Source organism: Nocardia sp. NPDC050712, from assembly GCF_040654295.1.
Taxonomy (GTDB): domain Bacteria; phylum Actinomycetota; class Actinomycetes; order Mycobacteriales; family Mycobacteriaceae; genus Nocardia.
Genome location: NZ_JBFAHT010000003.1, coordinates 284,319 through 339,784 on the forward strand (window position 1 = coordinate 284,319; position 55,466 = coordinate 339,784).

Annotated in this window: 58 protein-coding genes (1 of these 58 only partly in view); 26 read left to right on the forward strand and 32 right to left on the reverse strand. The window is 68.7% G+C overall.

Translation table 11 applies throughout. The features are described from left to right. Positions 1-209 carry the end of a DUF2993 domain-containing protein gene (locus tag AB0H76_RS21735; protein WP_357326816.1) on the forward strand. The gene continues 517 nt to the left of window position 1, outside the view, so 209 of the gene's 726 nt are visible here — the last part of the coding sequence; its start codon lies off the left edge, out of view; the stop codon is at positions 207-209. Positions 210-255: 46 nt separating this feature from the next. Beyond that, positions 256-921, forward strand: coding sequence for an XRE family transcriptional regulator (locus AB0H76_RS21740; RefSeq protein WP_357326818.1), 666 nt, complete (start codon positions 256-258; stop codon positions 919-921). Between the two features lie 31 nt (positions 922-952). On the opposite strand, the gene AB0H76_RS21745 is transcribed toward AB0H76_RS21740, so the two are convergent. Beyond that, the gene (locus AB0H76_RS21745; RefSeq protein WP_357326820.1) at positions 953-2,302 is read right to left on the reverse strand and encodes an ammonium transporter; all 1,350 of its coding nucleotides are present in this window, start codon (positions 2,300-2,302) and stop codon (positions 953-955) included. A gap of 240 nt (positions 2,303-2,542) precedes the next feature. Between AB0H76_RS21745 and AB0H76_RS21750 the strand changes: the two genes are divergently transcribed. Genes AB0H76_RS21750 through AB0H76_RS21775 form a run of 6 tightly spaced genes read left to right on the forward strand, consistent with a single transcriptional unit; the run spans position 2,543 to position 9,281 of the window. Beyond that, positions 2,543-3,733, forward strand: a complete 1,191-nt coding sequence (locus AB0H76_RS21750) for an FAD-binding oxidoreductase (protein WP_357326821.1) — start codon at positions 2,543-2,545, stop codon at positions 3,731-3,733. Between the two features lie 33 nt (positions 3,734-3,766). Next, on the forward strand, positions 3,767-5,092 hold the full coding sequence (gene glnT / locus AB0H76_RS21755) for a type III glutamate--ammonia ligase (RefSeq protein ID WP_357326823.1): 1,326 nt from the start codon (positions 3,767-3,769) through the stop codon (positions 5,090-5,092). Positions 5,093-5,119: 27 nt separating this feature from the next. Continuing rightward, the gene (locus AB0H76_RS21760) at positions 5,120-6,019 is read left to right on the forward strand and encodes a glutamine amidotransferase (protein WP_357326825.1); all 900 of its coding nucleotides are present in this window, start codon (positions 5,120-5,122) and stop codon (positions 6,017-6,019) included. Next, positions 6,016-6,705: a protein glxC gene (locus tag AB0H76_RS21765; RefSeq protein WP_357329799.1), complete on the forward strand. Its 690-nt coding sequence runs from the start codon at positions 6,016-6,018 to the stop codon at positions 6,703-6,705. The genes AB0H76_RS21760 and AB0H76_RS21765 overlap by 4 nt, the downstream gene beginning before the upstream one ends. Positions 6,706-6,714: 9 nt before the next feature. Beyond that, positions 6,715-8,031: an FMN-binding glutamate synthase family protein gene (locus tag AB0H76_RS21770; protein ID WP_357326827.1), complete on the forward strand. Its 1,317-nt coding sequence runs from the start codon at positions 6,715-6,717 to the stop codon at positions 8,029-8,031. A gap of 26 nt (positions 8,032-8,057) precedes the next feature. Beyond that, positions 8,058-9,281 (forward strand): allantoate amidohydrolase, encoded by a 1,224-nt coding sequence (locus AB0H76_RS21775; RefSeq protein ID WP_357326829.1) that lies wholly within the window; start codon positions 8,058-8,060, stop codon positions 9,279-9,281. Here the strand turns inward: AB0H76_RS21775 and deoC are convergent. Beyond that, a complete protein-coding gene (gene deoC, locus AB0H76_RS21780; protein ID WP_357326831.1) occupies positions 9,278-9,946 on the reverse strand; it encodes a deoxyribose-phosphate aldolase in 669 nt (222 codons plus the stop codon). The genes AB0H76_RS21775 and deoC overlap by 4 nt on opposite strands. Positions 9,947-10,091: 145 nt before the next feature. On the opposite strand from deoC, the gene AB0H76_RS21785 reads away from it, so the two are divergent. Beyond that, positions 10,092-10,667, forward strand: coding sequence for an N-acetyltransferase (locus tag AB0H76_RS21785; protein ID WP_357326833.1), 576 nt, complete (start codon positions 10,092-10,094; stop codon positions 10,665-10,667). Positions 10,668-10,723: 56 nt separating this feature from the next. Beyond that, a complete protein-coding gene (gene purU, locus AB0H76_RS21790) occupies positions 10,724-11,611 on the forward strand; it encodes a formyltetrahydrofolate deformylase (RefSeq protein ID WP_357326836.1) in 888 nt (295 codons plus the stop codon). A 6-nt stretch (positions 11,612-11,617) separates the two neighbouring features. Here purU and AB0H76_RS21795 read toward each other — a convergent pair whose 3' ends face one another. Further along, positions 11,618-12,766: a trypsin-like peptidase domain-containing protein gene (locus AB0H76_RS21795; RefSeq protein ID WP_357326839.1), complete on the reverse strand. Its 1,149-nt coding sequence runs from the start codon at positions 12,764-12,766 to the stop codon at positions 11,618-11,620. 122 nt (positions 12,767-12,888) lie between these two features. Between AB0H76_RS21795 and AB0H76_RS21800 the strand changes: the two genes are divergently transcribed. Next, positions 12,889-13,941: an NAD(P)-dependent alcohol dehydrogenase gene (locus tag AB0H76_RS21800; RefSeq protein ID WP_357326841.1), complete on the forward strand. Its 1,053-nt coding sequence runs from the start codon at positions 12,889-12,891 to the stop codon at positions 13,939-13,941. On the opposite strand, the gene AB0H76_RS21805 is transcribed toward AB0H76_RS21800, so the two are convergent. The 4 genes from AB0H76_RS21805 to AB0H76_RS21820 all read right to left on the reverse strand — a co-directional run bounded on the left by AB0H76_RS21805 (position 13,938) and on the right by AB0H76_RS21820 (position 18,047). Further along, on the reverse strand, positions 13,938-14,570 hold the full coding sequence (locus AB0H76_RS21805; RefSeq protein WP_357326844.1) for a class I SAM-dependent methyltransferase: 633 nt from the start codon (positions 14,568-14,570) through the stop codon (positions 13,938-13,940). The genes AB0H76_RS21800 and AB0H76_RS21805 overlap by 4 nt on opposite strands. 41 nt (positions 14,571-14,611) lie before the next feature. Next, on the reverse strand, positions 14,612-15,862 hold the full coding sequence (locus tag AB0H76_RS21810) for a saccharopine dehydrogenase NADP-binding domain-containing protein (RefSeq protein WP_357326846.1): 1,251 nt from the start codon (positions 15,860-15,862) through the stop codon (positions 14,612-14,614). 18 nt (positions 15,863-15,880) lie between these two features. Continuing rightward, positions 15,881-17,302 carry an AarF/ABC1/UbiB kinase family protein gene (locus tag AB0H76_RS21815; RefSeq protein ID WP_357326847.1) on the reverse strand — a complete coding sequence of 474 codons (1,422 nt, stop codon included), beginning with the start codon at positions 17,300-17,302 and terminating at the stop codon, positions 15,881-15,883. A gap of 124 nt (positions 17,303-17,426) precedes the next feature. Beyond that, positions 17,427-18,047 (reverse strand): TetR/AcrR family transcriptional regulator, encoded by a 621-nt coding sequence (locus tag AB0H76_RS21820; RefSeq protein WP_357329800.1) that lies wholly within the window; start codon positions 18,045-18,047, stop codon positions 17,427-17,429. 293 nt (positions 18,048-18,340) lie between these two features. On the opposite strand from AB0H76_RS21820, the gene AB0H76_RS21825 reads away from it, so the two are divergent. The 5 genes from AB0H76_RS21825 (at position 18,341) to AB0H76_RS21845 (ending at position 22,579) form a co-directional block, all read left to right on the forward strand. Then, positions 18,341-19,651 (forward strand): DUF445 family protein, encoded by a 1,311-nt coding sequence (locus tag AB0H76_RS21825; protein WP_357326849.1) that lies wholly within the window; start codon positions 18,341-18,343, stop codon positions 19,649-19,651. 147 nt (positions 19,652-19,798) lie between these two features. Further along, on the forward strand, positions 19,799-20,296 hold the full coding sequence (locus AB0H76_RS21830) for a helix-turn-helix transcriptional regulator (RefSeq protein ID WP_357326851.1): 498 nt from the start codon (positions 19,799-19,801) through the stop codon (positions 20,294-20,296). Beyond that, positions 20,293-20,949, forward strand: a complete 657-nt coding sequence (locus AB0H76_RS21835) for a heparin-binding hemagglutinin (protein WP_357326854.1) — start codon at positions 20,293-20,295, stop codon at positions 20,947-20,949. The genes AB0H76_RS21830 and AB0H76_RS21835 overlap by 4 nt, the downstream gene beginning before the upstream one ends. 170 nt (positions 20,950-21,119) lie before the next feature. Further along, positions 21,120-21,419, forward strand: a complete 300-nt coding sequence (locus tag AB0H76_RS21840) for a DUF2516 family protein (protein WP_357329802.1) — start codon at positions 21,120-21,122, stop codon at positions 21,417-21,419. Between the two features lie 128 nt (positions 21,420-21,547). Further along, positions 21,548-22,579 carry an alpha/beta hydrolase gene (locus AB0H76_RS21845; protein WP_357326857.1) on the forward strand — a complete coding sequence of 344 codons (1,032 nt, stop codon included), beginning with the start codon at positions 21,548-21,550 and terminating at the stop codon, positions 22,577-22,579. Here the strand turns inward: AB0H76_RS21845 and AB0H76_RS21850 are convergent. From AB0H76_RS21850 to AB0H76_RS21875, 6 genes are all read right to left on the reverse strand, one after another. Beyond that, complete coding sequence (locus tag AB0H76_RS21850) at positions 22,576-23,145, reverse strand: vitamin K epoxide reductase family protein (protein WP_357326860.1); 570 nt, start codon at positions 23,143-23,145, stop codon at positions 22,576-22,578. The two genes, AB0H76_RS21845 and AB0H76_RS21850, sit on opposite strands and share 4 nt — an antisense overlap. After that, positions 23,142-23,897 carry a thioredoxin domain-containing protein gene (locus AB0H76_RS21855; RefSeq protein ID WP_357326863.1) on the reverse strand — a complete coding sequence of 252 codons (756 nt, stop codon included), beginning with the start codon at positions 23,895-23,897 and terminating at the stop codon, positions 23,142-23,144. The genes AB0H76_RS21850 and AB0H76_RS21855 overlap by 4 nt, the downstream gene beginning before the upstream one ends. A 150-nt stretch (positions 23,898-24,047) precedes the next feature. Next, positions 24,048-24,890, reverse strand: a complete 843-nt coding sequence (locus tag AB0H76_RS21860) for a polyphosphate kinase 2 family protein (RefSeq protein WP_357326866.1) — start codon at positions 24,888-24,890, stop codon at positions 24,048-24,050. Between the two features lie 21 nt (positions 24,891-24,911). Continuing rightward, positions 24,912-25,592: an ESX secretion-associated protein EspG gene (locus AB0H76_RS21865; RefSeq protein WP_357326869.1), complete on the reverse strand. Its 681-nt coding sequence runs from the start codon at positions 25,590-25,592 to the stop codon at positions 24,912-24,914. 5 nt (positions 25,593-25,597) lie between these two features. After that, complete coding sequence (locus AB0H76_RS21870; RefSeq protein WP_357326872.1) at positions 25,598-26,242, reverse strand: hypothetical protein; 645 nt, start codon at positions 26,240-26,242, stop codon at positions 25,598-25,600. Between the two features lie 22 nt (positions 26,243-26,264). Then, positions 26,265-26,654, reverse strand: coding sequence for a hypothetical protein (locus AB0H76_RS21875; protein WP_357326875.1), 390 nt, complete (start codon positions 26,652-26,654; stop codon positions 26,265-26,267). A 198-nt stretch (positions 26,655-26,852) separates the two neighbouring features. Here AB0H76_RS21875 and AB0H76_RS21880 point away from each other — a divergent pair, with 198 nt between their 5' ends. The 3 genes from AB0H76_RS21880 to AB0H76_RS21890 all read left to right on the forward strand — a co-directional run bounded on the left by AB0H76_RS21880 (position 26,853) and on the right by AB0H76_RS21890 (position 29,235). Continuing rightward, complete coding sequence (locus AB0H76_RS21880; protein WP_357326877.1) at positions 26,853-27,596, forward strand: GntR family transcriptional regulator; 744 nt, start codon at positions 26,853-26,855, stop codon at positions 27,594-27,596. A 110-nt stretch (positions 27,597-27,706) separates the two neighbouring features. Next, positions 27,707-27,898, forward strand: a complete 192-nt coding sequence (locus tag AB0H76_RS21885) for a hypothetical protein (RefSeq protein WP_357326880.1) — start codon at positions 27,707-27,709, stop codon at positions 27,896-27,898. Between the two features lie 107 nt (positions 27,899-28,005). After that, the gene (locus tag AB0H76_RS21890; RefSeq protein WP_357326883.1) at positions 28,006-29,235 is read left to right on the forward strand and encodes an AI-2E family transporter; all 1,230 of its coding nucleotides are present in this window, start codon (positions 28,006-28,008) and stop codon (positions 29,233-29,235) included. On the opposite strand, the gene AB0H76_RS21895 is transcribed toward AB0H76_RS21890, so the two are convergent. Continuing rightward, entirely contained in the window at positions 29,232-30,536 is a 1,305-nt protein-coding gene (locus AB0H76_RS21895; RefSeq protein ID WP_357326886.1) for a condensation domain-containing protein, read from the reverse strand. The genes AB0H76_RS21890 and AB0H76_RS21895 overlap by 4 nt on opposite strands. 96 nt (positions 30,537-30,632) lie before the next feature. On the opposite strand from AB0H76_RS21895, the gene AB0H76_RS21900 reads away from it, so the two are divergent. Further along, on the forward strand, positions 30,633-31,187 hold the full coding sequence (locus tag AB0H76_RS21900; protein WP_357326888.1) for a TetR/AcrR family transcriptional regulator: 555 nt from the start codon (positions 30,633-30,635) through the stop codon (positions 31,185-31,187). Between the two features lie 7 nt (positions 31,188-31,194). Here AB0H76_RS21900 and AB0H76_RS21905 read toward each other — a convergent pair whose 3' ends face one another. After that, positions 31,195-32,322 (reverse strand): lipase family protein, encoded by a 1,128-nt coding sequence (locus AB0H76_RS21905; protein WP_357326891.1) that lies wholly within the window; start codon positions 32,320-32,322, stop codon positions 31,195-31,197. A 520-nt stretch (positions 32,323-32,842) separates the two neighbouring features. Between AB0H76_RS21905 and aceA the strand changes: the two genes are divergently transcribed. The 3 genes from aceA to metE all read left to right on the forward strand — a co-directional run bounded on the left by aceA (position 32,843) and on the right by metE (position 37,567). Next, positions 32,843-34,132, forward strand: coding sequence for an isocitrate lyase (aceA, locus tag AB0H76_RS21910; RefSeq protein ID WP_357326893.1), 1,290 nt, complete (start codon positions 32,843-32,845; stop codon positions 34,130-34,132). Between the two features lie 167 nt (positions 34,133-34,299). Continuing rightward, a complete protein-coding gene (locus AB0H76_RS21915) occupies positions 34,300-35,172 on the forward strand; it encodes a 3-hydroxybutyryl-CoA dehydrogenase (protein ID WP_357326896.1) in 873 nt (290 codons plus the stop codon). Positions 35,173-35,260: 88 nt separating this feature from the next. After that, the gene (gene metE / locus AB0H76_RS21920) at positions 35,261-37,567 is read left to right on the forward strand and encodes a 5-methyltetrahydropteroyltriglutamate--homocysteine S-methyltransferase (protein WP_357326899.1); all 2,307 of its coding nucleotides are present in this window, start codon (positions 35,261-35,263) and stop codon (positions 37,565-37,567) included. A gap of 58 nt (positions 37,568-37,625) precedes the next feature. Here the strand turns inward: metE and puuE are convergent, their stop codons facing one another. The 5 genes from puuE to AB0H76_RS21945 all read right to left on the reverse strand — a co-directional run bounded on the left by puuE (position 37,626) and on the right by AB0H76_RS21945 (position 42,210). Continuing rightward, positions 37,626-38,531, reverse strand: a complete 906-nt coding sequence (gene puuE, locus AB0H76_RS21925; RefSeq protein WP_357329804.1) for an allantoinase PuuE — start codon at positions 38,529-38,531, stop codon at positions 37,626-37,628. Between the two features lie 8 nt (positions 38,532-38,539). After that, positions 38,540-39,508, reverse strand: a complete 969-nt coding sequence (gene alc, locus AB0H76_RS21930) for an allantoicase (RefSeq protein WP_357326902.1) — start codon at positions 39,506-39,508, stop codon at positions 38,540-38,542. Positions 39,509-39,530: 22 nt separating this feature from the next. Then, positions 39,531-40,742: an aldolase/citrate lyase family protein gene (locus AB0H76_RS21935; RefSeq protein ID WP_357326905.1), complete on the reverse strand. Its 1,212-nt coding sequence runs from the start codon at positions 40,740-40,742 to the stop codon at positions 39,531-39,533. 182 nt (positions 40,743-40,924) lie between these two features. Further along, a complete protein-coding gene (locus AB0H76_RS21940) occupies positions 40,925-41,122 on the reverse strand; it encodes a hypothetical protein (RefSeq protein WP_357326907.1) in 198 nt (65 codons plus the stop codon). An 11-nt stretch (positions 41,123-41,133) separates the two neighbouring features. Then, positions 41,134-42,210: an NAD-dependent epimerase/dehydratase family protein gene (locus tag AB0H76_RS21945; protein ID WP_357326910.1), complete on the reverse strand. Its 1,077-nt coding sequence runs from the start codon at positions 42,208-42,210 to the stop codon at positions 41,134-41,136. Between the two features lie 96 nt (positions 42,211-42,306). Between AB0H76_RS21945 and AB0H76_RS21950 the strand changes: the two genes are divergently transcribed. Beyond that, on the forward strand, positions 42,307-42,927 hold the full coding sequence (locus AB0H76_RS21950; protein WP_357326913.1) for a TetR/AcrR family transcriptional regulator: 621 nt from the start codon (positions 42,307-42,309) through the stop codon (positions 42,925-42,927). Between the two features lies 1 nt (position 42,928). On the opposite strand, the gene pucL is transcribed toward AB0H76_RS21950, so the two are convergent. From pucL to uraD, 3 genes are all read right to left on the reverse strand, one after another. Beyond that, entirely contained in the window at positions 42,929-43,834 is a 906-nt protein-coding gene (gene pucL, locus AB0H76_RS21955) for a factor-independent urate hydroxylase (protein WP_357326916.1), read from the reverse strand. A gap of 4 nt (positions 43,835-43,838) precedes the next feature. Further along, positions 43,839-44,156: a hydroxyisourate hydrolase gene (gene uraH, locus AB0H76_RS21960; protein WP_357326919.1), complete on the reverse strand. Its 318-nt coding sequence runs from the start codon at positions 44,154-44,156 to the stop codon at positions 43,839-43,841. Positions 44,157-44,229: 73 nt separating this feature from the next. Beyond that, positions 44,230-44,730: a 2-oxo-4-hydroxy-4-carboxy-5-ureidoimidazoline decarboxylase gene (uraD, locus tag AB0H76_RS21965; protein ID WP_357326922.1), complete on the reverse strand. Its 501-nt coding sequence runs from the start codon at positions 44,728-44,730 to the stop codon at positions 44,230-44,232. A gap of 530 nt (positions 44,731-45,260) precedes the next feature. Here uraD and AB0H76_RS21970 point away from each other — a divergent pair. Next, positions 45,261-46,280 carry an XdhC family protein gene (locus AB0H76_RS21970; protein WP_357329806.1) on the forward strand — a complete coding sequence of 340 codons (1,020 nt, stop codon included), beginning with the start codon at positions 45,261-45,263 and terminating at the stop codon, positions 46,278-46,280. A gap of 50 nt (positions 46,281-46,330) precedes the next feature. On the opposite strand, the gene AB0H76_RS21975 is transcribed toward AB0H76_RS21970, so the two are convergent. The 4 genes from AB0H76_RS21975 to AB0H76_RS21990 form a co-directional block, all read right to left on the reverse strand. Further along, the gene (locus AB0H76_RS21975; protein ID WP_357326925.1) at positions 46,331-47,422 is read right to left on the reverse strand and encodes an ABC transporter substrate-binding protein; all 1,092 of its coding nucleotides are present in this window, start codon (positions 47,420-47,422) and stop codon (positions 46,331-46,333) included. Positions 47,423-47,497: 75 nt separating this feature from the next. Continuing rightward, complete coding sequence (locus AB0H76_RS21980) at positions 47,498-48,295, reverse strand: ABC transporter permease subunit (protein WP_357326928.1); 798 nt, start codon at positions 48,293-48,295, stop codon at positions 47,498-47,500. Continuing rightward, on the reverse strand, positions 48,292-49,038 hold the full coding sequence (locus tag AB0H76_RS21985; protein ID WP_357326930.1) for an ABC transporter permease subunit: 747 nt from the start codon (positions 49,036-49,038) through the stop codon (positions 48,292-48,294). Before AB0H76_RS21985 ends, AB0H76_RS21980 begins: the two co-directional genes overlap by 4 nt. Next, positions 49,035-49,850 carry an ABC transporter ATP-binding protein gene (locus AB0H76_RS21990; protein WP_357326932.1) on the reverse strand — a complete coding sequence of 272 codons (816 nt, stop codon included), beginning with the start codon at positions 49,848-49,850 and terminating at the stop codon, positions 49,035-49,037. The genes AB0H76_RS21985 and AB0H76_RS21990 overlap by 4 nt, the downstream gene beginning before the upstream one ends. A 120-nt stretch (positions 49,851-49,970) precedes the next feature. On the opposite strand from AB0H76_RS21990, the gene pnuC reads away from it, so the two are divergent. Then, positions 49,971-50,645, forward strand: coding sequence for a nicotinamide riboside transporter PnuC (pnuC, locus tag AB0H76_RS21995; RefSeq protein WP_357329808.1), 675 nt, complete (start codon positions 49,971-49,973; stop codon positions 50,643-50,645). Here the strand turns inward: pnuC and AB0H76_RS22000 are convergent. The 5 genes from AB0H76_RS22000 to AB0H76_RS22020 all read right to left on the reverse strand — a co-directional run bounded on the left by AB0H76_RS22000 (position 50,642) and on the right by AB0H76_RS22020 (position 55,342). Beyond that, positions 50,642-51,433, reverse strand: a complete 792-nt coding sequence (locus AB0H76_RS22000; protein WP_357326935.1) for a DeoR/GlpR family DNA-binding transcription regulator — start codon at positions 51,431-51,433, stop codon at positions 50,642-50,644. The genes pnuC and AB0H76_RS22000 overlap by 4 nt on opposite strands. 88 nt (positions 51,434-51,521) lie before the next feature. Further along, a complete protein-coding gene (locus tag AB0H76_RS22005; protein ID WP_357326938.1) occupies positions 51,522-52,166 on the reverse strand; it encodes a TetR/AcrR family transcriptional regulator in 645 nt (214 codons plus the stop codon). Positions 52,167-52,255: 89 nt separating this feature from the next. Then, a complete protein-coding gene (locus tag AB0H76_RS22010; RefSeq protein WP_357326941.1) occupies positions 52,256-53,149 on the reverse strand; it encodes a carbohydrate ABC transporter permease in 894 nt (297 codons plus the stop codon). After that, the gene (locus AB0H76_RS22015; RefSeq protein WP_357326944.1) at positions 53,146-54,042 is read right to left on the reverse strand and encodes a sugar ABC transporter permease; all 897 of its coding nucleotides are present in this window, start codon (positions 54,040-54,042) and stop codon (positions 53,146-53,148) included. Before AB0H76_RS22015 ends, AB0H76_RS22010 begins: the two co-directional genes overlap by 4 nt. A gap of 49 nt (positions 54,043-54,091) precedes the next feature. Further along, positions 54,092-55,342, reverse strand: a complete 1,251-nt coding sequence (locus tag AB0H76_RS22020; RefSeq protein ID WP_357326947.1) for an extracellular solute-binding protein — start codon at positions 55,340-55,342, stop codon at positions 54,092-54,094. Positions 55,343-55,466 lie beyond the last annotated feature (124 nt).

Sequence of the window (55,466 nt, forward strand, 5' to 3'; positions counted from 1 at the left end):
AAACACAGTCCGCCGCGCTGCTCGGCATGGGCCTGCCGACCGACCTGGTGCAGGGCATCGTCGACGTGATCTCCAAGAGCCTGCAGAGCTACCCGTTCAACATGACGCCGACCGAGATCAGCGTGACCGACGACGGCATCGCCGTGCGGCTCTCCGGCGGCGCGACGGAACTGCCCGCGGCGCAGGGCGGTAGCGACATCCGCTGCTGACCCAGCGGCCGTCTACTGTCAGGAAACCCCCGGGTAAGATCGTGCGATGCCCGAGTTCACCCCGCGGATCCACCGCGACAGCGGCGATCCCGCACCGGTGCAGCGGGAGGTGATCGGCAACCCGCCCACCGCCGGTGATCTGGAGGCCGCCATCGCGCGCCAGGTGCGCGCGCTGCGGCGGGCCAGCGGGCTCTCGGTCGGCGACATGGCGACCAAGGTGGGCATCTCCAAGGCCATGCTCTCCAAGATCGAGAACGCGCAGACCTCGTGCAGTCTGTCCACGCTCGCCCGGCTGGCCGCGGGCCTGGATGTGCCGGTGACCTCGCTGTTCCGCGGCGCCGACACCGCCCGGGAGGCGGTCTACGTGCCGGCCGGGCACGGCGCGGTGATCGTCGGGCGCGGCACCCGGGTCGGCCATCACTACGAACTGCTGGGTTCGCTGCGGGGGCAGCACAAGCGGCTCGAACCGGTGCTGGTCACGCTGAGCAACGCCAGCGAGGTGTTTCCCCGTTTCCAGCACGCCGGCACCGAGCTGTTGTACATGCTCGAGGGCGTCATGGTCTACGGGCACGGGGACGCGGAATACACACTGCGGCCGGGAGATTCCCTGCTGCTCGACGGCGAGGGCCTGCACGGGCCGCACGAGCTGGTGCGGTTGCCGATCCGGTTCCTGGCGGTCACGGCGTACCCGGACAACCACGAAGAGCACTGAACCGGACCGGCTTCCGCGAGCCCGCCTGTTTCTACTGGGCGCCCGCCTTCGCCGCGCCCGCGGTGTAGGACTCGGCCGCGGCGACCGCCGACCCCGGGGTGGCGCCGGCGCTGACGGGGGCGAGATCCAGCGCGTAGGCCGCCTCCCCGTGCAGGGACACGTCGAGGCCGTCGCGCTCGGCGTCGGCCGGCACCCGCAGGCCCATGGTCAGGTCGATGACCTTGGCGATGATCAGGGTGACCACCAGCGTGTAGCCGAACACGGCCAGTACCGCGACGCTCTGCCGCCACAGCTGATCGACGCCGCCACCGTAGAACAGCCCCGCCACCCCGTTGGGCGCCGCGGGATCGGCGAGGAAGCCGATCAGCACGGTGCCCAGGATGCCGCCGACCAGGTGAATGCCCACCACGTCGAGCGAATCATCGATGCCGAAGCGGTATTTCAGCGACACCGCGAAGGAGCACACCACACCCGAGAGCCCGCCGACAATCAGCGCGCCGAGCGGGGAGACCGCGCCGCAGGCCGGCGTGATGCCGACCAGTGCCGCGACCAAGCCGGAACTGGCGCCCAGGGAGGTGGCCACGCCTTCGCGCAGCCGCTCCACCAGCAGCCAGCCGCAGATGCCCGCGCACGCGGCGGCGGCGGTGTTCAGGATGGCCACCGCGGCGCCGTTGCCGGCCGTGAGCGCGGAGCCGCCGTTGAAGCCGAACCAGCCGAAGAACAGCATGCCCGCGCCGAGGATGGTCAGCGGAAGGCTGTGCGGGCGCGGCACGTTCGGGAACGCGCCGCGCTTGCCGAGCACCAGCGCGAGCGCGAGCGCGGCGATACCGGCGTTGATGTGCACGGCGGTGCCGCCGGCGAAGTCGATGGCCTTCAGCTTGTTCGCGATCCAGCCGCCCAGCACCGAGCCGTCGGCAGTGTCGAAGGCGAACACCCAGTGCGCCACCGGGAAGTACACCAGCACCGCCCAGATTCCCGCGAACAGCAGCCAGGCGCCGAACTTCATCCGGTCGGCGACCGCGCCGCAGATCAGCGCCACCGTGATACACGCGAACAGCATCTGGAATCCGGAGAACACGGCGGGCGGCAGCGCCGGTTCGGCCGGTGCGGTGAGCAGTTTCCCGGAGCCGAAGTACTCCAGCGGATCGCCCAGTAGGCCGAGGCCACCGAGCGAATCGCCGAAGGACGCCGAGTATCCGACCAGGATCCACAGCACCCCGACCACGGCGGCCGCGCCGAGGGTCATCATGGCCATATTGAGCGTGCTCTTGATGCCGACCATGCCGCCGTAGAACATGGCCAGCCCGGGCACCATCAGGCTCACGGCGGCGAAGGCCGCCAACATCCACGCGGTATTCGCCGCGACGATCGCTTCTGTCATAGCTACCTCATCTGAAAGTCCGCCGCCGGGAACCTTTGTCTCTCATTGGTAGACGGCTGGGAGCCAGTAGACGACCGCGAACATTGCCGTCGGCGGACTTCGGGTGACGTTCCGGTTAAGCCGTTGTACCGCCGTCGGCGTGATCGAGCGCTGACCTTGCCGTAACGCCCGCGTCACAGACCGTCTGTTTCATGAGAAAGGACAGTGGATCACCACAGGAAACACGCAGCGAGGACGTCCGTGACCGAAACCCATAACTACGTGATCGTCGGCGGCGGCCTGGAGGGCCTGGCCATCGCCTGGTCGCTGGCCGACCGCGGGGAAACCGGCATCCTCGTCCTGGAGCGCGGCACGCTGTGCTCGGGCATGACCGGCAAGTCCAGCGGTGTGGTGCGCTGCCATTACGGCACGCCATCCCTGGCCGCGATGGCGTGGTACGGGGTCGACGTATTCACCAGGGCCGCCGAGCTGTTCGGCGACGACATGGGTTTCCAGCAGTGCGGCTATGTCGTCGGCGTCGGCACCGGCAATGTCGAACCGCTGCGGGCCAATGTCGCGATGATGCGCGGCCTGGGCATCGACGTCGAGCTCATCGACCACGCCGCCATGGCCGAATTGTGGCCGGGGCTGCGGCTCGACGATTTCGCCGAGTTCGCCTACGAGCCACTGGGCGGGCGGGGTGAGGCCTACTTGGCGGGAATGGCTTTCGCGACCGCCGCGCGCAGACTCGGCGTCCGGATTCGGCAGAGCACGCCGGTGCGCGCGCTCCGGACGAGCGCGACCGGGGCGGTGCACGGCGTGCTACTCGCCGACGGCAGCGAGATCCACTGCGGCACCGTCATACTCGCGACCGGGCCGTGGACGCCCGTACTGGCCGGAACCGCCGGTGTCGAGCTGGATATCAAGGCGCAGCGGGCGCAACTGGTGCTGGTCGATCAGGGAGCGCCGACACCCACCGTGCCGGTCCTTTCCGATCTGGCCGGACTGTCCTACCTGTGCCGGGAGCCCAACGGCGAACTACTGGTGGGCAATTCCGATCACCAGGCGCCGGAGTACCTAGACTCCGACGACTATGTGAACCGCGCCGACGAGTCCACGATCGACACCATCATCGGCAAGCTCGGCCACCGGCTGCCGGACATGCCCGATCCGCGGATCACCGGCTCCTACGTCGGCGCCTACGACGTCACCCCCGACTACAACCCGATCATCGGACCCGCCCCGGTGGCCGGGCTGTTCCTGGCCGCCGGATTCTCCGGGCACGGGTTCAAGATCTCCCCCGCCGTCGGGCGGCTGGTCGCCGACCTGGTCACCGACGGGAATACCGAGCTGCCGAATGTGCGGCCCGCGGACTTCCGCTACTCCCGCTTCGCCGACGGCGAGCCCCTGCTCAGTCCGCACCCCTATCAGGGTGCGGGCGAAATGCGCTGACACCGAATCTTCTTCTCGTCCTTGGAGCCTGGAATGACTGCCGAAACCGCCACCACCGCACCCACACTCACCGAACTCGCGCACGCCAGCGACACCCGCTACATCCTGGCGCTGTTCGTCACCTTGGCGGGTAAACCCTGCGCCAAACTGGTGCCCGTCGAGGCGGTCGACCAATTGGCCACCGAGGGAGCGGGTTTCGCCGGCTACGCGGCGGGCAGCATGGGACAGCAACCGCGGGACCCGGATCTGGTGGCGATACCGGACCCGGCCTCGTTCACCCCGCTGCCGTTCGTACGGCCCGGACTCGCACTGGTGCACTGCGATCCGCATGTCGAGGGCGTGCCGTGGCCGTTCGCGCCACGCGTCATCCTGGCCGGCATGCTGCGCCGAGCCGCCGCGCGCTCGCTGACCGTCAAGGTCGGCGCGGAGATCGAATACTTCCTGGTCAACCGGGATGCAAGCGGAGTGCTTCGCACCGCCGACACCGCCGACACCAGTAGCCAGCCCTGCTATGACGCCCGCGACGTCACCCGGATGTACGACCACCTGACCGAGATCTCGGCGGCCATGAACGCGCTGGGCTGGGGCAACTACGCCAGCGACCACGAGGACGCCAACGGGCAGTTCGAGCAGAACTTCGCCTACGCCGAGGCGATGACCACCGCGGACCGCGTGATCACCGCCCGCTACCTGCTCTCGGTGGTCGCCGAAAAACGGGGCATGCGCGCCACTTTCATGCCGAAGCCGTTCGCCGACCGCACCGGGTCGGGCATGCACCTGCACCTTTCGCTCTGGGACGGCGGCGACCCGCTGTTCCCCGACGCGGCCGACGGACGCGGCCTCGGGCTGTCCCGCACCGCGTACTCGTTCATCGCGGGCATCCTCGAACACGCCCCCGCCCTGCAAGGCGTGCTGGCGCCGACCGTGAACTCCTACAAGCGACTCGGGGCCACCTCCACCAGTAGCGGGGCCACCTGGTCACCGCGCTACCCCACCTACGGCGGCAACGATCGCACCCAGTACCTGCGCGTCCCCGACCAGCACCGGGTGGAACTGCGCGGCGGCGACGGATCGGCCAATCCGTACCTGGCCATGGCCGCCACCGTCGCCGCGGGCCTCGACGGCATCGAACGCGAGCTCGATCCGGGCGCGCCCGGCAGCGGGCGCGGCGACATGCTGCCGATGACCCTGGTGCACGCGATGGACGCGCTGGAGAACGACCCGGTGCTGGCCGGGGCCCTGGACAGCGCGGGACCCGGTGTCGCCGAGTACTTCACGCGGCTCAAGCGCGAAGAGTTCTTCGCCTGGCACAACACGGTGTCCGAGTGGGAGATCGACCGCTACCTGACCGCGTTCTGAATCATCAGGACAGACAAGGAGTTTCACATGTGCGGAATAGTCGGGCTGCACCTGCGCGATCCCGCGCTGCACCCGCGACTCGGCGGCTTGCTGACCGGCATGCTCGACCAATTGTGTGATCGCGGACCGGATTCCGCCGGGTTCGCCGTCTACGGCGACCCGGTGTGGTCGCCGCCGGATGCGTCGACGGTGTCGCTGCTGGACGCCGGCCTCCCGGCGGCCGACCTCGCGGCACTGCTCGGCGACGAACTCGGGGTCGCCGCCGCGGGTATCGATCTGACGCCGACCACGCTGCTGCATGCCCCCAGTGACGCCGAGGTCATGGTCGACGCGCTGCGGCGCATCGTGCCCGCCGCCAAGATCATCGGCTTCGGCGCCGATGTGGCCGTGGTCAAAGGCGTGGGCAACCCGACCGAACTCGCCCATCGCTTCGGCCTGCCGGCCGCCGCCGGCTGGCAGGGCGTGGCACACACTCGGATGGCGACCGAGTCGGCGGTCACCGCCGCCGGTTCACACCCATTCTCGGTGGGGCCCGATCAATGCCTGGTGCACAACGGCTCGTTCGCCAACCACGAGAGCATCAAGCGCGAATTGACGCGCGCCGGTGTGGTTTTCGACAGTGCCAACGACACCGAAGTGGGTGCGCGCTTCGTGGCGCAGCACCTCACACAGGGCGCCGACCTGGCGAAAGCACTGCGGCTGCTGGGCGAACGCTTCGACGGCTTCTACACCCTGCTCGTCGCGAACCGGGACTCCTTCGCGGTGGTGCGTGATCCGATCGCCTGCAAACCCGCCGTCATCGCCGAGACCCCGGACTGGGTAGCGATGGCCTCGGAGTACCGCGCGCTGGCCGGGCTGCCCGGCGTGCGATCCGCCCGCATATTCGAACCGGAACCGGAAGAGGTCTACGTATGGGATCGACAGTGACCGAGGTGGCGACCCGGCAGGCCGACGTCGCGCTCGAAGGCGTGCGGGCCGTCAATCAGCTATTGCACTCCCCCGGCGCGCCGGCCCGGCTGGCCCTGACCAATCCCCGCGGGGCACATGCCCTGGCCTGCGGGATCGACAGTCCGATCGAGGTCACCATCGACGGACACGTCGGCTATTACTGCGCGGGGATGAACCAGCGGGCCCGGGTCACCGTGCGCGGCAACGCGGGTGTCGGCGTCGCGGAGAACATGATGTCGGGGACGGTGCGCGTCACCGGCGACGCGTCGCAGTCGGCCGGCGCCACCGCGCACGGCGGGCTGCTGGTCATCGAGGGCAACGCGGCCGCGCGGTGCGGGATCTCGATGAAGGGCGTCGATATCGTCGTCGGCGGGGACATCGGGCATATGAGCGCGTTCATGGGGCAGGCCGGGCGGCTGGTGGTCTGCGGCGACGCCGGTGCGGCCCTCGGTGATTCGCTGTACGAGGCGCGAATCTATGTGCGCGGCAGCGTGGCATCGCTCGGCGCGGACTGCGTCGCCAAGGAAATGCGCGCCGAGCATCTGGCCGAACTCCGTGAGCTGCTCGACGCGGCCGGATTCGACGCCGACCCCGCCGAATTCACGCGCTACGGCTCGGCGCGCACCCTCTACAACTTCCATGTCGACAATGTCGGCGCCTACTAGGAGGCCCTGGTGAACTCCCCGAATCCCGCGCTCCGCGAATCGGCGACCTTCCCGCGCGGCGTCATCGCCGAGATCCAGCGGGCCGCGGCGACCGGCATCTACGACATCCGCGGCTGGGGCGCGAAACGCCCGCTGCCGCACTTCGACGATCTGCTGTTCCTCGGCGCCTCGGTGTCGCGCTATCCCCTGGAGGGCTATCGCGAACGCTGCGAGACCGACGTCGTACTCGGCGATCGGCACGCGAAGAACCCACTGCACCTGGACATCCCGATCACCATCGCGGGCATGAGCTTCGGCGCGCTGTCCGGGCCGGCCAAGGAGGCGCTCGGGCGCGGCGCCAGCGCGGTGGGCACCTCGACGACCACCGGCGACGGCGGCATGACTCCCGAGGAGCGCGGCCAGTCCAAACATCTCGTGTACCAGTATCTTCCGTCGCGCTACGGCATGAACCCCGATGACCTGCGCAAGGCCGACGCCATCGAGATCGTGCTCGGCCAAGGCGCCAAACCCGGCGGCGGCGGCATGCTGCTCGGGCAGAAGATCACCGAGCGGGTCGCCGGCATGCGCACGCTGCCCCTGGGCGTCGATCAGCGCTCGGCGTGCCGGCACCCCGACTGGACCGGCCCGGACGACCTGGCCATCAAGATCATCGAACTGCGCGAGATCACCGACTGGGCCACCCCGATCTACATCAAGGTCGGCGCGACCCGCACCTATTACGACGTGAAGCTCGCCGTGCAGGCCGGCGCCGACGTGGTGGTGGTCGACGGCATGCAGGGCGGCACCGCCGCGACCCAGGATGTCTTCATCGAACACGTCGGCATCCCGACACTCGCCGCGATACCGCAGGCCGTGCGGGCCCTGCAGGAACTGGGCGTGCATCGCAAGGTGCAGCTGATCGTCTCCGGCGGCATCCGCAGCGGCGCCGATGTCGCCAAGGCCATGGCGCTCGGCGCGGACGCGGTGGCGATCGGCACCGCGGCCCTGATCGCCCTGGGCGACAACAGCCCGCACTACGCCGAGCAGTACGCCGCGCTCGGTTCCGCCGCCGGGTTCTACGACGACTTCCAGGCGGGCCGCGACCCCGCGGGCATCACCACCCAGGACCCCGAGCTCGCCCGCAACCTCGATCCGGTGGCCGCCGGCCGCCGCCTGGCCAACTATCTGCGCGTCCTGACCATGGAAGCCCAGACCCTGGCCCGCGCCTGCGGCAAATCCCACCTGCGCAATCTGGAGCCGGAAGACCTGGTCGCGCTGACGGTGGAAGCGTCGGCCATGGCGCAGGTGCCGCTGGCCGGAACGAATTGGATTCCCGGGCAACTGTGAGCACGCACGAGCAAAAGGACCGGAGCATGACCTTCGACGCACTGTGGGATTCGATCCTGGACGTCGGCCGCGAGCCGTCCACCGGTGGCTATCGCCGATTCGCCTGGAGCGACGCGGATCTGACGCTGCGCGAATGGTTCGCCGGGTGTGCCGAGCAGCGCGGGATGGCGGTCGAGGAGGACCGCAACGGCAATCTGTGGGCGTGGTGGCTGCCCGCGGGATGGCAGGGTGATCCGGTAGACGCGTTCGTCACCGGATCGCATCTGGATTCGGTGCCCGACGGCGGCGCCTACGACGGACCACTGGGCATAGTGTCCGCCTTCGCCGCGATCGATCTGGTCCGCGCCCAGGGCGTCGAGCCGCGGCGGCCGGTGGCCGTCGTCGCGTTCGCCGACGAGGAAGGCGCTCGCTTCGGAGTGGCCTGTGTCGGTTCACAACTCAGCACCGGCGTGCTGAAACCCGAACGGGCACTGACACTGCGAGACGCCGACGGCATCAGCCTGGCCGAGGCGCTGACCCGGGCCGGTCGCGACCCGCGCCACCTGGGCGCCGATCCGACACTGGCCGAGCGGGTCGGCGTCTACGTCGAATTGCACGTCGAACAGGGGCGCGCCCTCGATCTCGTGGATCAGCCGCTCGCCGTCGCCGCCGCCATCTGGCCGCACGGGCGCTGGCTGTTCACCTTCACCGGCGAAGCCAATCACGCCGGCGCCACCCGCCTGGTCGATCGGCGCGACCCGATGCTCGCCTACGCCGCCACGGTGCACACCGCGCGCCAGGCCGCCGAATTACACGCGGCCGTCGCCACTTTCGGCAAACTCCGGGTCCTGCCCAACGGCGCCAACGCGATCCCGTCCGAGATCCTGGCCTGGCTCGACGCCCGCGCCGCGGATGAACCCACACTCACCCGGCTGGTCGAGCAGATCACCGCGGCAGCCCACCGGCACGCCGCGGATGACCGCGTCGAGCTGCGGGTCGACGCCGAATCCATCACGCCCATAGTGGAATTCCCCGCCGCCCCGCGTGACCGGATCAACCGCGCCCTCGGCCACCTCGGCGAGATCCCGGTGCTGCCCACCGCCGCGGGGCACGACGCCGGCATCCTGTCCGCGGTGGTTCCCACCGCGATGCTGTTCGTCCGCAATCCCACCGGCGTCTCGCACTCCCCCGCCGAATACGCCCGCCCGGAAGACTGCCGCACCGGCGCCGCGGCGCTCGCCGCCGTGCTGGCCGACTGGGTGCGCGATTAGGCGGGGAAACCCGCCAGCACCGCCCGGGATTTGGAGAGCCCGAGGCGGGTGGCGCCCGCGGCGATCAATTCGGCCGCGGCCTCGGCGGTGCGGATGCCGCCGCTGGCCTTGATCCCGAGCCGGCCGCCGACGGTGTCGGCCATCAGCCGCACCGCGTGCACGCTGGCGCCACCGGCGGGATGGAACCCGGTGGAGGTCTTCACGAAATCGGCGCCGGCCTGCTCGGCGGCCCGGCAGGCGCCCACGATCGCCGCGTCCGGTAGCGCGGCCGATTCCAGGATCACCTTCAGCACCGCGCGGTCGGCGGTGGCCTCGCGCACCGTGATGATGTCGGCCATCACCGCGTTGAAGTCACCGGCCAGCGCCGCGCCGACATCGATCACCATGTCCACCTCGGCCGCGCCCTGATCGACGGCGAGCCGGGCCTCCGCGCCCTTGATCAGCGAATGATGTTTGCCCGACGGGAAACCCGCGACCGTGGCGATCACGATCCCGGGCGCGCGCACCGGCAGCATCGACGGCGACACGCAGATCGCGTACACCCCGAGCTCCCGCGCCTCCGCCACCAGCGCGGCGACATCGTCGGCCGTCGCCTCCGGCGCGAGCAGGGTGTGATCGATCATGGCGGCCACGTCGGCCCGGGTCAGCGCTGAGGAATCGGCCATGAGGTCAGAGTTTTACATAGTCGCGAATTCCATTGCGGGCCAGCGGTGGCTTACCGCACACTCGTAGGGTCGGCGGAGCACGGGCAGCCGGGTGCCCACCGCCTGTCAATGCGGGTGCGGTTTATCCAACTGTTTCGGAGGACACGTGCTGATCCGTCGCGAGCGCGCCGACGATGTCATTCAGATTGCCGCAGTGCACCGCAGCGCATTCGGACCGCAATACGCCAACGGTGACACCGTGGCGTTCCAGGACGATCCGGAGGCCGGCGGCCGCGCGGGCAACGCGCGGGCCGAACCGCCGGAGGTGGAATTGGTCACCCGGCTGCGCACCGACTCCGGCTGGATACCGACGCTGTCCCTGGTCGTCGTCGAGCACGACACCATCATCGGACATGTCTGCCTCACCCGCGCCACCGTCGGGCCGTACCCGGTGCTGGCGCTCGGCCCGATCGGCGTCCGCGTCGAGCGGCAGGGCGCCGGCGCGGGCGCCGCCCTCATGCACGCCGCCCTCGGCGCCGCCGACGCCCTGGACGAACCGCTCGTCGGCCTGCTCGGAAGCCCCGAGTACTACCCGCAATTCGGGTTCGTTCCGGCCGCCCGGCTCGGCATCACGCCGGACGAGCCCGGCTGGACCGCACATTTCCAGGTGCGCGCGCTCACCGCCTACGAACCGCAGATCAGCGGCGAATTCCGGTACGCGGAACCGTTTTACAAGCTGTAGCCGTACCGGGCGGTCCCTGCTGATCTCCGGTCCGGCTCACCTGGGAGAATGGTGGGATGAGCTCCGCCGACCCCGCCGAGGACCGTCGCTACGTACTGACCCTGGGCTGCCCGGACCGACCGGGCATCATCGCCAGGATCACCTCGTTCATCGCCGAGTTCGGCGGCTCGATCGTGGAGGCCGGCTACCACTCCGACACCGACAGCGGCTGGTTCTTCACCCGCCAGGCCATCAAGGCCGCGACGGTGCCGTTCGACCTCGCCGAACTGCGCGACCGCTTCGCGGGCGTGGCCGCCGAGCTCGGCCCGGACACCGAGTGGGACCTGCTGGATTCGGGGGCGAAGCGCCGCATCGTCCTGCTGGTCAGCAAGGACGGTCACTGCCTGCACGACCTGCTGGGCCGGGCCACCAGCGGCGAGCTACCCGCGACCATCGAGGCCGTCATCGGCAATCACCCCGACCTGGCCGCCATCACCGAGGCGCACGGCATCGAGTTCCACCACGTCGACTTCCCCAAGGACCCCGCCGACCGCGGCCCCGCCTTCGAGACGGTCCGCAAGATCGTCGACGCGCACGACCCGCACGCCGTCGTCCTGGCCCGCTTCATGCAGGTCCTGCCCGCCGAACTGTGCGAGCACTGGGCCGGCCGGGCGATCAACATCCACCACAGCTTCCTGCCCTCCTTCGTCGGCGCCCGCCCGTACCACCAGGCCTTCGCGCGCGGCGTGAAGCTGATCGGCGCCACCTGCCACTACGTCACGGCGGAACTGGACGCGGGCCCGATCATCGAGCAGGACGTCTCCCGCATCGACCACGCCGACGACGTCCGCGACATGGTCCGCCAGGGCCGCGATATCGAGCGCGTGGTGCTCGCCCGCGGCCTGCGCTGGCACCTGGAGGGTCGGGTGCTCGTGCACGGCCGCCGCACCGTCGTCTTCAGCTGACGCCGCTCAATTCGGTGGGCCGACCGTCAGCACCACGCTGAGGGTGCGGTTCCCGTGCGGGCCGGTGACCACCAGCGTCACGGTTTCGTCGGGCCGGTGCATGTTCAGGGCGGCGTGCAGGGATTGGATGGTGGTCACGGCGCGGTCGTTGAGCGCGGTGATCACCTCGCCCTCGAGCAGGCCCGCGGAATGCGCCGGCGACCCGAAGACGGCCGCCTCCACCTTGGCGCCCGCGCCGGTGGGCTGGGCGTTGGAGGCGATCACGCCGAGCGTCGCGGTCGGGCCGATGTGCACGGTCTCGGTGGGCGTGCCCGAGCGGATCTGCCGGACCACGCGCATGGCCCGGTCGATCGGCACCGCGTAGCCGTTGGCGTCGGTGGCGGACTTCTGGTCCGGATCGCCCGAGGCCGCGGTGATGACGCCGATGACGCTGCCGTTGCGGTCGGCCAGGGCGCCACCGGACTGGCCGGAGGAGACCGGGGCGGCGATCTCGAACATGCCGGACAGGGATTTGCGGGACAGGTCGGCCGCGTTCAGGGCGACGATGGTGGAGTCCAGGTTGGTGACCGTGCCGGCGATCGCGGTCGGGGTGCCGCCGACCCCGCCCGCGTTGCCGATCGCGAGCACCTCGTCGCGGATCCGGACCTCGCCGGAGTTGCCGAGGGTGGCCACGGGTAGCCCGGTGGCGCCGGTCAGCGCCAAGAGCGCGATATCCGCGCCGGAGTCGTAGCCCAGCACCGTGGCCTGGTAGACCTCACCGTTGCCGACATCGGTGACGGTCACCGTGTCCGCGCCCTTGACCACGTGATGACTGGTCAGCACCTGGCCGTCCGCGGTGAGCACGATGCCCGAGCCCGCGGCGCCCAGCCCGAACGGCCGGCTGGAGGTGCTGATGTGGACCAGGGCGGGCCGCACGGTGGCGTTGACGGCGGGCGCGTCCAGGGTCGGGGCCGGCGGCATCGAGTAGGGGGCCTCGACGATCTCGGAATTGGCGAACGGCGCCCACTGCGGTAGTTCGGCCCGGAAACCGATGAACATGGTCGCCGCGAGGATGGCCACCACCAGCACGGCAAGCACCCGGCCACCGCCGCCGCCCGGGCCGTCGGAACGCGGCGGCCGGACGTCTTCGCTCAGATAGCGCCACTGATCGTCCATCGCCTCCGCCTCCGCTAGGACACACCCGGTCTCCATTGTGGCGGAACAAACGCCACCACCGAATGGCAATCCTCACCGGGGATGCTTGGCAAACCGAGGCATGCGGCGGTAGGCATGTATCCATGACGAGCGCCGCAGCCTATGCCATCCCCGCGCCGGACGGCGCCTTCGAGAAGGTCACCATCGAACGACGGGAGCTCGGACCGAACGACGTGCTCATCGACGTCAAGTTCGCGGGCATCTGCCATTCCGACATCCACACCGCCCGCGACGAGTGGGGCGGCACCAAATACCCGTGCGTGCCGGGCCACGAGATCGCCGGCCTGGTCGCCGCCGTCGGCAGCGCGGTCTCCAAGCACAAGGTCGGCGACCGCGTCGGCGTCGGCTGCATGGTGAACTCCTGCGGCAAGTGCGGCCCCTGTCTGGCCGACGAGGAGCAGTACTGCGCCAACGGCAGCACCATGACCTACAACACCGAGGTCGACGCCGCGGTGCAACCGGACGGCTACACGATGGGCGGCTACTCGACCCAGGTCGTGGTGACCGAGCACTTCGTGCTGCAGATTCCCGAGGGCATCGGCCTGGACGTGGCGGCCCCGCTGCTGTGCGCGGGCGTGACGCTGTTCTCGCCGCTGCGGCACTGGAACGCGGGTCCGGGCAAGAAGGTCGCGATCATCGGCATGGGCGGCCTCGGGCACGTCGGCGTGAAGATCGCCGCGGCCATGGGCGCGGAGGTCACCGTGCTCAGCCATTCGCTGAGCAAGCAGGAGGACGGCAAGCGCTTCGGCGCGCACCACTACTACGCGACCAGCGACAAGCAGACCTTCAAAGAACTGCGCAATCGCTTCGACCTGATCCTGAACACGGTGTCCGCGGATCTGCCGATCGACAGCTACATGCGGCTGCTGAACCTGGATGGCACCCTGGTCATCCTCGGCCTGCCCGAGAAGCCGTTGGCGATCAAGCCGTTCACCATCGCGGGCTACCGCCGCTCGCTGGCGGGCTCGATGATCGGCGGCATCGCCCAGACCCAGGAGATGCTGAACTTCTGTGCCGAGCACGGCATCGGCGCGGAGATCGAGGTGATCTCCGCCGACGAGATCGACAACGCCTACGACCGGGTGGTGGCCAGCGACGTGCGCTACCGCTTCGTCATCGACACGGCGACCATCTAGGCCGGCCGGGTCGCGCTGACGTACTGCAGCAGCCGGTGCACCTGCTGTTCGACGTCGACCAGGCCGAGTTCGGTGAACAGCTCGGGGAAGGTGGCGCTCGGGAAGACCCGCAACCCCGACCAGCCGCCCACCACCCGGCTGAACCGGCCGAACGCGGAATCGTCGCGGTGGCTGGTGCTGATCGCGATCCGCCCGCCCGGCGCCAGCACCCGCACCATCTCCCGGGCGGCGGTGAGCGGGTCCGGGATCAGGTAGAGCGCGCCGAAGCAGCACACCGCGTCGAAAGTGCCGTCCGCGAACGGTAACCGGGCGGCGTCACCGCGCAGGTAGCCCACCCGCGGGCCCGTGTTGTCCAGGACAGCACGGGCCAGCATCGCCTCGGAGTAGTCCAGCCCGACCGCGAAACCATTGCCGGACAAGGTATTACTGAGAAACCGGGTGAAATTTCCCGGCCCACAGGCGATGTCGAGCACCTTCTTCGACCCGCCCAGGCGCAACTGCCGGACGGCATCGCGCCGATCGGTTTCCATCGTGCGCCCGCTGGCGGCGAAGAACGCCGCGGGCCGCCACGCCCGCTCGTACACGGCGGCCAGCGCCGGGTGATTCATACTGCGGCGCGCCAGATTCATTGGGGCTCCTCGTCGTTGGGGAGTTCCGTCACGGAAAGCGCTCAGGCGCGCTCGACCTCGATGGTCATGCCCGCGCCGCGCAGCCGTTCGGTGAGCGCCTCACCCATGGCCGCGGCCGGGGTCAGGATGCCCGCCAGCTCGGGCTGCTTGCCGGTGTCCAGCGCCAGGCACAGCCCCGCCTCGCCGAGCAGCACCGCGGTCGCCTTGTAGCCGGGATCACCCTGGCCGGCGAAGGTGGCCACGTACTTGGCGCCGGAGGTGGTGTGCGCGTAGGTCTTCATGGTGAACCAGCCGCTGTTGCGCGCCTGCTCGCTCGGCCCGGTGCCCGGCTTGGGCAGCACCCGGTCCAGCAGCTTGCGGCCGACCTGGGCCCGCGACAGCACCGCGCCGACCGCCATACCGGCCATGATGCCGCCGGCCATGCCGGCCGCGACCAGCGGCGCGGCCGCGGACTTGCCCGCGCTCATCACCTCGCGGTAGCGGAAGTTCTTGCCGTAGGGCCAGCCGAGCAGGCCGTTGCTGCGCCGCACGACCTTGGTGTTGTGCGAGGCCATGACGAAGGTCGACACCCAGCCGTCCAGGCTCGGATCGATATTGGCGGCCCGCTCCAGCGCCTGATCGGTCTGGCGGCCCACGTCGGGATCCATCGACTTGTCGGGGCTGAGCGAGTACGGGTGCATGATCACCGAGGCTTTGCTGGAATCCGCGGCGATGGCCTCCATCATGGCCCGCCCGGAGTCGATGGTGCCGCCGCTGACACCGCCCTTCAGCGCCGCGATCAGCGTGGTGTTCGTCAGCTCGCCGGTGTTGTCGGCGACCGTCGCGCGATAGAGCTGGAACACGCTCAGATCGGACGGAATCGAGTCGTAGCCACAGGAATTCACGATCTTCGCGCCGCTGGCGACGGCCTCGTCGTGGTAGGCGTCGATGGCGTCGCGGATGAACAGCGGCTCACCGGTCAGGTCGGCGTAGTGCGTGCCCGCCTTGGCGCAGGCCGCGACCAGCGGCATGCCGTAGCGCAGGTACGGGCCCACCGTGGTGACGACGACCTTGGTCCGGGCGGCCATCGCGTCGAGCGCGTCCTGATCGGTGGAATCGGCCACCACCAGGCCCCAATTCGCCGCGCCCGCACCGAGTTCCGCGCGCACGCCGGTCAGCTTGTCCAGCGAGCGCCCGGCCAGCCCGATGCGCAGCTCCACCGGCGCCGCGTCGCGCAGATACTCGGCGGTGAGTTTGCCGACGAAACCCGTTGCGCCGAAAAGGATCAGATCGAAATCGCGGTTCTCTGCCATGGGGAAAGCCTCTTTCGTTCAGGAGCGGCGGGGGCGCTTGGCGCGCGTCTTCTTCTTCGGGGTTACCGGCGGATGCTCGGCCAACCACTGGGCGTGCGCTTTTCCGAGTTCGGTCACGGCCGGTTCGTCGTAGAGCCATTCGCGGGCCACCCGATGCCAGTTCGCGGTGCAGTCGAGCTGACCGAGCATGCCGAAGGTGAGGAAATCCGCGCGCCGCGAGAACAGGTGCTCCGGCGGCAGATTCTGCTGCTTCATGCCCGCGAACTCGCTGGCCCGCGGGTCGACGGCGAGCAGGAACGCGCCACTGGCCAGATCGGGGGTGATGGTGATCTCCTCGTCGACCAGGCACCATTCCGAGGCGGCCAGCACGTACTCCAGGCACTCCTCCGGGCCGACCTCCTCGGGGGAATCGATCACACCGCGCTGGATCATCAACTGCTGCAGGTCTTCCGCGCGGTCCTCGGCGGCCGCGCGCAGGCAGATCGCCTCGAACTTCACGTAGTCCGGATCCATCCGGTTGAACAACCCGAAATCCAGGAATCCGACCCGGCCGTCGTCGGCCAGCATCACGTTGCCCGGGTGCGGGTCGCCGCAGAACTCGTTGAAGGTGAACAGCGAACCCACGTAGAAGCGGTAGATGATCTCGCCGATCCGGTCGCGCTCCGCGTCGGGCAGCTGCCGGATCTCCTCGAAGCCCCGCCCCGGGAGGTATTCGCTGACCAGCACGCGGGTCGAGCTGAGCTCCGGCATCGAACGCGGCACCACGATGAACGGGTGCCCGGCGTAGAGCTCGGCGATCTCCAGCTGGGTCGAGGCCTCGGCCTCGTAGTCGAGTTCGCCCTCCATGTTCAGGCGCAGCTCGTCCAGCACCGCGGGCGTCACCCAGGGCAGCGCCGACTGCAGCACCTTGCGGAACATGTTGAGGTTCTTCAGATCCGCGCGGACCGCGGCATCGATGCCGGGGTACTGCACCTTCACCGCGACCTCACGGCCGTCGTGCAGCCGGGCCCGGTAGACCTGGCCGATCGAGGCCGCCGCGACCGCCTCGGGGTTGAACTCGCTGAAGACCTCGTCCAGGGTGCGGCCGAAGTCCTCCTCGATGACCTGCTTCATCCCCTCGAAGGACACGTTCGGCGCGGAGTCGCGCAGCACCGCCAGCCGCTTCTGGAAGCGCTCGCGATGCGCCTCGGGCACCAGGTCCAGGTCGAGCACCGACATCATCTGGCCCAGCTTCATCGCGACGCCCTTCATGGTGCCCAGCACCATGACCACCTGCTCGGTGGTGCGGATCATCGACTCCTCGGCCATCTTCGCGCGCACGGCGTCGGAGCGCCCGCGCATGGACAGCCGGGTGCGCTGGGAGCGCAATACCGAACTGGCAGCGACGGCACCCAGTTTCGTGCCACGAGCAAGCCGGGATGTCGGGACTTGCTTCGCCATCGAGGTACCTCCGTTGGTGCCGACCGCGCAGACGGTGCCCCCTGGCGCACCGCATCCGTCTCAGACTAACCAACCGCGCAAGGCGGACGAGTTGCCCGTCACAGACCGACCGGTCAGCCCCCGGTCAGTCCTCGCGCGGCGGCAGTTCGTGTGACATCTGGGCGAACTTCGCGGGCGAGCCGCCGGCCCGCATCATGCCCTCGATCGCACTCCACGCCATCATGGTCAGGTAGTCGATGACCTCGTCGCGCGACATCGTCTTGTCCGTGGTCCACCAGTGCGTGGCCAGCTGGATCCCGCCGACCAGCACGTAGGACCACAGCAGCGCGCCCTCGGTCTCGGCGCCGTGCGCGCGGCCGCGATCGATGATCACCGTGGAGACCACCTCGGCGAACAGCTTCTCGAACTCGGCCAGCGAGGACTGATCCCCCGAGCCGTTGCCCATGATGAACCGGTAGACCTCGGGGTCCTCGTCGACGGTGCCGACGTATTCGGCCAGCGCCGAACGCACCAGGTCGTACTCGGCGGCGTCGAGGTTGATCGCGCCGTACACCCGCGGCATCAGCGTGGTCTCGATGAAACGCTGCATGGTCGCGTGCACGAGATCGTTCTTGTCGGAGAAGTACCGGTAGAGCACTGTTTTGGAGACGCCGATCTCGGCGGCGATCTCGTCCATGCCGGCGTTGCTGCCGCGCTTGCGGATGGCGGCCAGGGTGCCGTCGACCAGCTCTTCGCGCCGGTCGATCTTGTGCTGACGCCACCGGCGCTTGCGGCCGTCCGCTGGGGGTGGTGTGGCGGCGGAGCCGCGGGTAGATGCTGCACCGCCGCGCGCTGCCGGACGCTCGCCGACGTCGACCAGGTCTTCGGTGGACAGCGTTCGCTCCCTCGGTCGGTGGTTCCGGAGAACCAGGGCTTTTGTCCCCAGCTTAGGTCCCGCCCACCCGAGTGCGTCGCGTTTGGGTCCCGGATGCGGGGCATCCCACACATTCCAGGCGCGCGAAGCGGGGCGCCCTCACACAACACAGCAGAATGGACACCATGGAGAACGCGCCAACGACGCTTGCGCCCACCCCGTCCGTGCCCAATGGATTCTTCGTCGACGACGCCGGCAAGCGGCGCGACCTGTTCCGGATGAAAGCGTTCGCGACCGGCCTGCTGGCCTTCGCCAGCCTGGTGTACCTGTTCTGCCGCTGGCTGGAGTCGCGCGGCCAGGGCGGTGACTGGGTGGGCTATCTACGGGCCGCGTCCGAGGCCGGCATGGTCGGCGCGCTGGCCGACTGGTTCGCGGTGACCGCGCTGTTCCGGCATCCGCTCGGCCTGCCGATCCCGCACACCGCGATCATCCGGAAGAAGAAAGACCAGCTCGGCGCGAGCCTCGGCGATTTCGTCGGCGCCAACTTCCTGGCTCCGGAGGTGGTCTCGGCCAAGGTGCAGTCGGCGGAGGTGTCGCTGCGGATCGGGCGCTGGATGGCCGATCCCGGGCACGCGGCCCGGGTCGCGGAGGAGAGTTCGACGATTCTGCGCGCGATCGTCGGGACGCTGCGCGACGAGGACGTGCAGCAGATCATCGACAACACCATCGTCAAACGGATCGCCGAACCGCTGTGGGGCCCGCCGATCGGGCGGGTGCTCGCCGAATTGCTCGCCGACAACCGGCAACTGGCGCTGCTGGACATGCTGGCCGAACGCGCGCACCAGTGGGCGCTGGGCAGCCAGGAGACCATCGACCGGATCGTCATGCGCGACGCACCGTCCTGGGCGCCGAAATTCGCCAATGTCCTGCTGGCCGAGAAGATCTACCGCGAGCTGGTGGAATTCACCTGGAAGGTGCGCTCCGATCCGGAGCACGAGGTGCGGCTGGCGGCGAATCGTTTCCTGGAGGAATTCGCCTACGACCTGCAACACGACGACGCGATGATCAAGAAGGCCGAGCGGATCAAGGCGCAGGTGATGGGCCGGGAGGAAATCACGGGCATGGCCGAGGCCACTTGGCGCGCGGCGAAACGGCTGATCCTGGAGTCGGCCGACGATCCGAACAGCACGCTGCGCCGTAAAGTGGCCGAGAACGTGCAGCAGCTCGGCGAGCGCCTGCGCGACGACGCGGAAGTCCGCGGCAAGGTCGACGGCTGGCTCGACCGCGGTGTGCGCTATCTGGTGCAGAACTACGCCGCCGAGATCACCACCCTGGTCACCGATACCGTGGCCAAGTGGGATGCCGAGGAGGCGAGCAACAAGATCGAATTGCAGGTCGGGCGTGATCTGCAATTCATCCGGATCAACGGCACGGTGGTCGGCGCGCTCGCCGGACTCGCGATCTACACGGTTTCGCAGTTGCTGTTTCACGGCTGACGAGCAGTAAATCGCCCGGTGAATACCGTGGTGAGCATTGCGAACCGACCGCCGCTCGGCATTTGCCGAAACGGTGCTAACAGGGTGCTTGCAAGAGCTAGCACCCTGCCCTAGAATTGAACCCGTACAACCACCAGAAGGTGAGTGATGGCAGACCAGCCCGAGGTTCCCGCCGAGTACACCGACAGACCCGACGAGCAATCCGAAGGTGTCGGCGAAAAGGTGGGGCGTGCAGCGCACGACATCGGAGGTTTCATCAGATCGCAGCGAGAGGCCGCGCAAGTCTCACTGCGTCAGCTCGCCTTACTGGCCGGAGTGAGTAATCCGTATCTGAGTCAGATCGAACGCGGATTGCGAAATCCGTCCGCCGAAGTACTCGCGCAGATCGCCAAGGCGCTGCGGGTGTCCTCGGAGGTGTTGTACGTACGGGCTGGCTATCTGGAACAGCGACCGCACAGTCCGGTCCGGGATGCCCTGCTTGCCGATACGTGGATCAGCGAACGGCAGAAGCAGGTCCTGCTGGATATCTATGAATCGTTCCGCCGGGAAAACGGTGGGGACGAGCAGGGGGGAAATGCATGGGACAGCGCCGTTCCGAGTACGACAAACGAAACTCCGCCACGCCAGGAGAACGAAGAAATATGACCGAAAAGAATGTCACCGCCACCAAGCCGTTCCTCGCCGCCGTCGGCGCGGGCGACGCCGTCTACACCGTGGTCACCGATGTGGTGACCCAGGTGCGTGAGCGCGCCGTCGGCACCGACGTCTCGGGCCGGGTCGAAGAGGCCCGTGAGCGTTTCGCCACCGTGCCCGCCGACGTGCAGGCCCAGTTCGAGACCCTGCGCGGGCGCCTGGCCGGCCTGCCCTCCGAACTGCCGGAGGATCTGGCCGAGCTGCGCGAGAAGTTCACCGCCGACGAGCTGAAGAAGCTGGCCGACGAGTACCGCGCCAAGGTGCTCGACCTCTACGCCGACCTGGCCGTGCGCGGCGAGGAGACCGTCGAGCGGCTGCGCGCCAACCACCTGGTCGAGGATCAGATCGAGCGGGTCGAGGCGCTGTACAAGGACGCCGCTGTGCGCGCCGAGGACGCCCTGGATCGGGTGAACGGCCTGCTGGGCCGTCCGGCCAAGGTCGAGGACGTCGTCGTGGACACCGTCCCGGTCGTCGAGGCCGAGGTCGTCGAGGTCACCACCGAGACCGTCCCGGTGCCCGAGCCGGTCAAGGCCCCCGCCCCGAAGAAGGCGCCGGCCCCCAAGAAGGCTCCGGCCGCCAAGAAGGCCGCGCCTAAGAAGGTGTAAACCTTTGCCGCACAGCGACCCCGCACCACTTCGGTGCGGGGTCGCTTTGCGTTGAAACCCCCGCATCAGGCCGCATTGGGCGGACAATTGTTCGAACGACTCCCCCGCGTGCGCCGTTCCGCTGCGCAGGGATGCGGCGGAGTTGCTCCTAGGATGGTGAGGTGACTGTCTTGCAGGTGAGATTCCTGATTGAGGCCGCGCTCTGGCTGGTGGCGCTGGGCGCGACGATCTTCGCGCTGATCCATGCGATCCGTCAGCGTCCGGACGCCTTCACCGCGGTGGACAAACAAACCAAACAACTCTGGCTGGCGATTCTCGGGGTCTCGCTGTTCCTGCTGGTGATTCCGCTGCTCGCGGGTGGGCTGGGCGGGCTCTCGCTGCTCACCTTCATCGCGATCATCGCCACGGGCGTGTACCTGGCCGACGTGCGCCCGAAAGTGGACGAGGTGCAGCGCGGCCCACGCTGGTGAATCGATGTTTGCTGGGGCGCTACGGCGGTAAGCCTCCCTGTAACAGGTCATAATTTCTCCCTGCTAGCACTAGCAAGCGAACACCCTTTCGCGTTACTGTGTCTTTGAGTAACACAAAGGAGTGTCCGATGCGTGCCCTGCTGACGACGGCGTGGACGGGCCTATCCAGTGCCCTGTTCGACGCCCATCGTGCGAACCTGCGTTCCCGTACCTACGCGACCGCGGCGTTCAATCCGCCCACCGTTCCGCACGAGGTCGTCCCGGTCACCACGCGGGACGGCGCGCGGCTGCGCGTGCACTCCTACGGCCCGAAGGACGCACCGGCCATCGTGCTGGTACACGGCTGGACCTGCGCCATCGAATACTGGAACGCCCAGATCAACGCCTTCGCCGGCGAATACCGCGTGATCGCCTACGACCAGCGCGGCCACGGCGCCAGTGAATTCGGCCACACCGCGCTGAGCATGGAGTTGCTCGCCGACGACCTCGCCGACGTGCTCGCCGCCACCCTGGGCGCCGAGGAGCGCGCGGTACTGGTCGGCCACAGCCTCGGCGGCATGACCATGCAGGCCTGGGCCGGGCGCTACCCCGAACAGGTCGCCGCGCGGGCGAATTCGGTGCTGCTCACCAATACCGCCGCCGCGCACCTGATCTTCCAGACCACCGTGGTGCCGCTGTTCAACCGGCCGGCACGACTGCTGAAACTCAAGGTGCCGCTGCCGTTCCTGCTGGGCCGCGCCGGCCTCGGGCTGCCGATCGTGTTCCCGCCGATCGCCCCCGTGAAGTGGCTGTTCGCCCGGCAGATCATGAGCACCACCGCCACCGGCGACGTGCTGGACTTCAGCATGAACGTCGTCCGGTCCTGCCCGGCGCTGGTGCGCGCCCGGTTCGGCTTCCTGCTCGCCGCGATGGACGTGGGCGAATCGGCCCGCAAACTGGTGGTGCCCACCACGATCATCGCGGGCTCCTTCGACGACATGACCCCCGTCGCGCACGCCGAGCAGATCGCCGGGATGCTGCGCGAGACCGGCAGTTTCGTGCGGATGGCGGTGTTGCCGACCGGCCATCTCGGCAACACCGAAGCCCACGAACAGTTCAACGACGAGCTGGCGCGCGTCGTGCAGGCCGCCTATCACCGCCGCGAGGTCGCGACCGGCTAGATCAGCGACAGCCAGTAGTCCTGGAAGCGCAAGAACACCAGCAGCAGGACGATCGCGAAGTACACCGCGACCACGGTCCAGCGCCATTCGGCGAGCACGCCCAGCGGGCCGCGCGACCCACCCCAGAGGATCTGGGTGAGCGCGGCCAGCAGCGGGGTGATGATCGCCCACACCACCATGCAGTACGGGCACAGCGCGTTGATCCGGTACAGGCTCTGGAAGATCAGCCAGCAGATGAAGCCGACGCCGGCCAGGGTGCCCACCCACAGCCCGCCCCAGATCCAGCGCGGCATCCGCACGCCCGCGACGGCCAGCACGCCGAGCGTGCCGACCACCGCGAAGCCGATCACGCCGAACAGTGGGTTCGGCAGATCGAAGAAGACCGCGGCCTGCGGCTTGGCCATCACCGTCCCGCAGGACAGGATCGGATTGATGCTGCAGGAGGGCTGATACCCGGCGTCGGTGTAGAGCCTGATCCGTTCGACGGTCAGGGTCAGCGAGGCCAGGAAGCCCACCAGTCCGCCCAGCAATACCAGCCAGGCGGACCGGGGTGGCGCGTCGATCACTGCCCTGCCGCTCCCGCGATCGCCTGCGGCAGCTGCGCCGCGTCGACCTGCTTGCCGTCGACGTAGACCGTCGGCGTGGACTGCACGCCCGAATCGAACGCGTCCTGCGTCACCCGCTTGACGTACTTGCTGTACTTCTGGTCGTTGATGCAGCTCGCGACGTCGTCGCTATAGCCGGCCTGCTCGGCGATCGCGATGATCTTGTCGTCGGGCAGGCCGCCCGCGCCCTCCGGCGGCTGCTGGGCGAACATCGCGCCGAGCCAGGCCTGGTACTTGGACGGGTCCTGCTCGGCCACGCAGTAGGAGGCGTTGGCCGCGCGGGTCGAGTACTCGGTGCCCGAGGCCTTGTCCAGGAACGAGATGATGTTGTACTCGACGGCGATCTTGCCGTCGGCGACGCTCTTCTCCAGCAGGTCCTTGTACTGGGCCTCGAAGGCCTGGCAGGCCGGGCACTGCAGGTCGGCGACGATGCGCACGGTGGTCTTGGCCTCCGGCTTCGCGATCCGGATCGAGCCGTTGTCGGTGAGCGAACCGGTGATGCCGTTCGCGGCCGGGGCGGCGGCGATGGTCGGGGTCGGCCCGGGGTCGTCCTTGTCCTTCTTCTTCATCGCGATGCCCACGCCGATAACCGCGATGAGGCCGATGATGACGGCGGCCACACCGGCCTGAATCGCGAGGTTGCGGTTCCGATCGGCCTTCTGGACGTTCGCCAGTGGATTCGGCTTCTTTCGACCACCCGAATTCTTGCTCACCGTGCGTTCACCACGCCTTTCGCTCGCCTTGCCGGTTCTGCGCTGCCGGCCCGATGGTAGTTGCGGGATGCTTCCCGGCCTGGTCGGGCCCGGCCCACATCCTCCTGGGTGAACCTGAGAGTTTCCGAAATTTCGGCTGGGTGAGTCCGGTCACGCCTGCTCGAGGCGGCGCAGCTGTTCGGCGACATCGAAATCGGCCGGTGGCCACTCCAATTTCAGTTTCGTCAGCGCGTCGATGAGCAGTTCGGTCACGGCCAGCCGGGCGAACCATTTCTTGTCCGTCGGCAGCACATACCAGGGCGCGTGCTCGGTGCTGGTGCGGTCCAGCACGGCCTGATAGGCCTGCTGATAGGCGGGCCAGTAGGCGCGCTCGTCGATATCGGCGGGATTGAATTTCCAGTATTTGTCGGGCCGCTCCAGGCGTTCGCGCAGGCGTTGCTTCTGTTCGTCCAGCGAGACGAACATCGCCACCTTCACCAGCGTGGTGCCCTGCTCCACCAATTCCTGCTCGAAGGCGTTGATCTCGTCGTAGCGCGGTTCCCATTCCGAGCGCGGCACCAGATCGTGCACCCGGACCACCAGCACGTCCTCGTAGTGCGAGCGATCGAAGACACCGAGCTGACCGCCGCGCGGCAGGGCGTTGCGGATCCGCCAGAGGTAGTGGTGCTGCTTCTCCTCCTCGGTCGGCACCCCGAACGCGGCGTGGTCGACGCCCTGCGGGTCCACCGAGCCGATCACGTGCCGGACGATGCCGCCCTTGCCCGCGGTATCCATCCCCTGCAGGACCAGCAGCACGCTGCGATGGTCGCCGGTGCGACCGGTGGCGTAGAGCCGCTCCTGCAACTGGGACAGCACTTCGCCGCGCTCGGCGAGCAGCTGCTGGCCGCGCTTCTTGTCACCGGTGAATCCGGGCGTACCGGAGGTGTCGAGGTCTTCGAGCCGCAGGCCGTCGGCCTGCAGCGCCTCGGTCACGGGCATGGTCCACTTCGACATACCCCCAGCCAACCACGCCGCTCAGCGGATTTGGGCCAGGCGCAACAACTGGGCGGCGAAGTCCGCGTCCGAGACCGGGGTGAGGATCAGGTCGTGTGCGGTGGTGAGCAGGTAGCGGCCGTCTCCGGTGACATCGAGCCAGGTCCGGTGCCGGGTCGGCGGGGACATCGGGTTGTCGGGTTCCACGGTGACGGTGAGGAAGCCCCGACCGTCGGTGGGCTGGCGCAGCATCTTGCGGAAGCGGGCCGCGCCGCGATGGCCGTTGGTGTTCGAGTCGCCCTGGTCGAGCACCGCGTCCTGGGGTTCGCGCAGCGGCCCGAGCCGGCCCGGCTGGTTCGGGCCGATGATCTGCACCAGGCGCTCACCGAGGTTGCGGGCGTGGCACATCAGGACGGTCATCTTGTCGGGTGTCCCGACCAGGATGGCCGCGTGATGGTGCACCGCCGCCGCGAAGACCAGGACCCGTTCGGCGCCGCGGTCGCCGGACAGGGTGAGGGTGGTGGCGTCGTTGCGGGCGCACAGCATGAGCGCGGCCGCCAGGTCCGGGTCGGCCTGGCGGGCGAAGCGCTGCGGCAAACGCAGTGCGGCGTACTCGGTTTCGGTGCGCACCAGTGAGGCGGGCATCAGGTTGACCGGGTAGGGCCGCCGGTCCAGGTTGGTTTCGTTCTCCCAGACGTAGGTGAATTCGTCGGGGGTCAGCACCCATCTCACTGTGTGCCGCTCCCGCCTGTGCCGGGCCGCGGTTGCGCGAATCGGGGCACGCTCGCGCCGGTGGCGGGCATGGTCGGGTTGTAGAGGTAGGTCAGCACGTCGCGCGCCTCGGCCTGCGCCGCGGCGGCGGACAGGTCGTGCTCCATGCGTCTTCGGCCGCCGTGCACGGCTTCGGCCACCGGGTCTGTCAGTGCGAGGTACGGCTGCGGCGGCGGGATGGCGCTCCGGATCGTCTGCGCGGCATCGCTGTTCAGCTCCAGCAGGCGCCGGACGGTGTCGCAGACCGCCTGCGCGCCCAGGCCCTCGGCGATGAAATCCTGGGTGGCCCGCAGCGCGCTGTCGGCCGAACGGCCGGTCCAGTCCGCGAAGGCGCGCGTGGTGCCGGCGGCGAAGGTCTCGAACGCGGCGCCGAGCGCGGTGGCGCCGGCCTGCCAGGCGGCGGCCGCGGCGCCGAGCGCGGCCGGGTCGAGCTCCTCGTGCACGCGATCCCAGATCTCCTGGTGGGAATACCCGCCGAACCGTTCGAGCTCGGGCACATACCCGGGATCGGTGCCGGCACCGGCGGTTTCGGCGTCTGCGGCCAGTGCGCGCTGCCGCACCCGGATCTCATCGGCGGCCGCGGCGGCCGTGTCATCGAGCACTCTCACCCCCGTGCGCGACCCGTCAACGCGGATCCAGGTAGTCGGAGATCAATTGCAGCGCGGCCTTGTTGGCGGCGTCGGCCTCGTCCAGCCGCCGCCCGGCCGCCAGGTACGCCGCTTTGAACAGCAGCGCGGTTTCCTGGAACGCCGTCACGGTGTCGTGGAACTCGCGCCCCTTCGCGCCGAATCCCTTGGCCAGCGCCTGCCCGGAGGGTAGCTCCGGGAAGCCCGCGACCGCGGCGCCGAGATCGCCGGTGGCCACGGCCTTTCGCAGATCCTCGATCAGCTTGTCGCACGCGGCGGCCAGATTCTGCGCCACCTCCGGCGCCAGCTCGAAGCGGTCGCCACCGGAACCGGTTGCCGCCGCATACAATTCGCGCGCCCTGTGCTGTCCGATATCCGGTACCGCCATCTGCGCCGCAGCCCCTTCTGCTCGGTCCACCAACGCGCCTGCGCCTCGAGCCCAAGCGAAAACTGACTCTACCGGCCGGTAATACCAGCGCTCCCCACTTGCCGGGGCGGCAACCATGTGATGTAGCGCACCTTAGCCGCAACGGGATTGCTACACTGGCCGGTGGTCTATGGAGGTCACGCCAGCGGAAGGCATTCGGTGCCCGAAATCGAAGAAGTACTCCCGAAGTACCTGCAGATCTCCGGCTACATCCGTGATCAGATCATGAGCGGGGAACTCTCGCCCGGCGCGGAAGTGCCCTCCGAGCGCGAACTGGCCGCCGCCTGGAAGGTGGCCCGCCCGACCGCGTCCAAGGCCCTGAACACGCTGCGGCAGCAGGGATTGGTGATCTCCCAGCGCGGCTCGGGCACCTTCGTCGCCGACAGCCGCATCGCCCCGCAGGCCCGCGAGCGCTACGAACGCGCCCGGCGCTACGGCACCATGTACACCGAGCAGGAGTCGGTGACGATCCTGGCCGCGGAGTTGCTGGAGGGCCCCGCGCACGTCACCTCCGCGCTGCGAATTCCGAAGGGCAGCACCGTCATCGCGCGCCGCCGCCTGGTCACCAACGAGTCCGGGCTGAGCGAGCTGGCCACGTCCTGGTTCGCGGGTGAGCTCGCCGAGACCGCCGCGGGATTGCTGAGCACCGATCGGCTGGCCGCCGGCACCGCTCAGTACGTCGAATCCATGACCGGGCGCAAGGTCACCTACGCCCGCGATCAAGTCAGCGCCCGGCTGGCCACCGCGGCCGAATGCGAACATCTCGGCCTGCCGAATCCGGCTGCGGTGCTGGCCTATCGACTCACCGTGCACGCCCTGGACGGCACCGTCCTGCAATTCGACGAGGCCGTGTACCCGCAGGAGTGGTGGGCTTTCCAGCAGGAGTACTCGATCGGATCGTAGGTCGTCGCGAGACCGGCAGATTGCCATTGACAGCAGCTGGCTATAACTGGCATAGTCCACGACGACAGATTGGCATAGTCCAGAGGGTGGGAGGCGTGATGTTCGGTCAGATGTCCATCGGAACCTGGGTCATCGTCGGAGAGCACTGCTCGGTTCGCCGGGCGCAAGTGCGCGAAGACGACTATCTGACGTATGTATTCGAAAGCGGCGGTTCGGAATTCGAATTCGCCCTCGCTCCGGAGATCCTGCGCAAAATGGTCGAACTCGGCAACTCGCCCCCCGGGGCCGCGGCCCTGACCTGACCACCGCGCCGACGCAGTCGCTCCGCCCGCGGCCCAGCCCGGGCGGGCGGCTGTAAATCCCGACGAGCCTGCGGGCTAACCGTCGCTCCCGTGGGTACGTTGACGATGTGCCCGGGGAAGACGAGTTCACGCCACCCACCGAGTCCGCCGAGATCGCGCTGACCGAAACGAAGGCCGTGCTGACCGCCGATGTCACGGCCGGACCACCGCCCTGGCTGCTGCGTGCGTTCCTGCTGGCGGCCGCCACCATCGGCGGACTCATCTTCGGCTTCTGGGCATTACAGCGCCTGCAGACCCTGCTCACCATCTTGATGGTCTCGCTGTTCCTGGCCTTCGCCATCGAGCCCGCGGTGAACTGGCTGGCCGCCCGCGGCGTGAAGCGCGGCCTGGCCACCGGCGTGGTGTTCCTCGGATTGCTGCTCATCATCGTGGGTTTCGTGTGGACCCTCGGCTCGCTGCTCGTCGACCAGGTCACCACCCTGGTGCAGAATGCGCCGCAGTACGCCGACGAAAGTGTCGCCTGGTTCAATCACACCTTCCACCAGGAGATCTCCGGCACCGACCTGACCAAGTACGCCACCCAGTGGAGCGACAAGCTCCAGGGCCTGCTCACCGGGCTGGCCGGAAACGCCTGGGGCATCGGCACGGCCGCGGTCGGCGTGCTCTTCCAGGCGCTCGGCGTGCTGCTGTTCACCTACTACTTCGCCGCCGACGGCCCCCGCTTCCGCAACGCCGTCTGCTCGCTGCTGCCCCCGAGCAAGCAGCGACATGTGTTGCGGGCCTGGGATATCGCCGTCGACAAGACCGGCGGCTACATCTACTCCCGCGGCCTGCTCGCGCTGTGCTCCACCATCGCGCACTACGTCGCGCTGCGGGTCTTGGACGTGCCCTCCGCGTTCGCGCTGGCGCTCTGGGTGGGCGTGGTCTCCCAGTTCATTCCCACGGTCGGCACCTACCTGGCCGGCGCGCTGCCGATCATCGTGGCGCTCGTGCACAGCCCCGTCACCGCCCTGTGGATCCTCGGCTTCATCCTGCTCTACCAGCAGTTCGAGAACTATGTGCTGCAACCGCGGATCACCGCGTCCACCCTGGACATGCATCCCGCCGTCGCCTTCGGGGCGGTGATCGCGGGCGCCGCGATATTGGGGCCGACCGGGGCTCTGCTCGCCATCCCGGTCACCGCCACGGTCCAGGCCTTCGCCGGCGCCTACATCCGGCGCTACGAGGTCGCCACCGACATCGACGACCTGCCGCCGGAACCGCCGAAGAAGAAGCCGCGCAACTGGACCCGGCAGATGACGATCCGCTTCGTCCAGCGCCGCCCGGGTGCCGGCTAGCCGCGGGCGGGGGCCGCCGCGCGGAGGCGGCCGAGGTTCGCGGTGAACGCCTGCGCGATCCGCGACATCATGGCCCGGCTGTAGAGCGCGGTGTCGTATTCGACCTGAACGGTGAGCCGGTCACCGACGGTGAAGGCGGTCAGCTTGGGCGGCATTCCGGGGCCCATCGCGTACACGTCGTCGCGGACGAAGGTCAGATCGTCCGGCAGCGAATGTGCCGCCAAGCGACCGATATTGGAGATCGCCAGGGTCGGCGGCGCGGACAGGACGGCGGCCGTGATCTCGTCGGCGCGCTGCGCGGCGAGCAGGAACACCGCCGCTTGGCGCTGCTCCGCGGCGACCCGCATGCCCGCCGCGACCACGCGGCCGACGTCGACCGGATCCGCGTCCGGTGCCACCTCGGCCGGGGTGCCCGCGCCGGAGGCGTAATTGACGACGGTGTGCTCGGACAGCGGCGGATCGAACTCGCCCCGCAGGTCGACGGCGTGCCCGCAGAACAGCGGCAGCGGTCCCGCGGCGGGTTCGAGCTCGGTCCGGAACGCGATCAGCGCGGCGCCGGTGAGCAGGCTGTTGACCGAGAGGCCGGCCGCCGAGGCGGCGGCGATCAGCTCGGCGGTCCGGTCCGCGTCCAATTCGACGCGCTGCAAGGCGAATCGGCCGAGCGGATCGCCCGCGGCGCCGTCCCGCGGCAGCAGACGCGGGGCCGCCGCCGGATCGAACTCGGTCGCCATGAGCCGGATCTGTTCCAGCCACTGCGCCACTTCGGCGTCGGCCAGCAAGCCGGCCAGCCGGAGGTCGACCGCCTCGGGCAGGTCCGGCGACTCCGGTTGTGGCAGCGCGGGCCGACCGCCGTTGTGGTAGGCGGTATAGCGCCGCCACAATTCGTCGAGCAACGCGAAAGCCGATCTGCCGTCGGCGATTCCGTGGTGCACGACCAGTACCAGCTGCTGCCGATCGCCTGCCCGCAGCAGGTGCGCGTGGAACAGGCCGTCGCGCCAATCCTGCTGTGCGTTCACCAGTTCCAGGTATTCGGCCGCCCCGCCGTCGGCGATCTCGAGCCGGGGGCGGAAGTCGTCGTCGCGGACGAAGCGGGCCGGGCCGTCGGTGCGCACTCGGCTGCGCAGCAGCGGATGCGCGGCCGCCACGTCGGCCAGGGCGCGACGCAGGGCGCCCGGATCGAGGTCGCCGCGCACGGTGGAGCCGATGAACAGGGGCATCCCGCCGGTCGGGACGCTGCCGAGCTGTCCGCCGGCACCGAAATAGCCGGCTTCGAAGGGAGAAAGGGGTCGCTCTGTAGCCATGCCTCGAACCATACACACGTTTCAAACGCTTGTCAGAAACATTTGTTTGAAACGCATGTCATGAACAGTCGTAAGCACGGCTGTTATCGTGCGCGAGTGGGAACCCGAGAAGACTTGCTCGCCGCGGCCAAGCAGTGCCTGGCCGAGCGCGGCTACGCGCGCACCACGGTGCGTGACATCGTCGCCGCGTCCGGCACCAACCTGGCGGCCATCAACTATCACTTCGGCACCCGCGACAAGCTGCTGAATCAGGCGATGATCGAGTCCAGCGCGACCGCGGTCCAGCAGATCCTGGACTCGCTGCCCACCGGCGAACCGGCCGATCCCACGCGTCTGCGCGCCTTCCTGACCCGGCTGATCGCGTCCTTCACCGACGACACCGCCCTGTGGTCGGCCAATGCCGAGAGCTTCGCCCAAGCCCTGCACTCCCCCGACGTGCGCGCCGAACTGGGCGCGGCGCAGGAGCGCGCCCGCCGCGGGCTGGCCGAACTCTTCGGCCCGTCCACCGCGGACAACGCGGTGGGCGCCGTGCTGCAGACCATGATCGGCGGCCTGCTGATCCAATGGCTGGTCGACCCCGAGCACGCGCCCGGCCCGGACACCATCGTCGCGGGACTGCGCGCGCTCGCGGGTCAGCTGCCGCCGGCCTGAGCGCCGATCAGCCGAACAGGCCGCGCACGAACGGAATCGAATCCACCAGGGACGCGTTCACCGCGCCGCTGTGATCCGCGTTGTAGGTGCGCAGCGTCACCGGCTGGCCGCCGGCCTTCAGCTTCTCGGCGAAGAGCAGCGTGGCGGGGGTGATCACATCGGTGTCGGACAGGCCCTGCCCCAGGAAAAGCGGCTTGTCGTAACCGGTTTCGGGCAGGCCCATGGTGCGGGTGAGCACGCCGGGCAGGTCCGGAATCTGCAGCAGCGGCCGGGAGAACAGCGTGCCGACCACGACGCCCGCGGCGCTGAGCTCCGCGCCGAACGGCTCGATGCACGAGGTGCGCGCGCGGTCCAGCCACTGCCGGCCCGAATCGGTCAGGTAGGACTCGATATTCAGCTCCGGGTAGCTGGTCCGCAGGCCGTTGAGGATGTAGAGCACATAGGCGGTGCTGTGCGCGCCCAGCTTGACCGGCGGCACGCCCGGGCCCAGCGGCAGCAGGATGTCCTCGATATAGGCGGGCACGCCCGTGCCCACCGCACCGCGGTAGTTCAGCTCGGGACCGCCGAACTCGGTCGCGTAGCGCGCGACGAAGACCGCCGCGCCGCCGCCCTGCGACTGGCCGACGACCGCCCAGTCGGTGGACAGCGAGTCGTACTGCCGGGTCGCCGCCTTCACCGCGTCCACGACGTTGTGCGCTTCCACGACCCCGTTCAGGTACGGATGTTCGCCTTCGGCGCCGAGTCCGGCGTAGTCGGCGGCGACCACCGCGTAGCCCTGCTTCAGCCAGGTGCCCAGGTAGGCCCAGTCCCGCTCGACCGCGGAGGGCCCGGCGACGCTGTACGCGCAGTCGTCACCGAGACCGACCGTGCCATGCGCCCAGGCGATCACCGGCCAGCCGCCGGCGGGCGCCGCGCCCGGCGGGAAATAAACCGCGGCACTCGCGGTGACCGGCGCGTCCCCGGCCGTGGTGGTCCGGTAGAGCAGGCGCGCGGCGTTCACCGAGCCGGGCAGCGTGGCGGCCGCGGGCAGCGGCGTCACCGATTCGACGGTGCCGGCCGCTGGGTCCGCCAGGGCCGTGGGCAGGGACAACAGGCTGGCGGCCGCGATCAGCGCGGCGGCGCAGAGCTTGCGCATGGGAGGTCTCCTTCGATCGGACCCGGCATACCGGCATGGCAACTGGACAACTGCTCGAGACTGAGTCGGGCTCAGTGTGCCCGATCTTCGAACGCATCGCGACGCCCAGGGTGGCCGGGCCCACACCCCCGGCAGCCGCCCGCCCCTGTGAATCGACTCACAAGCGTCCGCAGGGCCCGCGCGCGACCCCCGAGGCGGTGAAGATCGCTAACAGTACGAGCGTTACGCTAAAACCGCACGTCAGCGCTACCGGCGGGTAAGTTGGATGCTTGCAATTAGCCCGCAAATTTCGCAAAGTTAGCAAAGACCGTCTGAAACCTAGCTGAGATTCACATTAGCAACAGGTAGACGGCTATTTCCTGATGTGCCATCGTGTGGAAGTACACCCCAAGGGCCTAGCAAGCCTGCAAATTGCTGCTCCAGCAGTTCGAGTTGAATTCGCGGCCGCGGCTTCCGCAGGTCGCTCGAAATAGCAGCTCGATCCATGAGCATCGGACAAACAGAGGAAGTGGAGTCAGAGATGTCGACCACCGGCACCCCGAAGACCGCTGCGGAAATCCAGCAGGATTGGGACACCAATCCCCGTTGGAAGGGCATCACCCGCAACTACACCGCCGAGCAGGTTGTGAAGCTGCAGGGCACCGTCGTCGAGGAGCACACCCTCGCGCGTCGCGGCTCGGAGATCCTGTGGGATCTCGTCAACAACGAGGACTACATCAACTCCCTCGGTGCCCTCACCGGCAACCAGGCCGTGCAGCAGGTGCGCGCCGGCCTGAAGGCCATCTACCTGTCGGGCTGGCAGGTCGCCGGTGATGCGAACCTGTCCGGCCACACCTACCCGGACCAGTCGCTGTACCCGGCGAACTCGGTGCCGTCGGTGGTCCGTCGCATCAACAACGCGCTGCTGCGCGCCGACGAGATCGCCAAGGTCGAGAACGACACCTCGGTCGCCAACTGGCTGGCCCCGATCGTCGCCGACGCCGAGGCCGGCTTCGGTGGCGCCCTGAACGCCTACGAGCTGCAGAAGGCCATGATCGTGGCCGGCGCCGCGGGCGTGCACTGGGAAGACCAGCTCGCCTCGGAGAAGAAGTGTGGCCACCTCGGTGGCAAGGTGCTGATCCCGACCCAGCAGCACATCCGCACCCTGACCTCGGCGCGCCTCGCGTCCGACGTCGCCGGTGTCCCGTCGGTCATCATCGCCCGCACCGACGCCGAGGCCGCCACCCTGATCACCTCCGATGTCGACGAGCGCGACCGTGAGTTCCTGGACGGCACCCGTACCGCCGAGGGCTTCTTCGGTGTGAAGAACGGCATCGAGCCCTGCATCGCGCGTGCCAAGGCCTACGCCCCGTACTCCGACCTCATCTGGATGGAGACCGGCGTGCCGGACCTCGAGGTCGCGCGCAAGTTCGCCGAGGCCGTCCGTGGCGACTTCCCGGACCAGCTGCTGGCCTACAACTGCTCGCCTTCGTTCAACTGGAAGGCGCACCTGGACGACGCGACCATCGCGAAGTTCCAGCGTGAGCTCGGCGCGATGGGCTTCAAGTTCCAGTTCATCACCCTGGCCGGCTTCCACTCGCTCAACTACGGCATGTTCGATCTGGCGCACGGCTACGCCCGCGAGGGCATGACCGCGTTCGTCGACCTGCAGGAGCGCGAGTTCAAGGCTGCCGCCGAGCGTGGCTTCACCGCCGTCAAGCACCAGCGTGAGGTCGGCGCCGGCTACTTCGACACCATCGCCACCACCGTGGACCCGAACACCTCCACCGCGGCCCTGAAGGGCTCGACCGAAGAGGGTCAGTTCCACTGATCTACCGGTTTCCGGGCTCGGGTCTGCTGAGCCCGAAAACTGTTTATCCCCAGTAGGGGTGTACCGCCCTCCCCGCTGAACAGCCCTCGGCGGGGAGGGCGTCCCTATAAGTTCGAGATAGCCACAAGCCACCCCACAGCCAGAACCAAACCCAGCAGGAGCGGGACGTGAGCAGCGAGAAGATTCAGCGCGTCGGCATCATCGGCGCCGGACAGATGGGTGCCGGAATCGCGGAGGTGTGCGCCCGGGCGCATGTCGACGTGCTCGTCTACGAACAGACCCGGGAACTAGCGGCCGCCGGCCGCTCCCGCATCCTGCGGTCCCTGGACCGTGGCGTGAGCAGCGGCAAGATCACCGAGCGCGAGCGCGAGCAGGCCGCCTGGCGGCTGCGCTTCACCTCCGATCTCAGCGACTTCGCCGACCGCCAGCTGGTCGTGGAGGCCGTGCTGGAGAGCGAAGAGGTGAAGACCTCGATCTTCGCCGAGCTCGACAAGGTCGTCACCGACCCGAACGCGGTGCTGGCTTCCAACACCTCCTCGATCCCGATCATGAAGATCGCCGTCGCCACCGCCAATCCCGAGCGCGTGGTCGGCATGCACTTCTTCAACCCGGTGCCGGTGCTGCCGCTGGTCGAGCTGGTCACCACGCTCAAGACCACCGAGGCCGTCTCCCAGCGCGCCGAGCAGTTCGCCGCCGAGGTGCTGGGCAAGCAGGTCGTGCGCTCGGCCGACCGCTCCGGCTTCGTGGTCAACGCGCTGCTGGTCCCCTACCTGCTCTCCGCCATTCGCATGGTCGAGTCCGGCTTCGCCACCAAGGACGACGTCGACAAGGCCATGGTGCTGGGCTGTGCCCACCCGATGGGCCCGCTGGCGCTGACCGACCTGGTGGGTCTGGACACCGTCAAGTCGATCGCCGATTCGATGTACCAGGAATTCAAGGAGCCGCTGTACTCGGCGCCGCCGCTGCTGATGCGTATGGTCGAAGCCGGGTTGCTCGGCAAAAAGACCGGCGCGGGCTTCTACCAGTACAACCGCGCCTGATACTGAACTTCGGCAACCCAAGCGCAACATGTGCGGCGTCCATTCTTCGTAGTGGGCGCCGCATAGGCATCGAAAGGGAGCAGCGCTCATGGTGAACGTGACCGACGGCTACGGATCGAGCATTCTCGGGTACCCGAGAATCGGATCGCACCGAGAACTCAAGCGGGCACTCGAGGCCTATTGGCGCGGTGCGATTCCGCGCGAGGAACTCCTCGAAGTCGGCCGTGAAATCCAGGAGAGCCAGTTCAGCGAGCTGGCCGCCACCGGCCTGACCCAGGTGCCCGGCAACACCTTCTCCTTCTACGACCATGTCCTGGACAACGCGCTGATGTTCGGCGCGGTCCCGGAGCGCTTCGCCGCCTACCAGGACGTGATGGACCCGCTGGACTTCTACTTCCTGATGGCGCGCGGCCGTCCCGATCTGCCGCCGCTGGAACTGGTCCGGTTCTTCAACACCAACTACCACTACCGCCAGCCCGAGCTGGACTCCGACACCGCCTTCTCGCTGCACGCCGAGGCGCTGCTGGACGAGTTCGACCGGGCCAAGGCCAAGGGCATCGAGCTGCGGCCGGTCGTGCTCGGCCCGGTCTCGCTGCTGCTGCTGTCCAAGGCGGGCCCCGTGCCCGGCGAGGCCGAGTTCGACACGCTGAGCCTGCTGGACAAGCTGCTGCCGCAGTACGAAGCGCTGTTCGAGCTGCTCGCCAAGCGCGGCGCCACCTGTGTTCAGCTGGACGAGCCGTCGTTCACCAGCGAGCGCAGCGCCACCGAGCTGGCCGCCTTCGAGCGCGCCTACGAGCGACTATCCAAGGCGCCGCTGCGCCCGCGCATCCTGGTCACCGGCCAGTACGGCGATTTCGGCGAGGCGCTGCGGATCCTGGCGCAGACCCATGTCGAGGCGATCGGCCTGGACCTGTCCAGCTACCGCATCCAGCCCGAGGAACTGGCCGCCATCCCCGGCATCCGCCGCAAGCGGCTCTACGCCGGCGTGATCAGCGGCAAGAACGTGTGGCGGGCCGACCGCCACGTCACCCTGGAGTACCTGAACGCGCTGGCGCAGGTGTGCCCGGATCTGGTGGTCTCCACCGGCACCACGCTGCTGCACGTGCCCTACGACCTGCTCGTGGAATACGAGATCGAGGGTAACGTCGCCGACCGGCTGGCTTTCGCGAAACAAAAAGTGGGCGAGGTGGTTTCGCTCGCCAAGGCGCTGACCGAGGGCCCGTCGGACAAGTGGCGCAAGCGGCCCACCGAGGTGCACTTCAAGCAGAAGCACGCGGTGCGGCAACGGGTTTACGCCGTCACGCCCGCCATGCGCGAGCGCGAGCCGTACGAGGTGCGCCGGGCCGCGCAGCAGGCCAAGCTGAATCTGCCGCCGGTGCCCGCGACCACGCTGGGCTCCTTCCCGCAGACCAACCGGATCCGCCAGGCCCGTTACGAATTGGGTCAGGGCCGGCTGTCCTACGAGGAGTACCGCAAGCGGATCGAGGCCGAGATCGAGGCCACCATCCGGTTGCAGGAGGACATCGGCCTGGACGTGCTGGTGCACGGCGAGCACGAGCGCAACGACATGATCCAGTACTTCGCCGAGCTGCTCGACGGCTTCGCGACCACCCACTTCGGCTGGGTGCAGGTGTACGGATCCCGTTGTGTGCGACCGCCGATCATCTACGGTGACGTCTCGCGGCCGGCCGCGATGTCGGTGGACTGGATCACCTATGCCCAGTCGCTGACCGACAAGCCGGTCAAGGGCATGGTCACCGGCCCGGTCACCATGGTGGCGCGCTCGTTCGTGCGCCAGGATCAGCCGCTGTACGAGACCGCCGACCAGGTCGCGCTCGCCATCCGCGACGAGGTGGTGGATCTGGAGCGCGCCGGCATCTCGATCATCCAGGTCGACGAGCCCGCGCTGCGCGAGCTGCTGCCGTTGCGCCCGGAAGGCCGCGCGGAGTTCCTGCGCTGGGCGGTCGGCGCGTTCCGCCTGGCCACCTCGGGCGTCCGGCCGGAAACCCAGATCCACACGCACATCAGCTATTCCGGCCGCGCCGAGGTGGTCGAGGCGATCGAGGAACTGGACTGCGACGTGACCGCGATCGTCGCGACCCGCTCCATCGAGTGGGTGCTCAAGGCGCTCACCGAGGACTGCGCCTCCGGCCACGGCCTGAGCCACGGCGTCGGCCCGGGCGTGTACGAAAGCCGTTCCGCCCGTATCCCGGACATCGACGAGCTGGACGAGCTGCTCACCGCGGCGGCGAAAGCCGTTACCCCGGAACGGCTCTGGGCCAATCCGGACGGCGGCCTGAAGACCCGGCACTACTGGCAGCTGGAGCCCTCGCTGCGCAATATGGTCGCGGCGGCCCGCCGCGTGCGCCGCCGCGCCCTGGCCGAAGAAAAGTAGGAACCCGAAAACCGAAGGCCGCCCCCCCTTTTCCGGGACGGCGGCCTTCGGTGTTTCGCTAGGCCGGCGGGTGCACCTCACGCCAGTGGTTGGCGATGTCGATGCGGCGGGTGATCCAGACCTTGTCGTGGGACTGGATGTGGTCCAGGAAGCGTTGCAGCGAGGCCAGCCGGGCCGGGCGGCCGACGATGCGGCAGTGCAGGCCGACCGACAGCATCTTCGGGCTGCCCGCTTCACCTTCGCGGTAGAGGACGTCGAAGGCGTCGCGCAGGTGCGCGAAGAACTGTTCGCCCGTGGGGAATCCGGCCGGGGAGGCGAAGCGCATGTCGTTGGTGTCGAGGGTGTACGGGACGACCAGGTGGTCGCGCTCGTGCACCTTGACCCAGTACGGCAGGTCGTCGGCGTAGGAATCGGCGTCGTAGACGAAACCGCCGTGCTCGACGACCAGTTCGCGGGTGCGCGGCGAGTCCCGGCCGGTGTACCAGCCGAGCGGGGCCGCACCGGTCAGCTCGGTGAGGATGCGCACCGCCTCGGCCAGGTGCGCGCGCTCGGTGTCGACGTCGGTCTCCTGGTAGGACTTCCAGCGCAGGCCGTGACTGGCGATCTCGTGGCCGAGTTCCCGGAACGCCGCTACCGCCTCGGGGTTTCGCTGCATGGCCCGGGCCACCGCGAAAATGGTCAGCGGCAGACCACGGCTTTCGAACAGCCGCAGAATGCGCCACAGCCCGGCTCGCGAGCCGTACTCGTAGAGCGATTCCATGCTCATGTGCCGGTTCGGGAAGGCCTGGGCCGGAGTCATTTCCGAGAGGAAGGTCTCCGAGTGCTCGTCGCCCTCGAGGACGTTGTTCTCGCCGCCCTCCTCGTAGTTCAGGACGAATTGCACGGCGATCCGGGCGCCGCCGGGCCACCGCGGATCCGGCGGGTTCTTGCCGTAGCCGATGAAATCGCGGTCCGGCCCATACAAAAGGTCACTCACGCGCCGAGCTCCCCGTAGAGCCGCAGCCGGGCGAGGCCGCCGTCGGGGTAGACGTCGAGGCGGACCTCTTCGACCGAGGCCGCCATCGCGGCGATCGGGAATCGATGCCGGGTGTCGGGCTGTAAGTCCGTGCGCGGCAACAGCTCCACCTCGGTGCCGTCGTTGGTGGTGCCGGTCAGCCTGGCCGCGCCGGGGCTGTTGCCGAGGAAGTAGGAGGTGTCGATCTCGGCCAGCCGGATCAGGCCCGGTCCCGCCAAACGGATGCGCACCCAGTCGTTTCCGTCGTCGCGGCGGCGCGCGGTTTCCCAGCCGTCGCCCATTTCCCGGGCCAGGCCGGGGTAGAGCATCTGATTCGGCGCGCTGTAGAAGCGGTTGGAGCAGTCCAGGACCAGGGCGCCGTTTTCCAGCGCCGCCAGGTCGACCGGGCCCAGGCCCAGCAGCTTCTGGTCCGGGCGGCCCTCGCCGTGCACCCGCAGGCGGGCCACGCCGCCGTCCGGATGCATGGTGAGTTTGACGTGGGTCCACCGGCTTTCGCTGTCGACCCGGAAGGGGTTCTGGCTGTCGCCGGCCACCGGGCCACCGTCGATCAGGGTGACCCAGTCCGTGCGCTCGGCGATCTCCGCGGCCGACGGATAGCCCTCGATCTCCAAGGCGGACACCGAGATCGCGGGCGGGTAGTTGCCCTTGAACCAGGCGGTGTCGACGACGACGCCGCGGATCACACCCGGCACGCCGAGCCGGACGATGGCGCTGTCGTCACCGGGTTTGCCGCGGTGCCTGCGGGTTTCCCAGCCGTCGTATACCTGGCCCTTGTGACCGAAGGTCGAGGGCCGGTAGTCGGCCGGACCCGGGTTGATCAAATTCTCCTTCTCCGCGAAGAATTCGTCGTTCGCCCAGATCACGGAGCCGCCGAGCGGGCGGACCGCGAGATCCGGCAGCAGGGTGAAATCGGATAGTTCGCTCATCGTGCCTTCCGGGTCGTGCTTGTCAGGACAGGGGGCGGCGTTCCACCAGGGCGCGCAGCACCTCGGAGGTCAGCTGCGCGGGCAGTTCCGCGGCGGTGCGTGCCCCACAGCTCAGACCGCGCAGCACGGTGGCGGCCAGGGCTTCGGCCGTCGCCGGCTCGTCCATGACGCCACCGGAACGGCGGTCCAGGTAGGCCTCCAACCGCGGGACGGCCACGTCGATAGCCTTGCGGAAGAAGTCGTAGGTCGCCAGCCAGCGGGTCACCAGGTGCGCCGGGTGCATGTCCCAGCCCTGGTAGTAGCCGCGGGTCAGGGCCCGGCCGACCAGCCGGTGGTGGTTGCGGATGGCGAATTCGGGGTCGCCGTCGGGCACGATCTGGGTGGAGCCGTCGCAGATCCACACGCCGGTCTGCGCGGCGGCCACCTGCATCACCGACTTGGCGAAGTCGGCGGCCGGGTGGTCCAGCGCCTGGTCGGTGGCCGCGACGCCGCAGGCCGCGGTGTAGTCGTAGGTGCCGAAGTGCAGGGCGCTGCACCGGCCACCGGACGCGGCGATCATCTTGGCGATCGGGGCGGTGCCGTCGGCGGCGATGATGGCCTGCGGGCTCTCGATCTGCAGTTCGAACCGCAGTGTGCCCTCGGCCAGGCCGGAGCCGCGCTCGATGCCCTCGCACAGGGCGGCCAGCGCGGCCGCCTGCCCGGTGGAGCGGATCTTGGGCACCGTGAACACGAAGCCCTCGGGCACCCCGCCCATACCCTCCAGCACCAGGTCCAGGGTGCGCAGGGCGCGGCGGCGCTCGTTGCCCGCCAGGCCCTTCATCCGGATGCCGAAGCTGCCGGGTGCGGCGTTCTTGCCCCAGGCCGCCAGCACGGTGCCCGCGTTGGTGGCCGCGGCGTCCTCTTCGGCGTCGCTGCGGAAGCCGTAGCCGTCCTCGAAGTCGATCCGCAGGTCCTGGATCGGCTCCTGCTCCAGCCGGGCCCGCACGGCGGCGAGCGAGCCGGTGGAGTCGAGATCGGCCAGCAGGGCCTGCTGCGCGTCGAGCAACTCGACAGCAGCCGCACCCCACTCCTGCGGCGTCTGGATCGTCGCCCGGTCGGCGCCGATGTAGGCCGTGTGGATCGGCTGGTCACGACCGTCCGGGCCGGGGTAATGGGCGTTCAGTTCGGCGTCGACGGAATCGAGCATCGACTCGATTCTGGCCCGGACATTCTCCGGCAACCGTGTGGACGTCACCCTGGCTCTCCTTCTCGCATGGCGCGCCGGATCCGGGCCGCCGGAATCGGCGACCGGCCCGGCCGTACCCCGCAAGCATTCCGGATGGTCTTCACGGGATCGGGGGCGACCCATCCCCCGGCCCCGGTTCCCGGCCCGGCCGCCCGGTCGACCTGTGCACAGATGTGCACAGGTCCGCGTGCTCAGCACTGCATCAGCACGCTGCCACCGGCACCGGCGAAGGCCAGCGCCGCGGCACCGGCGAGGACGGGCACGGGCCGTCGCAGGACGGCGCGGAGACCCGCACGCGGCGCGCGGACGGCCGAGTCGTCGCCGGCGGGCCGGGTGCGCCGGCGGCGCAGGAAGGCGAGCGTGCTGACGATGATCGTGGCTAGCAACATCTCCGGGTCTCCTACGCGCTCGTCGCGGCGGCCGGGACCGGCGCGGCGGCACCGCGCGGGGCGGCCACGATGCCGTGCTGGATCAGGCTTTCCGCGGTGTCCAGCAGCGACCCGCGGGCCGGGCGCATGGTCCAGCCCAGTTCACGGTGCGCCTTTTCCGAGCTGAGCAGTTCCTCGATGCCGAGGGTGGGCACGGTGAGACGGACGGTCTTGTCGAACAGCGCGATCGCGCGCACCAGCAGGTCCGGCAGGACCCGGGTCGGGACGCGGTAGCCGCGCGGGCCGAATTCGGTGGCGAGGGTGCGGCCCAGGTCGCGCATCCAGAGGTGCGCGCCCGCGGCCACATAGCGATTGCCCGCGGCGGCGGGCGTCTCCATCGCCAGGCGGTGCAGCACCGCGAGGTCACGCACGTCGACCGTGGCCCAGCCGACCCGCGGTGACCCCGGGACGGCGCGGGACAGCAGCATGCGCACCGGTTCGTGCGAGGTGCTGGTGGCCGTCGCGGACTGCACCGGGCCGAGGATCATGCCCGGATTGACCGCGACCAGCTCCAAGCGCTCACCCGCGGGCAGGGCCGCGACGAAATCCCAGGCGGCGCGCTCGGCGAGGGTCTTGCTCTTCTGATACGCCGCGCTCTTCTCCGGCACCGACCAGTCGGCCTCGGTGCGGACCACATCGTGCACGTCGTGACCGTGCGTGATGGCCGCGATCGAGGAGGTGAGCACGACCCGGCGCACGCTGCCGGTCGCGGCGGCCGCGCGCAGCACCCGCAGGGTGCCCTCAACGGCCGGGCCGATCAGATCCTGTTCGTCGGCGGGTGGCGTGGCGGGGAACGGCGAGGCGACGTGCAGCACCGCCGCGCAGCCGGCGACCGCCGCCGCCCAGCCGGCGTCCCGGCCCAGATCCGCCGCGACGAATTCCAGCTCGCCGCCGGTACGTTCGGCCGCCCGCACCAGGTGTGCCCGCTTGTCTGCCGCGTCCAGGTCGCGCACCGTCGCGCGGACCGCGTAGCCGTGTTCGAGTAGCTCGTCGATGACGTGACCGGCGACGAATCCTGTTGCGCCGGTGACCAATACACGTGTGCTCATGATTTCCATCCCGTCCAGCGCGCTGCATCTGAGCGCCGCTTAGATAATTTAAGCACCGTTTAGATTGAGCGTCCAGGGGTCGTCGCCTAGGCTCGGATGGTGACGCGGACCAGCTACCACCACGGCGCCCTGCGGGACGCGCTGATAGCGGCCTGCTTGCGCCTGATCGAAACCGAGGGCATCGGCGCCGTGAGCCTGCGCCGGGTGGCCCGGGAGGCCGGTGTCAGCACGGCCGCGCCCTACCACCACTTCGCTGATCGGGCCGCTTTGCTCGCGGTCCTGTCCGCCAACGGCTTCGAGCGGCTCGGCGCGGACCTCGCCGCGGCGCGCGCGTCCGCCGACTCACCCCTCGCGGCGCTCACCGCGCTCGCCGAGGCCTACGTCCGGTTCTCCCGCGAACAGCCCGCATACTTCCGGCTGATGTTCCGCCCGGAACTGTCCGAGCCCGACAAACACCCGGCGGCCATGGTCGCCGGCGAGGCCGCGTTCGGCGAACTTGCCGCCGCGGTCGCCGACTGCGTGGACGCGGGCCTGATCGAGCCGGAGCGCGCCGACACCGTGTCCGTCGCCTGGTGGGGCATCGCGCACGGCCTGGCCTCGCTCTGGCTGGACGGCCAGCTGGCCAAGCGCGCGGGCATGATGAACACCACCGCGCCGGAGTTGGTGCAGAACATCATTCAGGCCTGCACCGGCCTGGTGCGCGGCGGCGCGAAATAGCTCAGGCCGCCCAGGCCGGCCCCGGGTCGGGCGCGTCCGCGCGGGCCACGGTGGCGTGGATCAGGCCGTAGGGACGATCGTCGGCGTGGTAGACCTCGCCCGCGTTCTCGATGCCGAAACGGCCCAGGTCGAAGTCGAAGTGGTGCTTGTTGGGTGCGGCGAGCCGCACCTCGGCGAGGAACGGATACGCCTCCAGCGCGGCCTTGCCCATCTCGAACAGCGTCTGCTGCAAAGCTTTCGAGTGCTGGGTGGCGAAGACCTCGACCAGCCGCTGCCGGATGCCGGCGTAGGCGGCGTCCCAGTCGATGCCCTCGGCGGCGGCGAAACGCCACTGCGCGACCAGGGAAGTCGCCAGCATGCGGTCCGAAGTCGGCTCCAGGATCGTGAATTCGTCGACCAGGAAGTCCACGAACTCCGAGCCGGTCGACTTCAGGATCACCAGATCCTTGACGCCGCCGATGACCCACGCGCGCTGCTCCGCGCCCCGGCCGGCCACGGTGACCGTCGCGGTCCGCACCTCCGGGCCCAACCGGGTCCAGGTGTGGTCGTGTGGCGTGCCCGCCACCGAAACCCGCTGCCACGCATACTCTTCGACCTCGATCCGGGCGCTGTCCACCGGCCCGGTCTTGTCCACGAGGTGCCGGCCGAGGGCCAGGGCGTAGTCCTCGATCGGTTGCGGCCCGGCGAGTTTCGCGTAGGCGTACGCGGTCTGCTTCTGGGTGTCGGTCGGGAGCACCTTGGACTGATCGCCGGCGGTGTAGGCCTCGGCGAAGTCGCCGCGCAGCACGGTCGAGACGTTGACGTCGCGGATCTCGTGGCGCGAGCTGTCCCGGTAGACGCGCACGATCCGGTTCTCGGCTTTGCCGTATCGATTGTCGGACAGCACGATCGGGCCGGACAGTTCCATGAGGTCAGCTCCCTCGGTAGGTGGAGTAGGCGAACGGCGAGAGCAGCAGCGGGACGTGATAGTGCCGCTCGTCGCCGACCACGAAGGCGATGGCGACTTCGGGGAAGAAGGCTTCGACCTGGTGCGCGGCGAAGTACGCGCCGGTGTCGAAGACCAGTCGGTAGGCGCCCGGCGCCAGCGCCGGGCCGAGCGCGCCGATCCGCCCGTCGGCGTCGGTCACCGCCGTGGCCACGGGCTCGACGCCGGCGTACAGCGTGACCGTGACGCCGGTCGCCGGAACGCCGCGTACGGCGTCGAGCACATGCGTACTCAGGGTGCTCATGCCGGCACCTCGCTGACGCTCGGCGCCGCCATGCGCACAGCGCGCTGGCACATGATTCGCTCGCAAAGCTCGCTCATGCGCTACCACCCAGCAGCCGCGCCAGCCGGATCCGGTTGATCTTCGCCAATTCGGTGCGCATGACCTGCCTTTCGGTCGCCGGATCGTTGCCCAGCCGGGTGGTCAGGATCTCCAGCAGTTCCGCGCCGGACTTGCCGGTCGCGCAGACCAGGTAGATATGGCCGAATTTCGCCTCGTAGGCCTGGTTGCCCTCGGCCAGGGCGGTGCGCACGCCGTCCCCCGCATCGGCCACGCCGGCCTGCTCGCGGGCCGAAATAGCCGATTCGGTGCGCGCGCCGATCCGCGGATGCCCGTCGAGTGCGCGGTCGAGCTCCGATTCGGGCAGCGCGGCCAGCGCGGCGTCGGCGGCCGCGAACAATTCGTCCTCGTTCGCATAGGGCCGGCCCGCGACGATGGCGCGCGCCCACTCCGGCACCGAGCAACAGGCAAGCAACGCCTGCTCCGCCGCCGGCCCGGGCCGGGCGTTCAATCCCGCGAGACCGCTCTCATCTGTCATCGGTCCAGCATCGGATACGAGACCCGCCGCCGCCAGCCGACAGGAGATAGTTCACTTTTCGGCGTGTCGGCCGTTCCCGGCCGCCCCGCGGGGGTTAGCGGACAATTCCCGGGACGCTATTCCGAATTCACACGCTGCGCTTTTCCTTTCGCCATATCGCACCCATGTTTCGGCTAGTAGTAACCCATTGGCAACATGCGGCGGACTACCGTATTGCCATGGTTGCCGCATCCCGCTCACCGGAACGCGCCGGCGCCGCGCCGGTGCCGGGGGCGGGCGGCCGTTGCCGCACCCTTGTGAGTCCGGACACATTGATTCATTCGGCTGTGCTCTTACACAAGCTTTGGACCTCCACATCTTCAGTTGTCGTTAGATATTCCGGGGCACACACCTATTCGGACGCCCGAACAGATATGGTGTGCGTCACGTGCGACGATTTGGCGACGGGGATCGATCGTGTTTTCCCGGCAGCGGACGCATGGGTGGATCGGAGCTAGACAGTGCGCGACATCGTCGATGACCTCTTGCGGGTGTGGCATTCCGGCCGAACCGGGGGCTTGGCCACCATTGTTCGGACCGTGGGGTCCGGGCCGCTGACCGTCGGAACTTCGCTTCTGGTGGATGCCAATGGCGCCGTCTACGGCTCGATGCTCGGCGGCACCGTCGAGCACACCGTGCACCAGGCCGCGGTCGAGGCCGTGCGCACCGGCACCCGCGGGATGCACCGCTTCGGCGTGCCTGCCAGCGAGACCGGCTCCAGCACCGGCGGCATGGTCGATGTCTTCGTGGAACCGTTCTCCCGCCGCGACTTTCCCGAGTTTCCCAAGATCGCGGCCGAGATCGCCGCGCACCGCCGGGTCACCCTGTTCACCGTGGTGTGGAACCCGGACCCGGATCTGATCGGGCAGCATTTGGTCACCGACAAGCGGCACAACACCGAGCTGGTGGCACTGCCGGATTCGGACCTGTTCGTCGTCTCCTTCGCACCGCCGCCGCGGCTGATCGTCTTCGGCGCCAACGCCACCGCCGCCGCGCTCACCACCCAGGCCCGACTACTCGGGTACCGGGTGACCATCTGCGATTCCCGCGAGACCTACGCGACCCCCGAGGCCTTCCCCGGCGCCGAGGTCGTGGTGGACTGGCCACACCGGTACCTGAACACGCTCTCCGCGGCGGGCGAAATCGATTCCAGCACCGCCATAGTCGTCCTCTCGGGCGACCCCAAATTCGAAATCCCCTTGCTGACCGTGGCTTTGCGCCTGCCCGAGCTGGGTTACCTTGCGGCAGCGGGTACTTACGCCGCACACGTGCGCCGCATGGAAGACCTGCGCGCCGGCGGCTTCGACGAGCAGACCCTGGGCACCATGCACTCCCCCGCCGGCCTGGATCTGGGCGCGCGGACCGCCGGGGAGACCGCGCTGTCCATCGCCGCCGAGCTGCTGGCGGCCCGGTCCGGGCGCACCGGGCAGAGCCGCTCACCGCGCACCGCGCCGCCCGCCGACGACCGTGCGTTCGACACCGCGGAACAGGCCTTCATCACCGCCCTGTAGTACCGACGGCAGTGCGGCGCCGAGTAGCTCGGCGCCGCACGCTTTTCGGGCTAGACCAGCCCCGGGTTCTCCGCGTAGACCTCGCGCAGCACCGACAGGTCGAAGAGCTGATCGGCCTTGATGTCGATCTTCGCCGACCGCAGTGCGGCGATATTCTGCTCGACCAGTTGCTCGGTCATGGTCAGCAGTCCGTTGGCCTTGGTATCGGCCGAGACCACCAGATCGTTCTGCGCCGTCGCCTCTTTGGTCTGCTCGGCGATATCGAGTTTCTGATCCTTGCCGTAGATCTCGACCGCCAGCCGCGCCGATTCGGCCGGATCGGCCACCGCGTCCTTCCAGCCCTTGATCTCGGCGGCCAGGAACGCCTTCAGCTTGTCCCGCTCGGAGTCGATCGTGGACTGCTTCACCGTCAGCGTCTCGGCCACCAGCGGCAGGTTGAAATCGGCGAACAGGAAGTTGGCGTTCGCGAATCCCTTGGCGGCCAGGGTGATCGGCTCGTTGGTGACGTAGCTGACCCAGCCGTCCACCTCGCCGTTGGCCAGCGGTGTCGGGTCGAACTGCGCGGGCACGATGGTGACGTCACCGGGCTGCATGCCGTTGGCCGCCAGCAGCGCGCCGAAGATCAGCTGGTTGGTGTCCTGGACGCCGATGCGGCGGCCCTTCATCTCCTGCGGCGAGCGGATCGGCTTGCCCGCGGAGCTGACGATGCAGAACGGGTTCTTCTGGAAGGTGGTGGCGACGATCTTGGCCGGCAGGCCCTCCAGGATCGCGGGTGCGGTGGTCTGCGGCGCGGACAGCCCGAGCCACACCTTGCCGGTGTCCAGGCCCGCCTCCACCGAGGTGCTCGCGGCGCCACCGGCGATCAGGTTCACCGAGCCGAACCCGGCCTCCTTGAAATAGCCACGCTGGTCCGCGAAGTACTCCCCGGCGAACTCGATGTTCTTGATCCAGGACAGCTGCACAGCGACCGACCCGTATTTGGAGCCGTCGTCCGTGGTGCCGCCGGGAGCGTCGGCGGAGTCGTCACCGCAGGCGGCGAGCAAACCGGCGCCGCCGAGCGCGGCACCGGCCAGCGCGGAGTAGCGAAACAAGGAGCGACGATTCAAGGCCGTCCCGAACGAGGAGCGTTGCACGGGGTTCATGTGCTGAATCTAGGGAGACCGCGTTTCCAGCTCTTTACTGCCAGGTTCCAGACGTTCGCTATTCCCTGGCGAAATCTAGCGCCGCCCGGCCTCGGGCCCGAACCGGGCCAGCACCACGTTCTCGATGACGCCCACGATCGCGTACAGCACCACCGACACCACGGTGACGATCACGATCGAGGCCCACAGTTTGTTGTACTGGAAGGTCGGGATGGCGCGGATGATGCCGGCCCCGAGACCGGTTCCGCTGCCGAGCCATTCCCCGATCAGCGCGCCGATCAGGGCGCCGGGCACCGAGATCCGCGCCGCCGCGAACACCGCGGGCAGCGCGGCGGGCAGGGCCACCATGCGCAGCCCGGTCCAGCGCGAACCACCGTATGCGGCAACGACATCCAGCGCCTGCCGGGGTGCGCTGCGCAAACCCGTCATGATGAGCACCAGCGCCGGGAACAGCACCACGATCGCCGCCATCACGGTCACACCGCCCAGGCCGCGGCCGAAGATCAGCACGATGATCGGGGTCAGCGCCACCAGCGGCACCGACCGCAGGATCATCGCCACCGGCAGGAAGGTCTGCTCGACGGACCGGAACGAGACGAACAGCGCCGCGGCCGCCAGTGCCACACCCATGCCGACGGCGAACCCGATGCCCGCGTCCCGCATGGTGATCTGCAACTCGGCACCGAGTACCCGGCGCGCGTTCTCCGCGCCGGGCGCGCTGACCAGATACCGCCAGATGTCACTGGGCGACTTGCCTACTCGCGGCCCGACCTGCGGGAACGCCTCCAGGAACAGGTACCAGACGAGCAACATCAGCACCATCGAGGTGAGCAGCGGGAAGAGGAACCGGCCGATTCGGCGCAGCGCGTTCATCGTGCCTCCTGTGCGGTCCACGGCGCGACCAGGCGAGCCAGCCCGGCGACGAGGGCATACCCGAGCCCGGCCAGCGCGGCCGCCGCCAGCGCCATGCCCCAGGTGCGGGGCACGTTGTAGGCGGTCTGCGCCGCGGTCAGCGCGACACCGATACCGCTGTCGACGCCGCCGAGGTACTCACCGAGGATCGCCCCGAGCACCGCGGACGGCGCGGCGATCTTCAAGGCGGCGAAGGTATTCGGCAGCGCCGAGATCACCTGCACCCGGTAGAGCCGCTGCCAGCGGCCGCCGCCGTAGGCGCGGATCAGGTCCAGGCTGGTGCTGTCGGCCGAGCGCAGGCCCGTCACCGTGCCGACCATCGTGGTGAAGAAGCAGTACATCGCCGCGAGGAACACCGTCGGGGTGCGCCCGCCGAACACCACCAGGATGATCGGGCCGAGCGCGAGCAACGGCGTGCAGTAACTCAGGATCGCCAGCTGCGTGGCCAGCGATTCGATCGGCGGGATCAGCAGCACCAGGATCGCGAGCCCGATGGCCAGCGCGTTCCCCCACACGAAACCTTGCAGCGCGCCCTGCGCGGTAATCGTGAAATTCGGCCCGTACAGGGCCCATCCATCGCTGTACATCGTATGCAGTACCCGCCACGGGCTCGGGATCGTCCCACCTGCCGCACCGAACGCCGCGAGCAGCGCCCACACCCCGATCAGCCCGGCCACGCCGAGCAGACCACCGAGCCGCTTCACGCGACACCGCCGGTACCGAACAGCAATTCGGACAGATAGTCGTGCAGCCGATGGAATTCCGGCGTGCGCATCATTTCCGGTAGTCGGGGGCGCGGCAGGTCGATCTCGACCAATTCCAGCACCTTGCCCGGGCGCGGGCTCATCACGGCGACCACGTCGGAAAGGAACACCGCCTCGGCGATACCGTGCGTGACCATCAGGGTGGTGGCGGGCTTTTCGGTCCAGATCCGCAGCAGTTCGAGATTGAGTTTCTGCCGGGTCATGTCGTCCAGGGCGCCGAACGGTTCGTCGAGCAGCAGCACGGTGGGTTGCACCACCAGGGCGCGGGCGATCGAAACCCGCTGTCGCATACCGCCGGACAATTGCGCCGGTTTCGCCTTCTCGAATCCTTCCAGCCCGACCAGCCGCACGAGTTCGGCGATCTGCTCCCGATCCGGTTTCAATCCCGCGACCTGCAACGGTAATTCGATATTGGATTCCACCGAGCGCCACGGCAGCAGCGCCGAATCCTGGAAGGCGATGCCCAGTTCGTGCCGGGCGATCAGCGCGGCGGGCGAGTGCCCGTCGATCAGCGCCGTGCCCGCGGTGGGCTGCTCCAGACCGGCCAGAATCCGCAGCACCGTGGACTTGCCGCAGCCGGAGGGGCCGAGCAGCGACAGAAACGCGCCCCGATCGGTGTGCAGGTCGACCGCTTCCAGGGCCTGCACGGTTTTGCGGCCGACCCGGAAGGTTTTCGTCAGACCGTTGATCTGAATGCCCGTGCCGCCGGGGACATCGGTCTTCTCCGCGGCGAGGCCGATTTCCGTGCTCATGCCGGTCACGATAGAAGGGGCCCGTTGCACGGATATTGCGTAACGACGGCCGCAGATTTCGCGAGCGTTACGCCCGGGCGCCGCCGGAAGGGTTCGGCCGTGCTGGTAGTTGTACCTCTGGTGAACCCGATATACGCGTTACTCGACGCCAAACTCCATATCGCGGGCTCGGAGATCCTGTGGCGCGAGGTCATCGGCAACGGGTTCGGGCTGGCCTCGGCCGTCGGCGGGATGCGGCGGCGGGTGTGGGCCTGGCCGGTCGGCATCGCGGGCAACGCGCTGCTGTTCACCGTGTTCGTCGGCGGCATCTTCAATACCCCGCAGCAGCTGAACATGGCCGGGCAGGCCGGGCGGCAGCTGATGTTCATCGCGGTCAGCGTGTTCGGCTGGTATTCGTGGTACCGCCATTCCCGCGAGACCGGGCTCGAGCACCGTGGCGTCGAACCGCGCTGGGCGTCGGTACGCGAGCGCTGGTTCCTGGTCGCCGCGCTGCTGGTCGGCACCGCGATCTTCTCCCAGCTGTTCGAGTGGCTCGGCTCCTACGGTCCGTGGGCCGAGGCCTGGATCTTCACCGGCTCGGTGCTGGCCACCTATGGCATGGCGCGCGGGCTGGCCGAATTCTGGTTGATCTGGATCGCGGTCGACATCGTCGGTGTCCCGCTGCTGCTGAAGGCCGGCTACTACCCTTCGGCCGTGCTCTACATCGTCTACGCCGGCTTCGTCGCCTGGGGTTTCGCCGTCTGGGCCCGCTCGCTGCGCGGCACCGAGCCGGTGGCTGCCGAGCCGCGGGGTTAGACCAGGTCCACCCGGACACCGGCGGCGCGGATCTCAGCGACCGCGGCCGGGCTGGCGTCGGTATCGGTGACCAGCACGTCGACCTGCTCGATGCCGCAGATCCGGGCCAGTGCGGTGCGCTCGAGCTTGTCGGCGGTGGCCACCACGGTGACGTGCCGGGAGCGGCGCACCATCTCGGTGGTGACGCCCGCCTCGTCGATGTGGCGGCACTGCGCGCCGCCGTCGGCGGTGATCGCGTTGACGCCGAGAATCAAAGAGTCCAGGCGCAATTCGGCCAGCGCGCGCTCGGCCAGCGGGCCGTGCAGCTCGTAGGATTCGCGCCGCGCCACACCGCCGAGACAGATGGTGCGCAGATGCGGGCGCAGCACCATCTCCCCCGCGATGTTCAGGGCATTGGTGACGATGGTGAGCTGATCGCCGCCCGCCTCGGCAAGATCGGTCCGACCCGCGAGCGCGCGCGCCACCGCGGTGGTCGTGGTGCCGCCGTTGATGCCGACCACCGAGGACGCCTCGACCAGGCCCGCGGCGTGCTCGGCGATGCGCTGCTTGGCCTCGCCGCCGGTCTGGCGGTAGCGGGTGGGCAGGTCGTAGGCGACGGTGGTCGCGACCACACCGCCGTGCGTGCGGGTGGCGAGTTGCTGTTCGGCGAGCGCGGTGAAGTCGCGGCGCACGGTGGCCGGGGACACGCCCAGCCGTTCGGCGGCCTCCTCCACCGACAGCCGCCCGGATTCGGCCAGCAGTTCCAGCAGCCGGTTCCAGCGCTGTGGGCGGTCGATCGGCCCGGTCATCGCCTACCGCCCCGGCGCACTGGCATCTCCTGTTCCACGCCGACAATCTGATCACACCCGGCGGCGGCGACCCCGCCGGGCGAGGAACTCAGTCCAGGCCGAGCCCGCAGTTGACGAAACACGCGATCTCCGAGCAGATCTCGTCGAGCGACACCGTGCCGACCGGCATGGTGGCCTGCACCAGTTCCTGGGCCAGCGCATGCACCGAACCGATCACAGCCAGGGCGAACAGATCGAAGCGCCGGGACTTGATCTCGCCGCGCTCGACCGCGTCCCGGGCCTCCCCGATCAGCAGGCCCGCAAGCACCCGCCGCTGCTCGCGGCGCCACTGCTCGACCACCGGGCTGACGCCGACCACCTCGACATAGAGCACCCGGGCCGAACGATGATCCGCGCAGGTCACCGCCAGGTAGGCCCGGAAGGCATCGATCACCCGGACCGACAGCGAGGCGCCACGATTGCGGGTGAGCGAGGCCATCGCCTCGGCCAGGGCGACCGCGGAGACGCGCTCCACCAGCGCGATCAGCAGCACCTCGCGACTGCCCATGTCCTCGTAGAAACTGCGGGTGGAGACATTCGCGACCGTGCACAGCCGTTCGATCGGCGTGCTGGCATACCCCTGGGTGCCGAACAGCTCCAGCGCGGCATCGATCAGCCTGGTCCGGCGCTGGGCCACCCGCTGTTCCTTGGACAGTCCAGCGTAGTTGCGTCCAGCCCTCGGGTCCCCGGCCACATATCGATGCTACCGCGCGGACCGGGCCTGACAGCGGGGCGGACAACCAGTTGACCGCAACTACTCCGTTGCGCGGCAACATGTCTCGATCACTTCACGCTGCCGGCGGTGAGACCGGCCACGAGGCGCTTCTCGATCAGCGCGAACAGGATGACCACCGGGATGATGCCGACGGTGGAGATGGCGAACACGTAATGCCATGCGGTGTCGTACTGTCCGACGAACTTGGTCAGCGCCACCGACAGCGGCTGGTTCTCCGGCGTGGTCAATACCACCAGGCTGGCGGCGAATTCGTTCCAGCAGGCCACCACGGTGAAGATGGTCGCGGTGACGATGCCCGGCCACACCAGCGGCAGGCTCACCTTGGTCAGGATCTGCCAGCGGCTCAGCCCGTCCAGCTGGGCGGCCTCCTCGATCTCCACCGGGACCGCGGCGAAGAAGCTGTGCAGGATCCAGACCGCGAACGAGAGGTTGAACGCCGCGTTGACCAGGATCATGGCCAGCCAGGTGTCGTTGATGCCGAGCGCGAAGAACTCCCGGATCAGGCCGGTCACCAGCACCGTCGGCTGCATCATCTGGGTGATCAGCACCAGCCCGAGGAAGACCGCGCGGCCCGGGAAACGCCGTCGCGCCGTGTAATACGCGGCGGGAATGGCCACCACCAGCACCAGCACGGTGGCGAACACCGAGATGATCACGGTGCTCGCGAGATTGAACGGCAGCGGGGTCTCCGGGGTGTCCCACATGGTGGCGTAGTTATCCGGATGCCAGGATTCCGGCAGGTACGTCGGCGGGATGCGCAGCATCTCGGCGGCGCTCTTGAGCGAGCCGAGCACCATCACCACGAACGGCAGCAGGAATATCGCCGCGATGACGACGCCGATCGCGGTCAGGCCCCAGCGCCGCCGGGGCGCCTTTTCGACCACCGGCGGGGCGGGCGAATCCAGCTGCGCCACCGGCTTTTCGGTTACCGAGTTCGTCACGCGTCGACCTCTCGCGTCGGCTTGATCACCTTCACGTAGATCGCGATGATCACCATGATCAGCACGAAATTCAGCACGCTCATGGCGGCGGCCGTGTCCAGCTGCTGGTTCTGCTGGATCAGCTTGAAGGTCAGGGTTGTCGTGGTGTCCGCGCCGAAGCCCGCGATGCTGCCGGTGAGCACCTTGAGGATCGGCAGCGAATTGAAGGCGTTGATGATGTTGATGATGGTGGCCACCGCGATGGCCGGACGCAGTTGCGGCAGCAGCAGATACCAGTAGCGCTGCCACGAACTCGCGCCGTCGACCCGGCCGGCCTCCACGATCTCGGCCGGAATCCCTTGCAGCCCGGCCAGAATCGTGTAGGTGGTGAACGGGATGGAGACGAACACGCCGACGACGATGGCGACGATGAACGCCTGCGTCGGCTGCTTGGTGAAACCGTAACCGCGATCCAGCAATCCGATGTCGACCAGGAAGCGGTTCGCGATGCCGACATCCGGATCGAGCATGTAGTAGAAGATCGTCGTGGTCATCACCACCGACGCCGCCCACGGCACCAGGATCGCCATGCGCACCGCGGTGCGGCCGGGGAACTGCTTGTTCAGGAACTGGGCCAGGGCCGCCGACAGCAGCAGGGTGATGCCGACGACCGCCACCACCCACACCACCGTGTGCAGCAGCACCGATCCCAGTTCCTGGATGTCGAACAGGGCGCGGTAGTTGCCCAGCCCGGCCGAGCCCCGGTCCTGGCCGTACTGGCTCAGGTCCCGGGTACTCGTCCACAGCATGTAACCGACGGGGAAGGCGACGATCGCGACTATGAGTACCAGGGTCGGACCGATCCAGGGCAGTGCGCCCAGCGTCTGCCGCGCCCTCGAACTACGTTGACTCACCACCACTTGTCCTCCACACACACCGAGCAACTACCGCCACACACCATGACTACTTCGCGGCGTCCTGAATCTTGGTCAGCACCGCGGCCGGATCGGCGCCCTGCGCGATCGTGCCCATCTGCTGCCGGATCGCACCCTGGGCCGGCCCCCACTTCGGGTTGTTGCTCGGGTAGAACTGCGCCACCGGCAGGGTCGCGCCGAACGCCTTGGTCACCGGATCACTGGCCAGCTTCGCCGCACCGCTGTTGGTGATCGGGATGAAGCCTTCCTTCTGCACGAAACCGGAATACACGTCGGCCGAGTAGAAGAAGTCGACGAACTTCTTGATCGTCTCCGCCTTCTTGCCGTCCTTCTTGAACGCCATCAGGTGATCGGCGACGCCGAGGGTGACCGGCGACCCGGACTTGGTCGGCGAGGGCGCGGTCGAGTACTTCAGGGCCGCGTTCTTGGTCTGGATCTGGCCGATAGTGGGCGGCAGGCCCTCGATCATGCCGATCTTGCCCTGGATGAAGGCGTTGATCACGTCCTTGCGGTCCGTCGCGCCCGGATTCGGCTGCGTCACACCGGCGTCGATGAGCGCGCGCATCGCCTTGACGCCCTCCAGGTTGGCCGGGGTGTCCACGGTGACCTTGTCACCGTCGGCCCACTTGCCGCCCGCGCCGAAGGTCCAGATCGAGGTCTCACCCTGGGCCTCCTCACTGCCCAGGGGTAGGCCGTACCCGGAGATCCCCTCGCCGAGCGCCTGGATCTTCTTGGCCGCCTCGGTCAGCTCGTCCCAGGTCTTGGGCGGGTTCACCACACCGGCGCGCTGGAACAGCTCGGTGTTGTAGAACAGGGTGCGGGTGGAGGCGAACAGCGGCAGCGCGAACTGGGTGCCGTTCAGCGAGGCGTTCTTCGCGAAGCCGGGCTGGATGTCGGACAGCGTTGCGGGCGAGGCGATCTCGGAGGCCGGGAACAGCATGCCGTCACCGGCGAAGCTGGCGTAGGCGTCGACGTTGAGCAGGTCCGGGGTGGTCGACTTGTCCTGCAACTTGGTGCGGATCACGTCGTTGATGGTGTCCCAGGACTCCATCTGCAGATTCACCGTGACGTCGGGGTTCTTCTTCTGGAACTCGGCGATGATGCCGTCCCACAGGGCTTTCGTGCCGTTCGCACCGTCGCTGTAGGTGGGGGCCAGGAAGTTGATGGTGGTATCGGAGTCGGCCTTGTCGTCGCCACCGAACCCGCAGGACGAGACGGCTAGAGCGAGGCCGGTGGACATCGCGATTCCCGCGAGCACTCCGCGGAATGTTCTTTTCACGAGCAGAACCTTTCGAATTTGCACCCGGCACAGGCCGGACCGCCGATGATGGGATGCAACCCACCGTCTTGCGGATAATGTAGCGCCATCGGTGATCGTATGTGACTGATTTGATTGTAAAGTT

Excerpts from the sequence above, each read along its gene's own strand:
- AB0H76_RS21775 (WP_357326829.1), top strand. The coding sequence starts at position 8,058 with ATGACCTTCGACGCACTGTGGGATTCGATCCTGGACGTCGGCCGCGAG.
- AB0H76_RS21830 (WP_357326851.1), top strand. The coding sequence starts at position 19,799 with ATGGCAGACCAGCCCGAGGTTCCCGCCGAGTACACCGACAGACCCGAC.
- AB0H76_RS22000 (WP_357326935.1), bottom strand. The coding sequence starts at position 51,433 with ATGACCGGGCCGATCGACCGCCCACAGCGCTGGAACCGGCTGCTGGAA.
- AB0H76_RS21895 (WP_357326886.1), bottom strand. The coding sequence starts at position 30,536 with ATGGCTACAGAGCGACCCCTTTCTCCCTTCGAAGCCGGCTATTTCGGT.
- AB0H76_RS21950 (WP_357326913.1), top strand. The coding sequence starts at position 42,307 with ATGGTGACGCGGACCAGCTACCACCACGGCGCCCTGCGGGACGCGCTG.
- AB0H76_RS21845 (WP_357326857.1), top strand. The coding sequence starts at position 21,548 with ATGCGTGCCCTGCTGACGACGGCGTGGACGGGCCTATCCAGTGCCCTG.
- AB0H76_RS21815 (WP_357326847.1), bottom strand. The coding sequence starts at position 17,302 with ATGGCGAAGCAAGTCCCGACATCCCGGCTTGCTCGTGGCACGAAACTG.
- AB0H76_RS21825 (WP_357326849.1), top strand. The coding sequence starts at position 18,341 with ATGGAGAACGCGCCAACGACGCTTGCGCCCACCCCGTCCGTGCCCAAT.
- AB0H76_RS21940 (WP_357326907.1), bottom strand. The coding sequence starts at position 41,122 with ATGTTGCTAGCCACGATCATCGTCAGCACGCTCGCCTTCCTGCGCCGC.
- AB0H76_RS21975 (WP_357326925.1), bottom strand. The coding sequence starts at position 47,422 with ATGAACCCCGTGCAACGCTCCTCGTTCGGGACGGCCTTGAATCGTCGC.
- AB0H76_RS21990 (WP_357326932.1), bottom strand. The coding sequence starts at position 49,850 with ATGAGCACGGAAATCGGCCTCGCCGCGGAGAAGACCGATGTCCCCGGC.
- aceA (WP_357326893.1), top strand. The coding sequence starts at position 32,843 with ATGTCGACCACCGGCACCCCGAAGACCGCTGCGGAAATCCAGCAGGAT.
- uraD (WP_357326922.1), bottom strand. The coding sequence starts at position 44,730 with ATGACAGATGAGAGCGGTCTCGCGGGATTGAACGCCCGGCCCGGGCCG.
- AB0H76_RS21745 (WP_357326820.1), bottom strand. The coding sequence starts at position 2,302 with ATGACAGAAGCGATCGTCGCGGCGAATACCGCGTGGATGTTGGCGGCC.
- AB0H76_RS21945 (WP_357326910.1), bottom strand. The coding sequence starts at position 42,210 with ATGAGCACACGTGTATTGGTCACCGGCGCAACAGGATTCGTCGCCGGT.
- AB0H76_RS21980 (WP_357326928.1), bottom strand. The coding sequence starts at position 48,295 with ATGAACGCGCTGCGCCGAATCGGCCGGTTCCTCTTCCCGCTGCTCACC.
- pucL (WP_357326916.1), bottom strand. The coding sequence starts at position 43,834 with ATGGAACTGTCCGGCCCGATCGTGCTGTCCGACAATCGATACGGCAAA.
- deoC (WP_357326831.1), bottom strand. The coding sequence starts at position 9,946 with ATGGCCGATTCCTCAGCGCTGACCCGGGCCGACGTGGCCGCCATGATC.
- AB0H76_RS21905 (WP_357326891.1), bottom strand. The coding sequence starts at position 32,322 with ATGCGCAAGCTCTGCGCCGCCGCGCTGATCGCGGCCGCCAGCCTGTTG.
- glnT (WP_357326823.1), top strand. The coding sequence starts at position 3,767 with ATGACTGCCGAAACCGCCACCACCGCACCCACACTCACCGAACTCGCG.
- purU (WP_357326836.1), top strand. The coding sequence starts at position 10,724 with ATGAGCTCCGCCGACCCCGCCGAGGACCGTCGCTACGTACTGACCCTG.
- AB0H76_RS21835 (WP_357326854.1), top strand. The coding sequence starts at position 20,293 with ATGACCGAAAAGAATGTCACCGCCACCAAGCCGTTCCTCGCCGCCGTC.
- AB0H76_RS21800 (WP_357326841.1), top strand. The coding sequence starts at position 12,889 with ATGACGAGCGCCGCAGCCTATGCCATCCCCGCGCCGGACGGCGCCTTC.
- alc (WP_357326902.1), bottom strand. The coding sequence starts at position 39,508 with ATGAGCGAACTATCCGATTTCACCCTGCTGCCGGATCTCGCGGTCCGC.
- AB0H76_RS21875 (WP_357326875.1), bottom strand. The coding sequence starts at position 26,654 with ATGGCGGTACCGGATATCGGACAGCACAGGGCGCGCGAATTGTATGCG.
- AB0H76_RS21805 (WP_357326844.1), bottom strand. The coding sequence starts at position 14,570 with ATGAATCTGGCGCGCCGCAGTATGAATCACCCGGCGCTGGCCGCCGTG.
- uraH (WP_357326919.1), bottom strand. The coding sequence starts at position 44,156 with ATGAGCACCCTGAGTACGCATGTGCTCGACGCCGTACGCGGCGTTCCG.
- AB0H76_RS21760 (WP_357326825.1), top strand. The coding sequence starts at position 5,120 with ATGTGCGGAATAGTCGGGCTGCACCTGCGCGATCCCGCGCTGCACCCG.
- AB0H76_RS21860 (WP_357326866.1), bottom strand. The coding sequence starts at position 24,890 with ATGTCGAAGTGGACCATGCCCGTGACCGAGGCGCTGCAGGCCGACGGC.
- AB0H76_RS21740 (WP_357326818.1), top strand. The coding sequence starts at position 256 with ATGCCCGAGTTCACCCCGCGGATCCACCGCGACAGCGGCGATCCCGCA.
- AB0H76_RS21885 (WP_357326880.1), top strand. The coding sequence starts at position 27,707 with ATGTCCATCGGAACCTGGGTCATCGTCGGAGAGCACTGCTCGGTTCGC.
- AB0H76_RS21795 (WP_357326839.1), bottom strand. The coding sequence starts at position 12,766 with ATGGACGATCAGTGGCGCTATCTGAGCGAAGACGTCCGGCCGCCGCGT.
- metE (WP_357326899.1), top strand. The coding sequence starts at position 35,261 with ATGGTGAACGTGACCGACGGCTACGGATCGAGCATTCTCGGGTACCCG.
- AB0H76_RS21810 (WP_357326846.1), bottom strand. The coding sequence starts at position 15,862 with ATGGCAGAGAACCGCGATTTCGATCTGATCCTTTTCGGCGCAACGGGT.